The organism is Streptomyces sp. NPDC098789, assembly GCF_044759975.1.
Lineage (GTDB): Bacteria > Actinomycetota > Actinomycetes > Streptomycetales > Streptomycetaceae > Streptomyces.
This window is the reverse complement of sequence record NZ_JBIWAJ010000007.1, coordinates 110,796-168,346: the sequence shown is the minus strand read 5'-3', so window position 1 is coordinate 168,346 and position 57,551 is coordinate 110,796. Positions and strand designations below refer to the sequence as shown.

Annotated in this window: 48 protein-coding genes (1 of these 48 only partly in view); 24 read left to right on the top strand and 24 right to left on the bottom strand. The window is 69.0% G+C overall.

Features of this window, described 5'->3' with window-relative positions; all coding sequences use genetic code 11:
- Positions 1-269: 269 nt before the first annotated feature.
- The gene (locus ACIQWR_RS17135; RefSeq protein ID WP_404009777.1) at positions 270-1,040 is read right to left on the bottom strand and encodes a hypothetical protein; all 771 of its coding nucleotides are present in this window, start codon (positions 1,038-1,040) and stop codon (positions 270-272) included.
- 212 nt (positions 1,041-1,252) lie between these two features.
- Here ACIQWR_RS17135 and ACIQWR_RS17130 point away from each other — a divergent pair, with 212 nt between their 5' ends.
- From ACIQWR_RS17130 to ACIQWR_RS17120, 3 genes are all read left to right on the top strand, one after another.
- The gene (locus ACIQWR_RS17130) at positions 1,253-1,387 is read left to right on the top strand and encodes a hypothetical protein (protein ID WP_404009774.1); all 135 of its coding nucleotides are present in this window, start codon (positions 1,253-1,255) and stop codon (positions 1,385-1,387) included.
- Positions 1,388-1,900: 513 nt separating this feature from the next.
- Complete coding sequence (locus ACIQWR_RS17125; protein ID WP_404009771.1) at positions 1,901-2,284, top strand: hypothetical protein; 384 nt, start codon at positions 1,901-1,903, stop codon at positions 2,282-2,284.
- 8 nt (positions 2,285-2,292) lie between these two features.
- Positions 2,293-3,534 carry a hypothetical protein gene (locus ACIQWR_RS17120; RefSeq protein WP_404009769.1) on the top strand — a complete coding sequence of 414 codons (1,242 nt, stop codon included), beginning with the start codon at positions 2,293-2,295 and terminating at the stop codon, positions 3,532-3,534.
- Here the strand turns inward: ACIQWR_RS17120 and ACIQWR_RS17115 are convergent.
- A complete protein-coding gene (locus tag ACIQWR_RS17115; RefSeq protein WP_404009766.1) occupies positions 3,464-4,306 on the bottom strand; it encodes a PE-PGRS family protein in 843 nt (280 codons plus the stop codon). The two genes, ACIQWR_RS17120 and ACIQWR_RS17115, sit on opposite strands and share 71 nt — an antisense overlap.
- Before the next feature lie 154 nt (positions 4,307-4,460).
- Between ACIQWR_RS17115 and ACIQWR_RS17110 the strand changes: the two genes are divergently transcribed.
- Positions 4,461-6,041: a restriction endonuclease gene (locus ACIQWR_RS17110; protein ID WP_404009763.1), complete on the top strand. Its 1,581-nt coding sequence runs from the start codon at positions 4,461-4,463 to the stop codon at positions 6,039-6,041.
- Between the two features lie 34 nt (positions 6,042-6,075).
- On the opposite strand, the gene ACIQWR_RS17105 is transcribed toward ACIQWR_RS17110, so the two are convergent.
- The 3 genes from ACIQWR_RS17105 to ACIQWR_RS17095 form a co-directional block, all read right to left on the bottom strand.
- Positions 6,076-7,590, bottom strand: a complete 1,515-nt coding sequence (locus ACIQWR_RS17105; protein WP_404009760.1) for a LacI family DNA-binding transcriptional regulator — start codon at positions 7,588-7,590, stop codon at positions 6,076-6,078.
- Between the two features lie 25 nt (positions 7,591-7,615).
- On the bottom strand, positions 7,616-7,948 hold the full coding sequence (locus tag ACIQWR_RS17100) for a helix-turn-helix domain-containing protein (protein WP_404009757.1): 333 nt from the start codon (positions 7,946-7,948) through the stop codon (positions 7,616-7,618).
- Between the two features lie 144 nt (positions 7,949-8,092).
- Complete coding sequence (locus ACIQWR_RS17095; protein WP_404009755.1) at positions 8,093-8,344, bottom strand: helix-turn-helix domain-containing protein; 252 nt, start codon at positions 8,342-8,344, stop codon at positions 8,093-8,095.
- A gap of 650 nt (positions 8,345-8,994) precedes the next feature.
- On the opposite strand from ACIQWR_RS17095, the gene ACIQWR_RS17090 reads away from it, so the two are divergent.
- From ACIQWR_RS17090 to ACIQWR_RS17070, 5 genes are all read left to right on the top strand, one after another.
- Positions 8,995-9,915, top strand: coding sequence for a hypothetical protein (locus ACIQWR_RS17090; RefSeq protein ID WP_404009752.1), 921 nt, complete (start codon positions 8,995-8,997; stop codon positions 9,913-9,915).
- The gene (locus ACIQWR_RS17085) at positions 9,912-10,610 is read left to right on the top strand and encodes an ATP-binding protein (protein WP_404009750.1); all 699 of its coding nucleotides are present in this window, start codon (positions 9,912-9,914) and stop codon (positions 10,608-10,610) included. Before ACIQWR_RS17090 ends, ACIQWR_RS17085 begins: the two co-directional genes overlap by 4 nt.
- A gap of 774 nt (positions 10,611-11,384) precedes the next feature.
- Positions 11,385-11,945, top strand: a complete 561-nt coding sequence (locus tag ACIQWR_RS17080) for a MobC family plasmid mobilization relaxosome protein (RefSeq protein ID WP_404009747.1) — start codon at positions 11,385-11,387, stop codon at positions 11,943-11,945.
- Positions 11,942-13,642 carry a relaxase/mobilization nuclease domain-containing protein gene (locus ACIQWR_RS17075; RefSeq protein ID WP_404009745.1) on the top strand — a complete coding sequence of 567 codons (1,701 nt, stop codon included), beginning with the start codon at positions 11,942-11,944 and terminating at the stop codon, positions 13,640-13,642. The genes ACIQWR_RS17080 and ACIQWR_RS17075 overlap by 4 nt, the downstream gene beginning before the upstream one ends.
- Before the next feature lie 157 nt (positions 13,643-13,799).
- Positions 13,800-14,165, top strand: a complete 366-nt coding sequence (locus tag ACIQWR_RS17070; protein ID WP_404009742.1) for a hypothetical protein — start codon at positions 13,800-13,802, stop codon at positions 14,163-14,165.
- A 390-nt stretch (positions 14,166-14,555) separates the two neighbouring features.
- Here ACIQWR_RS17070 and ACIQWR_RS17065 read toward each other — a convergent pair whose 3' ends face one another.
- The 3 genes from ACIQWR_RS17065 to serS form a co-directional block, all read right to left on the bottom strand.
- Positions 14,556-15,251 carry a phosphotransferase gene (locus ACIQWR_RS17065; protein WP_404009739.1) on the bottom strand — a complete coding sequence of 232 codons (696 nt, stop codon included), beginning with the start codon at positions 15,249-15,251 and terminating at the stop codon, positions 14,556-14,558.
- Positions 15,252-15,336: 85 nt separating this feature from the next.
- Positions 15,337-15,978, bottom strand: a complete 642-nt coding sequence (locus ACIQWR_RS17060) for a hypothetical protein (RefSeq protein WP_404009736.1) — start codon at positions 15,976-15,978, stop codon at positions 15,337-15,339.
- Complete coding sequence (serS, locus tag ACIQWR_RS17055; RefSeq protein WP_404009733.1) at positions 15,979-17,271, bottom strand: serine--tRNA ligase; 1,293 nt, start codon at positions 17,269-17,271, stop codon at positions 15,979-15,981.
- 170 nt (positions 17,272-17,441) lie between these two features.
- Here serS and ACIQWR_RS17050 point away from each other — a divergent pair, with 170 nt between their 5' ends.
- Positions 17,442-18,452 carry an NAD-dependent epimerase/dehydratase family protein gene (locus ACIQWR_RS17050; protein ID WP_404010128.1) on the top strand — a complete coding sequence of 337 codons (1,011 nt, stop codon included), beginning with the start codon at positions 17,442-17,444 and terminating at the stop codon, positions 18,450-18,452.
- Positions 18,453-18,472: 20 nt separating this feature from the next.
- On the opposite strand, the gene ACIQWR_RS17045 is transcribed toward ACIQWR_RS17050, so the two are convergent.
- Positions 18,473-19,795, bottom strand: a complete 1,323-nt coding sequence (locus ACIQWR_RS17045; RefSeq protein WP_404009731.1) for a DNA-binding protein — start codon at positions 19,793-19,795, stop codon at positions 18,473-18,475.
- 238 nt (positions 19,796-20,033) lie between these two features.
- Between ACIQWR_RS17045 and ACIQWR_RS17040 the strand changes: the two genes are divergently transcribed.
- From ACIQWR_RS17040 to ACIQWR_RS17015, 6 genes are all read left to right on the top strand, one after another.
- The gene (locus ACIQWR_RS17040; protein ID WP_404009727.1) at positions 20,034-20,249 is read left to right on the top strand and encodes a hypothetical protein; all 216 of its coding nucleotides are present in this window, start codon (positions 20,034-20,036) and stop codon (positions 20,247-20,249) included.
- On the top strand, positions 20,246-20,518 hold the full coding sequence (locus ACIQWR_RS17035; RefSeq protein ID WP_404009724.1) for a hypothetical protein: 273 nt from the start codon (positions 20,246-20,248) through the stop codon (positions 20,516-20,518). The genes ACIQWR_RS17040 and ACIQWR_RS17035 overlap by 4 nt, the downstream gene beginning before the upstream one ends.
- Before the next feature lie 168 nt (positions 20,519-20,686).
- Positions 20,687-21,046 carry a hypothetical protein gene (locus ACIQWR_RS17030; protein WP_266907177.1) on the top strand — a complete coding sequence of 120 codons (360 nt, stop codon included), beginning with the start codon at positions 20,687-20,689 and terminating at the stop codon, positions 21,044-21,046.
- Between the two features lie 4 nt (positions 21,047-21,050).
- Positions 21,051-22,352, top strand: a complete 1,302-nt coding sequence (locus ACIQWR_RS17025; RefSeq protein WP_404009721.1) for a radical SAM protein — start codon at positions 21,051-21,053, stop codon at positions 22,350-22,352.
- The gene (locus tag ACIQWR_RS17020) at positions 22,349-23,227 is read left to right on the top strand and encodes a radical SAM protein (RefSeq protein ID WP_404009719.1); all 879 of its coding nucleotides are present in this window, start codon (positions 22,349-22,351) and stop codon (positions 23,225-23,227) included. Before ACIQWR_RS17025 ends, ACIQWR_RS17020 begins: the two co-directional genes overlap by 4 nt.
- 86 nt (positions 23,228-23,313) lie before the next feature.
- Positions 23,314-24,024 (top strand): hypothetical protein, encoded by a 711-nt coding sequence (locus tag ACIQWR_RS17015; RefSeq protein ID WP_404009716.1) that lies wholly within the window; start codon positions 23,314-23,316, stop codon positions 24,022-24,024.
- A 61-nt stretch (positions 24,025-24,085) separates the two neighbouring features.
- On the opposite strand, the gene aspS is transcribed toward ACIQWR_RS17015, so the two are convergent.
- Positions 24,086-25,402, bottom strand: a complete 1,317-nt coding sequence (aspS, locus tag ACIQWR_RS17010; protein WP_404009713.1) for an aspartate--tRNA(Asn) ligase — start codon at positions 25,400-25,402, stop codon at positions 24,086-24,088.
- Positions 25,403-25,978: 576 nt separating this feature from the next.
- Between aspS and ACIQWR_RS17005 the strand changes: the two genes are divergently transcribed.
- The 4 genes from ACIQWR_RS17005 to ACIQWR_RS16990 are packed head-to-tail and all read left to right on the top strand — an operon-like array spanning position 25,979 to position 32,650.
- Entirely contained in the window at positions 25,979-27,448 is a 1,470-nt protein-coding gene (locus tag ACIQWR_RS17005) for a DUF3375 domain-containing protein (RefSeq protein WP_404009710.1), read from the top strand.
- Positions 27,445-28,035 (top strand): DUF4194 domain-containing protein, encoded by a 591-nt coding sequence (locus ACIQWR_RS17000; protein ID WP_404009707.1) that lies wholly within the window; start codon positions 27,445-27,447, stop codon positions 28,033-28,035. The genes ACIQWR_RS17005 and ACIQWR_RS17000 overlap by 4 nt, the downstream gene beginning before the upstream one ends.
- Entirely contained in the window at positions 28,032-31,466 is a 3,435-nt protein-coding gene (locus ACIQWR_RS16995) for an ATP-binding protein (protein ID WP_404009705.1), read from the top strand. The genes ACIQWR_RS17000 and ACIQWR_RS16995 overlap by 4 nt, the downstream gene beginning before the upstream one ends.
- On the top strand, positions 31,463-32,650 hold the full coding sequence (locus ACIQWR_RS16990; RefSeq protein WP_404009702.1) for a Wadjet anti-phage system protein JetD domain-containing protein: 1,188 nt from the start codon (positions 31,463-31,465) through the stop codon (positions 32,648-32,650). Before ACIQWR_RS16995 ends, ACIQWR_RS16990 begins: the two co-directional genes overlap by 4 nt.
- 474 nt (positions 32,651-33,124) lie before the next feature.
- On the opposite strand, the gene ACIQWR_RS16985 is transcribed toward ACIQWR_RS16990, so the two are convergent.
- The 6 genes from ACIQWR_RS16985 to ACIQWR_RS16960 all read right to left on the bottom strand — a co-directional run bounded on the left by ACIQWR_RS16985 (position 33,125) and on the right by ACIQWR_RS16960 (position 44,369).
- Positions 33,125-33,505 carry a hypothetical protein gene (locus tag ACIQWR_RS16985; protein ID WP_404009700.1) on the bottom strand — a complete coding sequence of 127 codons (381 nt, stop codon included), beginning with the start codon at positions 33,503-33,505 and terminating at the stop codon, positions 33,125-33,127.
- On the bottom strand, positions 33,502-35,928 hold the full coding sequence (locus tag ACIQWR_RS16980; RefSeq protein WP_404009697.1) for an AAA family ATPase: 2,427 nt from the start codon (positions 35,926-35,928) through the stop codon (positions 33,502-33,504). Before ACIQWR_RS16980 ends, ACIQWR_RS16985 begins: the two co-directional genes overlap by 4 nt.
- Positions 35,929-36,129: 201 nt before the next feature.
- Positions 36,130-39,357 (bottom strand): type I restriction endonuclease subunit R, encoded by a 3,228-nt coding sequence (locus ACIQWR_RS16975; RefSeq protein ID WP_404009694.1) that lies wholly within the window; start codon positions 39,355-39,357, stop codon positions 36,130-36,132.
- Positions 39,354-40,586 (bottom strand): restriction endonuclease subunit S, encoded by a 1,233-nt coding sequence (locus tag ACIQWR_RS16970; RefSeq protein WP_404009691.1) that lies wholly within the window; start codon positions 40,584-40,586, stop codon positions 39,354-39,356. Before ACIQWR_RS16970 ends, ACIQWR_RS16975 begins: the two co-directional genes overlap by 4 nt.
- Positions 40,579-42,213, bottom strand: coding sequence for an N-6 DNA methylase (locus ACIQWR_RS16965; protein ID WP_404009688.1), 1,635 nt, complete (start codon positions 42,211-42,213; stop codon positions 40,579-40,581). Before ACIQWR_RS16965 ends, ACIQWR_RS16970 begins: the two co-directional genes overlap by 8 nt.
- A gap of 74 nt (positions 42,214-42,287) precedes the next feature.
- Entirely contained in the window at positions 42,288-44,369 is a 2,082-nt protein-coding gene (locus ACIQWR_RS16960; protein ID WP_404009685.1) for a hypothetical protein, read from the bottom strand.
- 589 nt (positions 44,370-44,958) lie between these two features.
- Between ACIQWR_RS16960 and ACIQWR_RS16955 the strand changes: the two genes are divergently transcribed.
- Together ACIQWR_RS16955 and ACIQWR_RS16950 are read left to right on the top strand one after the other, a co-directional pair.
- Positions 44,959-45,426, top strand: coding sequence for a hypothetical protein (locus tag ACIQWR_RS16955; protein WP_404009682.1), 468 nt, complete (start codon positions 44,959-44,961; stop codon positions 45,424-45,426).
- A 44-nt stretch (positions 45,427-45,470) separates the two neighbouring features.
- On the top strand, positions 45,471-47,156 hold the full coding sequence (locus ACIQWR_RS16950; protein ID WP_404009680.1) for an FAD-dependent monooxygenase: 1,686 nt from the start codon (positions 45,471-45,473) through the stop codon (positions 47,154-47,156).
- Positions 47,157-47,169: 13 nt separating this feature from the next.
- Here the strand turns inward: ACIQWR_RS16950 and ACIQWR_RS16945 are convergent, their stop codons facing one another.
- The 4 genes from ACIQWR_RS16945 to codA form a co-directional block, all read right to left on the bottom strand.
- Positions 47,170-48,432: an SLC13 family permease gene (locus ACIQWR_RS16945; RefSeq protein ID WP_404009678.1), complete on the bottom strand. Its 1,263-nt coding sequence runs from the start codon at positions 48,430-48,432 to the stop codon at positions 47,170-47,172.
- 88 nt (positions 48,433-48,520) lie between these two features.
- A complete protein-coding gene (locus ACIQWR_RS16940; RefSeq protein WP_404009677.1) occupies positions 48,521-49,039 on the bottom strand; it encodes a DUF5956 family protein in 519 nt (172 codons plus the stop codon).
- 94 nt (positions 49,040-49,133) lie between these two features.
- Positions 49,134-49,712 (bottom strand): HD domain-containing protein, encoded by a 579-nt coding sequence (locus tag ACIQWR_RS16935; RefSeq protein ID WP_404009674.1) that lies wholly within the window; start codon positions 49,710-49,712, stop codon positions 49,134-49,136.
- A 40-nt stretch (positions 49,713-49,752) separates the two neighbouring features.
- Positions 49,753-51,075: a cytosine deaminase gene (gene codA / locus ACIQWR_RS16930; RefSeq protein ID WP_404009672.1), complete on the bottom strand. Its 1,323-nt coding sequence runs from the start codon at positions 51,073-51,075 to the stop codon at positions 49,753-49,755.
- A 177-nt stretch (positions 51,076-51,252) separates the two neighbouring features.
- Between codA and ACIQWR_RS16925 the strand changes: the two genes are divergently transcribed.
- Both ACIQWR_RS16925 and ACIQWR_RS16920 read left to right on the top strand, forming a co-directional pair.
- Positions 51,253-53,037 carry a prolyl oligopeptidase family serine peptidase gene (locus ACIQWR_RS16925; protein WP_404010125.1) on the top strand — a complete coding sequence of 595 codons (1,785 nt, stop codon included), beginning with the start codon at positions 51,253-51,255 and terminating at the stop codon, positions 53,035-53,037.
- A gap of 64 nt (positions 53,038-53,101) precedes the next feature.
- The gene (locus ACIQWR_RS16920; RefSeq protein ID WP_404009669.1) at positions 53,102-53,947 is read left to right on the top strand and encodes an SURF1 family protein; all 846 of its coding nucleotides are present in this window, start codon (positions 53,102-53,104) and stop codon (positions 53,945-53,947) included.
- Here the strand turns inward: ACIQWR_RS16920 and ACIQWR_RS16915 are convergent.
- The 4 genes from ACIQWR_RS16915 to ACIQWR_RS16900 all read right to left on the bottom strand — a co-directional run.
- The gene (locus tag ACIQWR_RS16915) at positions 53,916-55,010 is read right to left on the bottom strand and encodes a hypothetical protein (RefSeq protein ID WP_404009666.1); all 1,095 of its coding nucleotides are present in this window, start codon (positions 55,008-55,010) and stop codon (positions 53,916-53,918) included. The two genes, ACIQWR_RS16920 and ACIQWR_RS16915, sit on opposite strands and share 32 nt — an antisense overlap.
- Positions 55,007-55,573, bottom strand: a complete 567-nt coding sequence (locus ACIQWR_RS16910; protein WP_404010122.1) for a SigE family RNA polymerase sigma factor — start codon at positions 55,571-55,573, stop codon at positions 55,007-55,009. The genes ACIQWR_RS16915 and ACIQWR_RS16910 overlap by 4 nt, the downstream gene beginning before the upstream one ends.
- Positions 55,574-55,962: 389 nt before the next feature.
- The gene (locus ACIQWR_RS16905) at positions 55,963-57,042 is read right to left on the bottom strand and encodes an aspartate-semialdehyde dehydrogenase (RefSeq protein ID WP_404009665.1); all 1,080 of its coding nucleotides are present in this window, start codon (positions 57,040-57,042) and stop codon (positions 55,963-55,965) included.
- Positions 57,039-57,551, bottom strand: the 3' end of a protein-coding gene (locus ACIQWR_RS16900; RefSeq protein ID WP_404009662.1) for an aspartate kinase. The gene runs 762 nt beyond the window's last position; 513 of the gene's 1,275 nt are visible here — the last part of the coding sequence; its start codon lies beyond the right edge, outside the window; its stop codon occupies positions 57,039-57,041. Before ACIQWR_RS16900 ends, ACIQWR_RS16905 begins: the two co-directional genes overlap by 4 nt.

Sequence of the window (57,551 nt, the reverse complement as noted above, 5' to 3'; positions counted from 1 at the left end):
CGCGGTAACCGTGGTCGTCATAGGTGAGTGTCTACCCCGATGACGACCACGGAGTACGTCGATTCCATCGGCGATCCGAAGCTGGTCATCGCCATCGGCGCCCTCCAGTGCCCCCAGCTCTACCCGGAGCAGGGGTTCATGGCGCACATACCAATCCCGCACCGGTCTTGGCGGCATACGGCCGCTTGCGCGATCAAGGATTCACCAGCCGCCTCGTCAGCCACGCTGTCGGATAGAAGAAGCCCGAGGCAGGCGAGCTCTGGACACCCTCAACTTCCGCCGACGCCACTTGCAAGCATCTCGTCGAGTTCCTCCGGGCTAACTTTGGAGTACATGGAAGCGAAAAGTCGCAATCGAACCATGTACTCTCTTACACCCTCCTTGTAGTACCCAATGTCGCCCATCGCGGCGTATGGGAACGACATGGGCGTCGTCGCCAAAAAAATGCGTAGTTCATCCATACTCGTGAGGGCGAGATCGCGGACTCTGGCCACAAACCCATCTACGTCGGCCGCCAACCAGGCACCGTCCGCCATGGTGTGCTCAAAGTCCACGGGAACCTCGGTCAGCAGCGCGCGCCCAAACTGCCGCTGCCGCGCAACGTCCGCCGCGTTCTCCTGCCTCCGCTGCGCGGCTTCCTCGTCCTCGGCACGGCGCTCACTGCTACGGGCCGACTGAATCGCGGCAACCTGCTCTTCTAGAAGGGCGAGACGTTTCGCGGCTTCGATGGCCGCAGACTCCAGAGCCTGAATCCTTTCCTGCGCCTCCTCCAAACGGTCGGCAAGCTCTTCCGGGGGGCGCCGGCGCAAGAGGTCACGCTGCGCACGGGCCCGCGCTTGCCGCCACATTTCCCACGGCTGGCCGCACCCGCCCGTGACGAACAACTCCCATGTCTCATCTCGGGGGAAGGACTTGCCATTGATCAGCTCGGAGATCGTGCCCGTGGAGAGACCAGTGTTCGTCGCGATCTTGATTCCTGATAGGCCCAGGCTCTTCATCAGAGCCTTCGCCGCAGCCGCCAACTCCTCAGGCGTAGTCACCTCAGATGGGTCTGGCAACCCCTGACCGGACTCCCCAGCCACGCTGTCCCCCTTCGAACGTTCAGATCTTCATTACCGTACGCCGAAACCCTCCTCTGAACAGGCACTTTGCACAGAATGCTTAGACGATCACAAGCCACATTCGATCCAGCCGAAGCGAGCTCAACGAGGTGCTGAAGTCAGCCTCAACGAACCGAGACTCGGAGGCTGAAATGGACGGAAAGATCAGCACACGGACCCTTGTACTGCTCCTGATCGGGGCCCTCACGGCGTACGTGGCCCTGCGCAACCCCGCCCTTGGCGCCGCTATTGGAGTCGGCGTCGTCGTGGTCGCCCTCTTGCAGTAGCTGACGACCTGTTGAGAGAACGCTCCGCGGCTGACGTGGCAGCGATGGCTTACGACACGGTGCGGTCACATCAGGCGCCGCCTCTGCAGCCCCAGGGACTGGCGGCTTCAGAGGACTGCACTCATGACAATCGCGCAGGCCTTTGGAAGGGGCAGCGCAACGAGTGTCTAACTGAGTGACAACCGGTGCGTACGGCGGCGGACCAGGGCGGACGCTCGCGGACCGCCGTCGCAGGTCAGCGGGGTAGAGTCGGGGCTTCGCCCCTTGGCCCGTAATGCTTCGGGACGAAGAGGTCGTGGGTTCAAATCCCGCCACCCCGACTTCGTAAGACCAGGTCAAGGGCCTGATCCACTCAGTGGATCAGGCCCTTGAGTGGTTTACGGACCTGTCTTGGGAGCCATCTGGGAGCCGACCTCAGTATCCGGCTCCCACGGGGAGCCGTGCCGAACGTCCGCCCGGGAAAGCTCACCGCATGGCTTGTGCCGGCACGAGCGCCGACGGTACGACGATCACATGCACCGTTGGTCACCCCTCAACGATCGCCAGCTCACCCTCCTGACCCGGATCGGGGAGGGCGTCGAACCTGTCACGTCAGACACCCCCGAACTCGCCCTCACCGCCAGAGCCCTGAAGGAGCGGGGGCACATCACCATGCCCAAGGAGGGCGGGAAGTGGCGGGCAGAGGTCACCGAGGTCGGGCGCTTCTACCTCCAGCACGGCCATCACCCCGACCGGCCTGACCCGGCACTGCGCAAGATCCGCCCGGCGACGACGCCCGCGCCCAAGAAGCCGGAATCCGACCGCGTCGAGGAGAAAGCCGCTGCCGAGCAGGAGCCCCGGTACAACGCGCCGCCAAGACTCCACAGCCCTCTCCTGCCGACATCGGACGTGCTCTGATCGCCGAGGTGCAGCAGGCCGGCCGCTTCCTCCGAGTCCCCAACCCGGACGAGGCCGCCCGGGCCCGCTACCGAAGGGCATTCGACGCGGCTCGCCAGTGTGCGCCTGCCGGGTTCCACCTGAAGTACAGCGGGCGGACCAAGGGGGACTTCTTCCTGGGGCTGCTGCGGGTGACCGGCGAGGACGACACGGAGTGGAACCGGATCCGTCTGGCGCGCAGTCGTGTGATCACCGACGTGGACGATGTCATCGCTGCCGTGACCGCGGACCACAGCGCCTTCGAGATCTCCGACGGGGTACTTCCCCGTGCTCTGTCCCTGCTCCGCCTCATCGCTGAGCAGTCTCTCCCTCTCCACGGGGAGATCGCAGTGTCCAAGAAGCGCAGGCAGCCGAGGCCACTGCTCACGATCCATGGCCGTACATACGAGATCACCTTCAAGGAACGGCAGAAGCAGGTCCGGTACGTACCCAAGCCGGCGGGCCGCCGTGCGTACGACTGGCAGCGGGTCGTCCCGGCGCAGCGGTTCGAGCCGTCCGGGGAACTGGAGATGGTCCTCGCGCAGCAACAGGGCTACCAGTACGGCTGGAAGAAGGAGTGGGCCGACACCGAGAAGAAGCCGCTTGAGGACCAGATCGGTTCGGTACTCCGGGCGCTGAGATCCCGGGCCGATGAGCAGGAACGGGCCCATCTGGAGCGGGAGGCCGAACAGCGTCGGCTCCAGGACGAGCGGGAACGGCAGCAAGCCGAGAACCGCCGACTGGAAGCCGAGAGGCAAGAGCGCGCCCAGCGGGAGTGGGAGGCCGCGATCGGCGTGGCTTCGATCAAGGCGGTGGACGCCGCTCGAGCCGAGCACTTCGGCACCGCGCTGGAACAGTGGAGAGCCGCAGGAGAGATCCGGACCTTCTGCAACGCGCTGGACGAGGCCGCCGCCCAGACGGAGGAGCCCTTCGAGGCCGAGCGGCTCCGGGAGTGGTCGGCGTGGGGCAGGGAGGAGGCCGAGCGCCTGGACCCGACCTTGAACGGGAAGGGGCTCGGTGCCCGGAACTTCCACGCGGAGCCGACGGGGGACGAGTTGCGGCCGTTCCTCGACGGCTGGCACCCGCACCGCCCGGAGAAGGTGAAGCCTCCGGCGGAACCCGCACCGCCCAAGCCGGAGCCCGAGCGGTGGCGTGACGGTTTCAACGACGCACGTCGGGACCAAGGCTGGAGATATGGACCCCAAGGCCGCGCTCAATGGTGGAGGCGATGACGCCATGCCCACGGTCCCGGAGCGCCTTCACCGCCTGCTCGACCAGTTCGCCGAGGCGCAGTACCTCGGCTCGTAGGGCGACGAGCTCGTCGTAGCGCTCGGCCTTCTCCTCCCCGCACCACTCCCGGACCGTACGCAGGGCGTCCGCCTCCGCGTCCAGCTTGCGGTCGTCCCGGCGGCGGCCGTAGGAGTGCCAAGAGGGGCGTGCGCGTTCCTCGTCGATGGCCTGCTGCCGACGATCCACCTCCGGCAGGACCTCCTCGGCCAAGCTCTGAGCCATCTGCTGCGCGATCCGCTCGGCGACCGGCCAGCCAGCCAGGCAGAGGCCGTTGCGGTCCTCGTGGACCATGGCGTCGCCCCGAAGGCAGGCAGGCTCCATGCCAACCAGCGGCGCCGTCTCTTCGAGGTGGCCGAGTTCCAGCACGCCCGCGTCCGCCACCGCTTTGCGCAGCTTTAGTCGTCCCTTGGGACGGGCGAAGCCCAGGATCATCCGGGCCGCATCGAACTCGGCGCTCCCCCGTACCTCCCTCGACGCCTCGGTCAGTGCGAGCTCCGCCGTGTCATCGGCACGGAAGGCGTCGGCGTCAGCCCAGAGCACGAGCAGACTGCCGGCGCTGACCCACTCCTGTAGTCCAGCCTCATCACCGTCGAGGAACCGCACGTGGATTCCTGACCTACCGGAGGTGCTCACCCGGACGATTTCCACCTCGCGCAGGGCGCCGCCCAGTTCCTTCGGCTTGGCCCGATAGGCCCAGCACTCCCCGATCTCCATGCAGCCATTGAGCCAGGTCGTTCAAGGACACCGCCGGTCTTCCGAGGAACTACCGCCATTCTGGAGATCCTTGGATGATCGATACGGCAGATTAGGTGCGGTATACGGTGGGGAATTTCAAGCAGATGCATACGCACTGACCTGGGGGGTAGCGGTGGCCAGCCGCACTGGAGCACATGGGAACGACCCATACGCCCGAGAGCTCGCACGCCAAGCCAAGGAGCATGAGCGGGCCCGGAAGGCCGCCGAGCTGGAGGCCAAGCGGAAGGCCCGCGAGGAGAAGATCGCGTACGAGGCGGCCCGCGCTCAGGAAGCCGTCGACCGGACCAGTGTGGCCGAGCACGACGCCGAGCAGCTGGCGACGTTGCTGCGTGCGGCGGTCCTGGACGGCCGACCGCTGACCTTCGACGCACTCACGCAGGAATTCGTCCCATCCGCCTTCGCCCCCACCGGACGCACCAAACCAACACGCGAGCCTCGGTGGTCGGACTTCGAACCGGAGCCACCGCGAGGCCTGCTGGGCGCACTCGGGTTCGGACGCCGAGCGTACGACGCCGACATGGAAGAGGCGCGTAAGCGGTTCGACCAAGCGCTGCGGGATCACGCCCGCGAGGAACAGAAGCGCGTGGCGAAGCTTGAGAAAGCTCGCGTCCGGCACGACCAGCAGAACCGGGAGGAAGCCGCCCGGGTCGGTGGGTGGAACGCAGCGATCGAGGAACGCCACAACACCTACCGTGACAGGGAAGTAGAAGCCGTCGAGTGGTTCATCGATCAGGTCCTCGCGGCCTCGTCGTACCCGCATGGCTTTCCCAAGGCGCACCAGGTCTCGTATCAGGCAGACACCGGTGACCTGCTCGTTCAGGTCGACCTGCCCTTGGAGGACGTGGTCCCGGCTGCCCGGGCGTACCGGTTTGTGAAGACACGGGATGAGCTCACACCTGTTCCGCGCCCCGAGAAGGACCGCAAGGAGCTGTACGCCTCCGTCCTCGCGCAGACTGCCCTGCGCACCGTGCACGAACTGTTCACCGCCGATACCGAGGGTGTGATCCGCTCCATCGCCCTGAATGGGCACGTTGCGACCATCGACCGGGCCACGGGCCGGGAGGTGCATCCGTGTCTGATCACCCTCCAGACGGACCGCGAGGAGTTCGGCAAGCTCGTCCTGACCCAGGTGGATCCCCGGGCCTGCCTGAAGCGGCTCCGCTCACTGATCTCGCCCAATCCCTATGAGCTGGAGCCGGTTCGTCCCCTGGTCACCTTCGACCTGAGCAAGTTCCGGCTCATGGACAGCCTGGACGTCGTCGCAGGGCTGGACAGCCGACCCGTGCTGATGGACCTCACGCCCACCGAGTTCGAGCATCTCGTTCGGCAGTTGTTCGAGGCGATCGGTCTGGAGAGCGTGAACACCCAGCCCTCGAAGGACGAGGGCGTGGACGCGATCGCCATGAACACCGACCCCGTCATGAGGGGGTTGTGCATCATCCAGGCCAAGCGCACCAAGAACGTCGTTCCGTTCGAGACGGTGTCCGCTCTCGCGGGAGTGGTCGAGCACAAGCGGGCGGCCAAAGGCATCTTGGTGACCACGTCCTGGTTCGGCCGGGCCAGCGAGGCATTCGCCAACGACCACGGACGACTGGAACTCCTCGACGGGGCCAACCTGGTGCACCTGTTCAAGGAACACCTGGGACTCGACGTCATTCCCGGGCCCGTCCCGCCGAAGAATCGGCCTCGCTAGCCACCGGGCAGGGCGCGGCACCTCCACCGGCCAGCTACCCGACAGCCTTACGCGCCCGCAGAAGTGCGTCGAGTACGCGTACGGGGGACCCAGGGGCCATCCCTCGGCGAGCGTCCAGGGCTGCCTCCCACTGCTCGGTGAGGCCGAGCATGAGACGCTGGCGCATGCCCGCTGTCACGTGGGCGTACCGGGCGGAGACCGAACCGTCGATGTGGCCCATCCGCTCGTCCATGAGGACCTTCTCCGTGCCGAGGTCCTCCATGAGCGTGCGGTGGGAATGGCGCAGGCCGTGCGGCGTGAGGCCCCTGGCGATGGCCGTCCAGCAGGCGTCGGCGCGGCCCTGGGCGTTGCGGCCCCGGACCGGTATGCCCGGGAAGGGGTCGCCGAGGAGCGGAACGGGACGGGGCTCCTGCGGGGCCTTCTTCGGGTACCAGCCCGTGGTCGCCGGGTGGAACAGCCAGGTGGCGAAGCCGTTGCGGCGCCAATGGGCGGCGTGTTCCGAGGTTGCGCCACCTCGTACGAAGCCCAGCTCGGTGATGGCGAGTTCGACGCGTGTACGGGTGGCCTCGCGCACGCGGTCGGGGTGGTTCAGGACGTTGGACACCGTGCCCGCGGAGACGCCGGCCCGGCGGGCTACGTCGACCAGCTTCGCGCCCTGGTGGCCTCCAGTGCGGGCGGTGCCCTGGCCTTGGAAGACGTACGTCCTGCCATGGCACGGGCACGGCTTGGGCTTGGTACGGGCGACGTGGTCGGTCACGATGGCCGACAGCCAGTCGGGGGCGTCGATGGTGCGGTAGCTGTCGTCCTTGGGCGGGCAGCGGACCATCACACCCGAGTCGAGCTCGTACAGCTGCCACTCCACACGGACCGAGCCCCGGCGGGCGAACTCAGTCTCCAGACCGACGATTTCACCCCATCGCACGCCGGTGTACGCCTTGAGGGTCACCGCGACGAACTCGTCGTCCCGACCGGAGAGCAGGGCAGCCCGCTCTGCGATCAGGAGGGCTCCGAGCGCGTCCGTGACGACCTTCTCCGGGCCGCGGTCGGCGGAGCGGCCAGCCCGCTTGCCCCTCCCTCTGCGCTTGGCGGCGGGGTTCGCGTCGATGAGCCCCTCGTCGACGGCGTCGGCGAAGATGAGGTGGAGCGTGGCCCGCCAGGTCTTGACGCTGGAGGCGGCGTAGGAGGCCCGTTCCCTCTTCTCCCACAGTGCGACGTCAGTGCGGAGGATGCCGGCGAGGGCCTTGTCCTCGAAGTCGGGGAGCAGGTGCTCCTCGATGTGGCGTCGGTAGTTCTGCATGGTGGACGCGGCCAAGTCCTGGGCCTCGTACCAGCGGCTCGCGTACTCGCCGAAGGTCTCTTGGCCGAGCGCGGGATCGCGTACGTCGCCGCGTCGGAACGAAATCTCGGCTTCGTCCGCAGCCCGCTTGGCTTCGCGCTTGGTGGCGAACTTGATCGTCGCCCCGGTCGGGTCGACGACCGTGTTGTGCTGGCCTGGCGCCGTCTTGTACCGACCGCGCCAGTAGTTTCCGCGCTTCTCCGCGAAACCCACTGTTCCCTCCCCTGGTTACGTCTGGCTACGCGGTGGTGTCGAACTCGTCCTGTCGGGATCGGCGCGGCGGACGGGCCCGGAGGCGTCCAGCCGGCCGGCCAGCCGGGATCGCACGCAGCGTGCGCGCGGCGGGTGCCACCGGATCCGCGCTGTGGGCCGGTCGCACCTCGTGGAGGCGGATGATCTCGACAAGGTGCTCGGCGGTGAAGCGGTACGCGCGGCCGACCCTGGCGAACGGGATGAGGGCACGGCTCGCACGGTCCTTGACCCACCAGGCCGAGCAGCCGAGGACTTCGGCGATCTCCTCGGGGCGGTACAGGCGCGGCAGGCCGGGGACGGTGGAGTGTGAAGGAGGCATGGGCGGTCGGTGCAAGGAGGATCCTCATCTGGCGCGGAAGGCAGGCTGGACCCGCAGGCGCCGTAGCGGAGTTGGGGTGTGGGCGGGAGAGCGGCCGAGGAAGCCCGGGGCGGTGGTGGGACACCGCGGGCCGGGGTGACGCTGCTACGGGGTCGGGTGGAGCAGGGCGAGCGGGGATACGCCGAGGGCTGCGGCGAGAACGACGAGGTCGTCGACGTCGCAGCGGCGCTGGGTGCGCTCGATCCGGGACAGCATCGTGTTGGACATGGGGCGGCCGAGCGCGGTCACGCGGTCGGCTAGCTCGCGCTGGGCGAAGCCGCGCGCGGTGCGCAGGCGCTCGATGGCGCCGGCGGTCCGTTCTCCGGCTGGACCGATTTCCGTGGGGCGTCGGGGCATGCATCTGTTGTAACTCTGGATCCCCGGTTTGGGTAACCGGGGATCGTCGGATATAAAGCCCCGCTGTCGCATTTCGCGCAGGACTGAATAGGGGTGCAGAACTCCGTCGGGAAGATGGCAGGCCGGCAAGGGAGCGGCAATTTCGGACATCCGACACCTTGCACGCAGATAGCCCCGGCCGCACCAGTCACAGGGCGCCTGACGTGGGAAGCGGCGGAAACATAGATCGGGATGGCGGCGCAGGTCAAGGTCTTCGCGGTGCGATCTTCCCCGCTCCTCATCCGGCGCCGATTTTTTGGTCAACCGGGGATCCGGGCCTACCGTGAATGTATTGCGCGTCCACGATTTCGACCGGTGCTCGTTCGTAACCGGAATTGCTGGACTTGCGCGAACTGGGTGTGGCTATGTTGGCCACTGCCCGGTGCGGGAAACGATTCGGCCCCCCGATGCAATGCACCGGGGGGCCGATGAGTCCCCTACCGAACCGCCCACTCCTGAACGATCGAGTCGGTGGTGGCGGGCTGCCAGGCCCTGCCCACCGCCGGGTGAGGAACGTCTATGCCCAACCGTACGGCCCACGTGGCCGTCCGCAACCCCCTGCCCAGCCCGAAGACCTCGTCCGCGTACGACGCGAAGGCGGGGCGATAGGCATGGCACGCATCCGCACCATCAAGCCGGAGGCGTTCATCTCGGAGTCGCTCGCCGCGGTCACCATCGCCGCCGAGCGGACCTTCTTCGGCCTGCTCACCCAGGCCGACGACCACGGGCGCTTCCGCGACCAGGCCGCCGTCATCGCCGGAGCCCTGTGGTCCCTGCGGCCCGAGCACGGCGCACTGGAGGTCGAGGACGACCTCAACCAGCTCGACACGGCAGGGCTCATCTGCCGGTACGAGGGGGTCGACGGCAAGCGCTACCTGCACATCGTCACCTTCTCCAAGCACCAGAAGGTGAACCGGCCCAGCGGGGTACGCCACCCGGCGTGCCCGCACCACGACGGCGGCCAGGCCCCGGCGCCTTCACTGCCGTCGCACGGAGGGCTCCATGAGGACGCCTCGCAGGCTCACGTACCCCTCGCCGAGTCCTCGCCGGAATGGCACGAGTCCTCACCGAGTCACATACCCGCAGGTCAGAACGGATTCAGTGATCCCTCCGGGAGCATGCAGGGAGGAGTCCTGGAGGCTGCCGTGAGTCCTCATGGTCCGGATCTAGGACCTAGGAACGTGGATCTAGGATCAACTCCGTTGGGAGGCGCGAGCGCCCCACCACCCGACACTGTCTCCCCCGCCCAACTCGTCGCCGAGTACGCCGCCGCATGCACCAACCGGCCACCCGCCGCCGTACTGGGCCAACTCGGCAAGGCCGTCGGCAAGCTCCTCGCCGAGCCCATCGACCCCGCCCACATCCGCGCCGGGCTGGTGCGACTTCGGGAGAAGGCCCTGCACCCGAGCGTGCTGCCCAGCCTGGTCAACGAGGCGATGAACCCGCCGCAGCGGCAGTCCATCGGCCGTCAGGCCCACCGGCCTTACGCCAACCCCGCCGACGCCGAAGCCGCCTACGGAGGTGCCCTGTGACGACAGCAACCCGTGAACCCCAGCGTGCCGGGCTCCTGGCGGCCCGCCTGAACGCGATCCTCGCCGAGCGGGGCATCGACCCCGACATGGCCCCCGCCCAGCCCGTAGCGGAGCCGGTAACGGCACTGGAGCTGGCCGACCGGCGGATCCCTCCCCGCTACCGGGAGGCCACCGCCACGGACCCCGGTGTACGGGCCTGGGCCGAGAAGGTCACGGACTTGGGCCGTGTGGGCCCTGGCGGCACAAGGGGCATCTCCTACGGGCCTTCGCTTCTGATCGCCGGCCCCACCGGCAGCGGCAAGACCCACCAGGCGTACGGAGCCGTCCGCTCCCTGCTCATGGCGGGGGTCCGGCTCCGCTGGCAGGCGGTAACCTCCGCCGACCTGCACGCCCAGTTCCGCCCGCGCCCCAACCACGACCCCGAGCGGGAGATCCAGGAACTCGGCCGGTGCCCGCTGCTGATCCTCGACGACCTCGGCGCGGCCAAGCAGTCCGAGTGGACCGAGGAGCTGACGTACCGGCTGATCAATCGCCGCTACACCGAGATGCTCCCGACGCTGATCACCACCAACCTCCCCACCGAGGAGCTGCGCAGCGCGGTCGGAGACCGCGTCGCCTCCCGCCTCGCGGAGATGACCACCCGTGTGATCCTGACCGGCCCTGACCGCCGCCGCACACCCCCGCCGGCCGCCTGACGACTACGGTCCCCCATCCGCAACGGTCCCTGTGGTCCTTGGGGACCGTCCCATCGCCACGTTTCGGTCCCCCCGGGGCGGGACCGTCCCCGAATCCACACCGCGGTCCCGCCAAGGGGACCGTCCCCGCAACCACCACGGTCCCCGGCGACGGACACGGGACCGGTCCCCACGTCGGGACCGTCCCGGAACTCTTTCCGCAGGTCAGATGGCCGATAGGCGACTCGGTCCCCAATCACCCGCCCGACATCCCCTCCTGGCGGGGACCGTCCCCATATCCGATCGGTGACCGTGAGGTCTTCGGATTCCGGGACCGTAGGGGACCGGTCCCTTACCGCGATCACGGGGACGGTCCCCGTCCGGTCCCCGAGCCTTCTCCCGCCGGTCCCCGGAGGTCGGGACGGTCCCCCATTTCCCTCCGGTCCCAGTTCGGGACGGTCCCCGATTCCCCTGGTCCCGGTGGTCCGCGGCGGCCCGGTCCCCGAAGGGCTGCGGGGACCGGTCCCCTGCACGCCTCGCCCGGGGGACCGGCCAGTCGCCCACGCCGCGCCCCTGCCCCGGGACCGCGAGGCAACCACCCCCTCACCTCACCCCGCAGGAGAACGACCCATGACACCCGCCCCGCAGCACACCAACGACACACCCTCACCGCCGTCGAAGTCATCTACGCTGATGGACCGTTGGCGGCGTGCGTTCGGGATGACGGCCCCTGGTGGAGCCAGTAGTACCCCGAGTCCGACTCAAGGCCGGTCTTCGGGGATCTCCGCCCCGGGGGTGGCGGAGACGGCCCAGCGCCAGGGGGCGCCGGACCGTGAGGCCGGGACCGAGGGCGGCCCCGACCAGGACACACTCCACGACGCCCAGCGCGAGATCCTCCACGCCGAACGCAGCGCCGAGCCCGCCGCCGGCGAGCCGACGGTGAAGAGCGTCCAGCCCACGATCCGCCGCTTCACCGGCAGCAAGCGCGGGGACCGCGTCGGCCCGCTGCGCTTCACCGACGACGAACACCCCCGCCTCCAGGAGGCCGCCGCCGAGCACGGCTACAAGGGCATATCCGGCTTCGCCGCCGACATCGTCCTCGCCTTCATCAACGGGAGGTTCACCGCCAACCTGCCCCTGTCCGAGGACCGGCGCCGCACGCACGTCTTCCGCGCCCAGGTCCTGCGCCAGTGCAACCGCATCGGCGTCAACATCAATCAGATCGCCCGCGCTCTGAACAGTGACCTCACCCCGCCCGATATACGCCAGCGCCTCGACGAGCTCCACGACCTGCTCACGGCGATCGCTGAGGTCTTGCGCGAGCCCGCCGACCCCCGGGAGGTCCGTCAGCCGTGATCGCAGCCATCAAGCCCTCCGGGGCCAACACCCGCGGACTGCTCGCATACCTCTATGGTCCCGGCCGCCACGACGAGCACACTGACCCGCACATCGTGGCCGGCTTCGCCATGCTCGCCATGCCCGATCCCGGCCGAGACGAGGACGCCACCCTCACCCAGCTCGCCCGCTACCTCGACGAACCCGTCCGCCTCCGCAACAGCGAGTTCGGCAAGAAGATCACCGACCACGTCTGGCACTGCCCCGTCCGCGCAGCCCCCGAGGATCGCCACCTCTCCGATGCCGAGTGGGGCGAGATCGCCCAGCGCATCGTTGCCGCGGCCGGCATCGCGCCCGAAGGCGACGACCTGGCCTGCCGCTGGATCGCCGTACGCCACGCCGACGACCACATCCATATCCTCGCCACCACCGTTCGCGAGGACGGCCGCCGCCCCAAGCTCCACGACAGCGGCATCCGCGTCGGCGACGCCTGCCGCCAGATCGAGAAGGACTACGGCCTTCGCCGCCTGAGGAAGGGCGACCGCACCGGCACCCGCGCCCCCACCCAGGCCGAGATGCACAAGTCCCAACGCCTCGGCTGGGAACAGACGAGCCGTGAATGGCTCCAGGACCGCATCCGCGCCGCCATCCCCCACACCCGCACTGCCGAGGAACTCCTCGCCTACCTCGAAGCCGACGGCATCGCGGTCAAAGCCCGGCGCGGCCCCTCCGGAGACCTCCTCGGCTACGCCGCAGGCCGCCCCGGCGACCTCAACAAGGACGGCGAACAGATCTTCCACCCCGGCGGGAAGATCGCCCCCGACCTCACCCTCCCCAAACTCCGGGACCGCCTCGAAGCAGGCCAGCCCGAGGAACACCCCACCGCCCGCCGCGACCAGCCCACCACCCCCTGGCACCAGGCCACCGAAGCCCTCGACACCTTCCGCACCGACCTCGCAGACGACACCCACGCCCAGGCACACATCACCGCCCTCGGTGAACTCCTCGAAGCCACCGCCCAGAAAGCCCCGACCCACCTCCGCACCGAACTCCAGTCCGCATCAGCGGCGTTCGCACACGCCCAGCGCTCCCAGATCCGGGCCGAAGACCGCGCCGCCCACGCCATCCGCAACGCGGCCCGCGACATCGTCCACACCGCCACCGGCCCCGACGGCAGCGCCCTCGCCGCCCTCATCGCAGCCCTCCTGTGGGCCGGGATCATCGCCGGCCGCTGGCACGAGGCCAAGGGCCACGCCCACCAAGCCGACGCCGCCCGCCAAACCCTCCGCCACCTACAGGCAGCCGCCGAGCAAGCCCTCACACCCACGCTCGTCGTACTCGAACAGCATCAGCCGAGGGAGGAAACCCGCCGCGCCCTCGCCCACGACGTACGCGCCGCCGTCCCCGACCAAGCCGACCGCATCCTCACGGATCCCAGCTGGCCGGCCCTCGCCGCCCTCTTGGCCGACGCCGAAGCCCGAGGCCATCAACCGCACAAGCTCCTGAAGGAGGCTGCAGCCCAGCGTGAACTGAGCACAGCCCGCCAACCCGCCCGCGTCCTGATCACCCGCCTCCAGCACACCAGCCGCAACCCCAGCCCCAACCCCCGAGCCGAAGCCGCCCGCCGACGCACAACGGCATCGTGGACCAGCCAGCCGGGACACGGCACGCAGCCGCCTACCTTGCCGTCGGCCCCGCCGAACCGTCCGCGACGCTGAGCTCCGAGGCGGTGCACTCGGCGTCCGGCATTCCGCCCCACGGGGCGGCCCTCCTGCAGGGCCGACAGACATAGCCGACGATCCCCGGTCAGCCAAACCGGGGATTCTCCAGACCATTGATATAGATCCCCACTCCACCCCCATCAGGAGCACCTCCATGCCCGCAGCCAGCCCTCGCCCCCACGTCATGGCCCTGCTGTTCGACACGAACTTCAAGACCCCCTCCGGCTCCCTCGTCTACCGCCACCTCGACGGGCGCCTCTTCACCGAGGAGGAACAGGCCATCGTCCGCAACGCAACCATCGAAGAGCTCCAAGCAGCCGGCGTCCACGTCCACGACCCCGAGGCAGGAGCCGACGCCAAAGCGGCCTCGTACGCAATGGCCGATCTCCTGCTCAAGTACGTCCGGAAGCACCATGAAGTCCTGATCCCCTTCATGACCCACGAGGACGTCCTCGAATACGGCCGCTTGGCCACCACCATCGCCAGGGGCGCCGACATGCTCCTCCCGTACCAGGACTGACCACAGGGGTAAGACGCCCACGCAAGGACGGCAGCCAGGAACCCCTCACGGTCACCGTCCGCTTCCCACTGTCCATAACTCCCTTGGGGCCAACGCCGAGATGCGTTGGCCCCAAGGGCGGTTGTGCAGTCCTGGCCGGGTCATCTACCGACCGGGTCCCCTGCACTACCGCTACGGCACTGCAGTCCACCGCCAAGGTCGTTGCCCTTGGCCCCCCATGAGGCATTCGATTCGGTACTGGGTCTCGTGGCGGGCATGGGGGTGGTCGGGGTGCTCGGTCGAGATCCGGGCCGCGTATGCCGTCATCCGCAGTTCCCTGATGTCCCGCAGGACCTCGTACCCGTCCCAGGAGGTGACGTCCGCGCCGTAGGCGGTGCAGAAGTCCTCGTATTAGTGCTGGGTGATATTGCTGGTGGACGTGAGCTTCACGGCTGTGGACGTCAGGTCCCATTCCCGCGGACCGACGGTGAAGCTGTCGAGGTCGAGGAGGTAGGCCGTGCCGTCCTCGGCGGCGGCGACGTTGCCGACCCAGGCGTCCCCGTGCAGGACGCATCGAGACAGACCGGGGTTCTCTATGAGCCGGAGCCACGCCTCTTCGAGGCTGTCCGTGTAGCTGTACAGCCATTCAAGGTCGGTCTCCTTGATGGCTTTCGCCTGGTCGAGCCTGGTGCGGATCTTCCCGAAGGGTTCCAGCGGTTCAAGGTCGAAGTCGGGCTCGGGAAGGGCATGGAGGGCCTTCAAGAGGTACGCGGCCTCGCCGACGTTCCCGTCGCGGTGCGGCGGAAGTTCCTCCCAGATGGTCACCGCTCGGCCGTCGATGGTGACGGGCTGGGCGATTCCGGGGGCAGGCCGTACGGCGGGGATGCCGTGGCCAGCAAGCCAGTTGGCGACTGCGATTTCACGTGAGGCTGCGGGCGTGCCACCGGGGCGGGAGATCCGGGCTACCAGCTTCCCGGGGAGCCTCCATATCGCGTTCTCCGCGATCCGCATCGGCTCGGCGCCCTCAGTATCCAGCCCGAGGGTCCGGCTGGCGTCGAAGAGGACGCGGCGGGAGACGCTAACGCTGTCGGCGGGGGCGAGGGTCACGTCTTGATCGTCTCCTTGATGCGGTCGCGCAGTTTGACCGCCTCGGGGGTCGTTCGGTGCCAGCTGGAGAAGGAGAACGAGCGCCTTACCCGGCCTCGCAGGTTGACTTCATGGCCAGCGCCCTCATCGCCGCTGTTTCACCGGAGCGCCTCCTCCTCGATGAGACAGGCGACTGCCGGCCACGGAACGCCCAGCTCGCCAACCTTCTCCTCGTCGATCCGGCCGAGCCACACGAGATCAGTTCCGGCGACCGCCGGCGGCTCTTCCTCGTTGAGGCCGAGGTGGACGGCGAGCTCGGGGATCGGCTGGTGTTCGCGTACCGCTCGATCATCTCGGGCGAGTAGCAGTAGAGCCGTGACCGCTCGCCGTCGAAGGCGGTGGCGGTGGCGGTGTGCTGGAAGACCGGCGAGTGCTGGAACGTGGCGACGTCGCAGTCCAGTTCGTTCCATGTCCGGGTCCAGGCGGGCAGCGAGGGGTACTCGTGCCCCACGACCAGGAGGTCGTATCCGGTGTCGCGGAGCTCGCGCTCGGCGAGCGATCCGACGGTGATGTCCTCCAGGCGGACTGGCTTGCGGACCCAGTCGTGTTCCAGGTCCGGGAGCCAGCCCTGCCCGAGGAGGTGTACGTCGGCGCCTACGGCGACCGCCCACAGCCATCGTTCGATCCCGCCGTACCCGGCGGGTGGAAAGGCGTAGCTACCAGGGAAGTCGCAGACGCCGACGAGCACTTATGCCTCCGGTGTTCCGTCCGCCGAGATACGGCGGAAGCCGAGGTACGGGAAAAGGGATTCGGGAAGGACGAGGGAGCCGTCCTGCTGTTGGCACTGTTCGAGGAGCGCGGCCAGAGTGCGGCCGATGGGCAGGCCGGAGCCGTTGAGGGTGGCGACGAGTTTGGGCTTGCCGTCCTCGCCTCGGGTGCGGATGTTCGCGCGGCGGGCCTGGAAGGTGCCGAAGTTCGAGATCGAGGAGATCTCGCGGTACGTGTTCTGGCTGGGGATCCAGACCTCGATGTCGTAGGTGAGCTGGGCGGAGAAGCCCGTGTCTCCTGCGGCCAGCTTGACGACGCGGTACGCGAGGCCGAGCTCCTTCAGGCACGCCTCGGCGTGGCCGACCATCGTCTCCAGCGTGGCGTCCGCGTCCGCCGGGTCGACCATCTGGACGATCTCGACCTTGGCGAACTGGTGCTGGCGGATCAGGCCGCGGGTGTCGCGGCCGTACGAGCCTGCCTCGGACCGGAAGCACGGAGTGTGCGCGGTGAGGGCCAGCGGCAGCTCCGCCGGCGGGATGATCTCGTCGGCGTAGAGGTTGGTCAGCGGGACCTCGGCCGTCGGGATGAGGAACAGCTCACGGTCGGCTACACCGGTCTTGAACAGGCCCTCCTCGAACTTCGGCAGCTGTCCGGTGCCGGTCATCGTCTTGCGGCTGACCAGGTACGGGACCGCGTGCTCGACGTACCCGTGGCGACGGGTGTGGATGTCGAGGAAGAGCGTCGCCAGGGCGCGCTCCAGGGCGGCGCCCGCCCCACGGGAGACGACGAACCGGGGGCCCGACAGCTTGGTCGCCCGGGCGAAGTCGAGGATGCCGGTGCTCTCGCCGAGGTCGACGTGGTCCTTCGGCTCGAAGGAGAAGGCCGGCGGGGTGCCGACGCGCCGGACCTCGACCGCGAACTCATCGGAGTCGCCGTCCGGGGCCGCGTCGTCCGGCAGGTTCGGGATGGTCAGGAGCAGAGCGCGCAACTCCTCCTGCACCTGATCCTGCTCGGCGTCGATGTCCCGGACCTGGTCCTTCAGCTCGCGGGCGCGCTCCTTCAACTTGGAGATGTCGCCGCCCTGCTTGGCCGTCTGCTGGACCTCGCTCGCCACCCGCTTGGCCTCCGCCCGCAGCTCGTCGGCTGAGCGGATGCTCTGGTTGCGCCGAGACTGGAGGTCTTCCAGCCGGGACAGGTCCAGGGAATAACCGCGACGAGCGAGCCGACGAACAGCTTCGGCACCCATTTCGATCAGGGCGCGGGCGTCATGCATGAGGAAGATCCTTTTTATCCAGCGAGTGGGATGGGGATTTCGAATCGACGGTAGCAACGGTCGGGACCTCGCCGATCCGAATTACCGCCAGGCTCGGCCGCACAAGATCAGAGGCGGGATGGTGTCGCGTTGCGGTTCGTGGCAGGGTCGCCCCCATGCGGATTTTGGTGATGGGCGGCACCTGGTTCCTTGGTCGGGCGATCGTTGACGACGCGCTTCGGCGCGGCTGGGAGGTAACGACGTTCAACCGGGGCCGCTCCGGTGCGGTCGAGGGTTCCGACACCGTCCGGGGTGACCGAACGAGTCCCGATGATCTGAAGCGGTTGGCCTCACGAGGACCGTGGGATGCCGTGATCGACACTTCCAGCAGCGAGTTCCCGCCCCGTGACGTCCTCCTCGCCACCGACCTCCTGCGGCCGGCCGTCGCCCGGTGGGTGCACGTCTCCACTGTGTCCGTCTATCAGGGGTGGCCCCACCACCCGCTCACCGAGGACTCCCCGCTGCTGGAGTGCCCGCCCGACGCCGATGAGTCGTTCGGGCACACCGGCGCCGATGGCAGCCCGACGAAGTACGGGTTCCAGAAGGCGGGCGGAGAGGCTGCCGTGCGCGCCGCCTTCGGGGACGACGCGGTGTTCCTGCGGCCCGGAGTGATCTTGGGGCCGGGCGAGTATGTCGGCCGCCTCCCCTGGTGGCTCACGCGCGCCCAGCGCGGCGGGCCGATCCTCGTCCCGGCGCCGGGCGCCCAGATGATCCAGCCCGTGGACGTGCGGGACGTCGCCGCCTTCGCCGTCGATCAGGCCGTCGGCACCGATGGCACCGGCCGGGCGTTCAACATCGCCCACACCGAGGGCATCAGCTGGGCCGACTTCATCACCGAGTGCCTGGCCGTCACCGGTAGCGTCGGCAGCCCGATGTGGGCCGATGCGGCGACTCTCACCGCGCACGGTGTGAAGCAGTGGACGGAGCTTCCGCTGTGGCGCACCCACCCCGGGGTGTGGTCCGTGGACGCCTCTCGTGCCGCGGCGGCCGGGCTGCACTGCCGTCCGCTCGCCGAGACCATTGCCGACACCTGGGCGTGGATGCGGTCAGACGGCCGGCCGGTCGAACACCCGCGGTGGGACGAGCATGGAGTGGACCCGGCCAAGGAAGCCCGGATCCTCGCCGCCCTCGGCCACTCGTAGGCAGAGGGGGCAGGGCAGCGTCAGGGCTCGAGAGCGAGGAGCCCGCTCGCCGTGCCCAGCTGCCTCGGCGCCGAGAGACGCCCGAATTCCTCGATCTGTTCGCCGAGGCTGACGGCCACCCGCGTCCCCCTGAACGCGGCGACCGTCAGCGCCCGCCGCAAGCCGACGGTGCGCTCCAGTAGTCCCGCCACACGTTGTTCCGCAGGGATCGCCCACACCATCTCCAGCGTCGACGCCGCCGCGTCCAGGTCGCCCCGGAGCACCTGTGCCGCGGCGAGGTCGGCCGCGGCCTTGCCCCGTACCACTACCGACTGCCGGGCCGGCGGCCGGGACGCGACCAGGTCCAGCGCCCGCTGTGCAGTCACTTCGGCCCCTGCCCCGTCGCCGACGAGCAGGGCGGTGGTGCCGTTGGACATCAGCAGCCGCTCCTCGCTGAAGGCGAACTCACCTCCGACATCGTCGTGCAGGGCGTCCCGCTCGCCGCTGTCCTGCCGCGTGGACGCGACGAGCGCGCGGATGGCCCGTTCCCGGTCCCCGAGGTGCCCGTGGGCGCGGGCTTCGATGGACAGCAGCCGCCGCCTTGCCGTGTCGCCCAGACCGGCATAGGCCAGCGCGGTCCGCGCGTGCCGTACGGCCTCCGAGGGGCGCCCCGTGAAGTACGCACAGATCGCCAAGGACCCGGTGGCGTAGGCCCGTAGCGGATCGAACCGCGCCATCTCCCCGTACAGGGCCGCCGACCGAGCGAGGCGTGCGGAGTCGTCGAGGGCGCCGAGGTCGAACGCGGCGGTCGACAGCAGCGCGCACGCCTGTCCCGCCACGATCAGCAGGTCCTGCTGCTGCACAGGCACCTTGGTGAGTCCACGCTGGTGCTCCGACTCCGAGCGGAGGACCCGGGCCCGCCGGAACACCTCGAAGGCGCTCGCGGCGCCGTACGAGCGGGCGAGGGACAGGGCGTCGTCACGGAGCTGGTCGATGGTCGTGTCGGATACGGACTGCGCGGCGGCAGCCCCCGCCTCATCAGCGGCGTCACGTGCGGTCATGGCGATTTCACTTTCGAGGTCGTACGCAGTGGGAGTCACCGATGCCGGGGTCGACAGCGCGGGTGGTGGCCCGAAGAGCGCCGTGGCGTCCACGCCGAAGAGCTGCTCCAGTGCCCGGCACGTGTCCGGTCCCGGCATGGTCTTGATCCGGCCCGACGTCCACCGCCGGAACTGTGCCTCCGACACCGACATGCCCCGCACGCCGGCTTGTACGGCCGCGCGCTCGAACGCCGTGACGAAGTCCCTGTAACGCCAATGCCGTTGCTGGACTAACACGCGCAGCAGCGTCGCCGGATCGTCCATCGGTCGCTCCCTCAAGGTCGGGAGACGGGCCACATCGCGCCCCGCTCCACTTCGTGCCTACCGGTCAACATCCCTGCTGCGCAATGGAATCCGTGCAGATGACATCGCGGTGCCACCTTCATGACACCCCGGTCACCCTGGCGAGCACCAGATGACACGAACCGCGCCGTGGTCGTGACACCCGCACCAGGGGGACTCTTACGCCACCTCGAAGACCCCCGGCGAAAGGGAGTGGAACGTGAGCGGCCCCCGGCTTCCCCGACGAATCCCCGGCGCGACCAGCGCTCGCTACGAGGTCGTCGTGGCCCCGTACATGGAGACGGAAGCCAGCACACCGTCGGAGCGCCGCGGTCTGCCTCGGGCGGCCGAGGCGTTCCGTAGCCGGAACGGCGACCCCACCACCTGGAGCTCCGCCCAGTTCGACGCCTTCCTCGGCCTCGGGGGTGCCCAATGAGCAAGACCACGGAGGCGGACGTCTGGGTCGCGGAGGACACCGGGCACCGGCTCCTCGGCCAGGACGTCGCACACCCCTCCAGCGGACGTCGCGGAACCGTGGGCGCGGTCCTGATCTACGTATCGAAACTCACCGATAGGCCGGTCAGGAAGGTGGCCCACATGCGCCCGCTGGACCACTCCGGTCGGGAATGGACCGCCGATCCGGACACTCTCCAGCTGCTCCAGCCGATCACCCACTCGGCACAGCCCAGCGAGACGAAGGGCTGAACAGGCTTCCCGCCGATGCCGACCAAGCAGTCGGCACCGACGGGGAACGGCGCCCCCGGGCGCCACGCATGAAACCGGCGAGGTGCCATACGGCACCAGACCGGCGGCACCAGAGCGGATCCAAGCTGCCCGTCCCGGGCAGTCACCCTTCGAGCAAGGAGATCAGCTATGCCAAAGCCCAGGAAAGAGAAGCAGAACCACCTCATCTACGCGGACGTCGTGGACTCCAAGTCCAAGGCGGGCGTGTGGATGGGTGAGCGTGCTTCCTTCCGCGACAAGCAGGGCCGCATCTTGGAGGCCCTGAAGGACCGCACCGACTGGGTCAGCCTGGAAGGCGCGGTCATGGTCATCAGCACCGAGCCGGCTGGTCTCACGGTCATCGCGCCGAACCCGACGCTCCCCGGCGTCATCGTCCTCTCCGACGGCGGTTCCCCCGCGGCCTCCGCGCGGCTCCAGGCCGACGCCGAGGACAAGGTCCGCGCCGTCATGGCCGAGCTGGGCATCGCCGAAGAGGAAACGGCGGCCTGACCCAGTGGCCACTCCCCAGCTGCTGTGGGGGAAATACTTCCAGTACGACCGTGACGGCGAGGCTGTCCTCCTCGACCCGGTCACGCTGGAGAGTGTGCTTCTCGACTCCGGCGAGGTCTCTGACCTCGCCGGAGTCCCCCCGACCGCGACCCACTTAGCCCTCGCCGGGCTCGGCTTCACCCAGGACGGCCCCGTGATCGACCGCCGTGAAGCACTCCGCCACCGCCTCCACACCCTGGGCATCGACCCGACTCCGCGCCGGATAAGCGGCCTCCGGGTGGTGCTCACCGACCGCTGCAACATGGCCTGCACGTACTGCTTCGTCGACACCAACAGCGGCAAGCCGGACATGACGGAGGAGGAGCTCGCCGCCGGCCTTGAGTTCCTGTTCGCGCAGAACGCGGGGCAGGAGGAGGTCTCGATCCAGTGGTTCGGAGGCGAGCCGACCATCCGCTTCGACCTCATGCGGTACGGCGACGAACTCGCCGACACCCTCGCCGCCCGCTACGGCGTCGAGCGGGTCCGGCGCACGGTCGTCACCAATGGCGCCCGTCTGACGGACGAGGCCCTCGACCACTTCGTACAGCGCGAGTACGGGGTGGGCATCTCCATCGACGGCCCTCCCGGGATCAACTCGGCGAACCGGCTACTCCTCGGCGGGCAGCCGGCGGACGACCGCATCCGCCGCAACGTCCGGCGCCTGGTCGAGGCGAATGGCCTGCACGTCGGCTGCAACCTCACCCCCACGGCGTCGAACATCGGACGCCTGGCCGAGAGCGTGCAGTGGATCATCGACGACCTCGGCCTCAAGTTCATCTACGTCAACACGCCCATCCCCACCGGGGGCGAGTGGCGGGTGAACGGCGCTGACCTGGCCCGAGAGCTCTACGAGGCCCGCCTGACCGCACTCGGGAAGGGCGGGATGCTCTTCTCCGTCCTCGACCGGGCCTTCCAGGCACTCGACACCCGTCGGCCGATGCTCTTCGACCATATGCAGGGAGACCGCAGCCTCAACGCCGCCCTGCTGCCCGGCAACCGGGTCAGCGTGTGCGACATCAACTTCACCGAACCCGAGTTCCTCCACACGCTCGACGAACTACGGTCGGACCCCAGCCGCCTCACAAGGGCGACGAAGAAGGTCGCGCCGATCCCCGCGTGCGGCAACTGCCCGGCGCTGGCCATCTGCGGCGGCCCATCCCGCAACGAACAAGCCCTCATCGGCGGCAGCACACCCGACCCGCAGATGTGCGCCTTCTACACCAGCACCGTGGCCATCGCGGTCTGGGACAACACGGGGGTCCAATGATCACCCCCGCCCGTACGGCACTGGTCTCGACGGCAGGCCACTGCGAGGTCGCGTGCAGCTTCTGCTTCCGGGCCGACCGCGCCCGCGGCTTCCTCACCACCGCCACGTACACGCGTGCCCTGTCGCGGCTGAAGGAGACCGGGGTCGAGGGCGTTTGCCTCACGGGCGGTGAGCCGACCCACCACCCAGAGCTCCGGCAGCTCGTCCGCCTGGCCCTCCAGTTCGGCATGGCGGTGTCCATGGTGACCTCGGCCCGCTCGGAGGCTGAGGTCACTGCCCTCGCGGAGGTCGGTCACCTTCTGACCAACGTGACTGTCTCCGCCGACTCACAGGGCGCCATGGCCCTCGGCCGCACCACCCGGACGGCAGCCTCGGCCGTCGCGACGCTGGACGCTGTGGACACCCCCGCGAAAGTCCTTCACCTCACCTACTGGGATGTAGACGGTGAGGAAGCCGCGCAGCTCGCCGGCCTCGTGGCGGGGAAGGGGATCGACGTCCAGCTGAGCCCCGTCCTCCTCTCCGAAGACGCCTTGCGCCGGGACAGTCGATCGGTCCAGGACTCCCTGGTGCAGAGGGCGCGCGATACGGCGTCACTTGGTCAGCACTTCCGCCTGTCCAACGGATACCGGTCCTACCTCGACGATCTTCGGCGGATGCAGCTGTCCGAGGAGGAGAGCCATCCATGCCGGGCAGCGACCCTCTACGTGTCCGCCAAGGGCGAGGTGCGGCACTGCCCCTATGGCGCATCCGAGATCAGCGTTCATGCGCCGCGTACCGAGATCCGAGCCTTCCTCGACGCGCCGGCCACAGACCGCGTCGTACCCGACTGCGCCGCCATCTGTCGACCCTCGTCCCGCGACTGCGCGGCGGCCTGACCTTGGAGGTCCACGTGCAACCGTCGGTTTCCGTAACCGACCCTCACGACTTCAGCACCCACTGGAGGCAGCCGCCGAACTTCCGCATGCAGGTCCCGTTCGACTACCTGTTCCTGCCGGCGATCGACATCCTCGATTACATCCGCCGAGATGACGAGGTGCGCTTCACGATCCTCGGAGAGGACGACTGGGCTGTGCGCATGGAGCGCACAGCCGCGTTCCGCACGGCCCCGGTCGAGGAGATCAGCACGTGGCCGTTCCGGCTGGTGCACTTCAACCTCAGCCGTTTCTACGGCGAGATCCTGGCCGGCTTCCAGGAGGAGGTCATGGTGCCCTGGCGCACCTACCTGTCGGCAGGGGGATTCACGTGGCAGCGGTGTGCACCGATTCTGTTCCTGTCCACCGAAGGTGCGGCCTCGACGTACCACAACGACAACTCGCACGGTCTGGTGTGGCAGGTCCAAGGGGTCAAGACCTTCCACAGCTACCACAACCCCCACAAGCACCTGTCCCCCGAAGCCGCGGTCCTCGGTGAGACCACCGCCGAAGATCCCCCACCGCACGACGAGGCGGCCCGGCAGTCGGTGACGATGCAGCCAGGCGACCAGCTGTGGAGCCACGCCCTGACCCCGCACTGGGTCACCACCGAATCGCCGCTCGCGCTCAGCGTCACCCTCTCCCACGGCGGCCTGTGCCGCCGTGGCCGGTACGCCGACCGCGAGCTGGCCCTGCGCGACCACTGGGACAAGAACCCCGCCGAGGCGTGGACCCTCGACCTCGGCCACAACCGGTACTGAGCGAGCCACAGCTGCCCCACCGCCAGACAGGCGGTGGGGCAGCTGTGCGTGTACCCCTGGCTCAGGGGGTGAGGCGGTTCGGTCCCCGGAACAGGAACGCGGCCTCGCGGATTGAGTCCAGGCCGAGCATGACCATCAGGATCCGACCCAGGCCGGCGCCGAGGCCGCCGTGGGGCGGGCACCCGAACCGGAAGATGTTCATGTAGTCCTGCATCGGCTCGGTGTCCATGCTCTTCTCCTCCGCCTGCTTGAGCAGCACGTCGGAGCGGTGCTCACGCTGGGCCCCGGTGGTGATCTCCAGGCCCTTCCAGAGCAGGTCGAAGCTGAGCGTCAGGTCCGGACGGTCCGCCGGACGCATGTGGTAGAAGGGCCGGATACTGGCCGGGTAGTGCGTGATGAACACGAACTCGTGGCCCGTGAGCTCCTTCATGTGGGCGGCGATGGTGCGCTCACCTTCCGGGTCCAGGTCCTCCTTGACGCCTTCGGGGTCCCAGCCGCCGGCCCGCAGGATCTCCTGCGCCTCGGCCATCGTGATCCTGGGGAACGGAGCCTCCGGCACCACGACCTCGATACCGAAGATCTCCCGGATCGCCTCACCATGGACCTCGGCGACCTTCGCGATGGCGTGAGCGAGCATCCGCTCCTCGAACACCATCACGTCCTCGACGTCGTCAATCCACGACAGCTCGACGTCCACGCCGGTGAACTCGGTCGCGTGCCGGGAGGTGTACGACGGCTCGGCGCGGAAGACGGGCCCGATCTCGAAGACCCTGTCGATGCCGGCGGCCACGGCCATCTGCTTGTAGAACTGCGGCGACTGCGCGAGGTAGGCCGACCGGTCGAAGTACCCGAGCTTGAACACCTCCGCGCCGGATTCCGAGGCGGTACCCATCAGCTTCGGCGTGTGCATCTCCGTGCAGCCGTCTTGCATGGCGTACTCGCGCAGCCCCTGCTCCAGGGTCGTCTGCGCGGCGAACACCATCTGCGCGGTGGCCCGCTTGCGTACGTCGAGGAACCGCCAGTCGAGCCGGTGCTCGGGGCCGGTGTGCTCGTCGATCGGCAAGGGCGTCTCCGCCCGGTTCAGCACCTCGATCGTTTCGGGGACGATCTCCAGGCCGCCCAGGTTGACCTGGGCCGCCTCTACGACGCGTCCGGTGATCCGGACGGCGGACTCGGGGGAAAGCGATTCGATGACGGCTTCGAGCGGGCCGCCGTCGCGCTTGTGGGTCACCTGGGCCATGCCGGAGTGGTCCCGCAGGATGACGAACTGCATCTTGCGCTGCAGCCGGAGTGCGTTCACCCAGCCGGAGACGGTGACGGTCTGGTCGAGGTGCGCGCGTAGGTCGGAAACCAGTACGCGGCTAGTGGTGTGGATCATCGCAGCCCTCCAGGGGCGTCGTCATGATCCCTTGGAAGCGTGGGCGAGAAGGGTACTCGCGGTGCCACCACGCCTTTGCCACCGCCAGACAGCGGCGGCCTCATTCAGCCCGATGACGGGGGCAAACCGGCGGGGCATTGGGCCCGAGGGCCTTTCCTCCCCGCGCTCGGGAGGGTCTTCGCCACGGGTGCGAGTCCGCCTTCCCAGCTACCGGCGGCTCTCTACTGCTCGCGTGATCCGTGGCTACTCGTCTCCGTCTACGCGTTGCCCACGAGAATAGGGACCTCGCAAGTCCCCCGCAACGCAATCACGGCGATGGCACACGACCTGGCCGAATGACGCCCCTCTCTAGGCGGGTGCTACACGTCGTACATCGGGGGCAGAAGCCGGCTCCGCAACGAGCGGGCGCACCAGGCTGTGCGACAGTCCGCGTCGGGCTGGAGGCTGCGGCGAGCACGTAATTCGCACCCATGTTCGTTTTGCTGGGTTTTGTCAGTGGCTGCTCCTAGGGTGGCTTGGTCGGCTCCGGTCCGGGGGCAGGCATAGGTCTGTACATGCGCGATCAAGGTGGGGTGCGTGGACTTCGATGATGTCGCGGGTCTTGTCGACCATCCGGCGTGGCGCCTGCTGCGTGCGGACAACGCGCCGCTGGTGCTGTCGTTCTGCGCCACAGTGTTCGTCGACGAGAACGCGCGCAGTGTTCCGGAGACGGTGCTGGTCTCCCGCCTGGACGATCAGCTCTACATGCTGAATGAGCGCGGCCCGGCCTCCTTCCCGCGGTCGGCCGCTGCGTATCTGACGGAGTGGACGAACAACGGGTGGCTGCGCAAGTACTACCCGTCTGGTGAGGACGAGGCGCACTTCGATGCGACCCCAACCCTGGAGAAGGCCGTCGCCTGGGTGAGTGGCCTTCCGGCGCGGTCGTTCATCGGAACCGAGTCCCGGCTGAACACGATCGTGGAGCTGCTGCGGCAGATGGCGTTCGGCACCGAGACCGATCCGCAGGCGCGTATCGATGAACTGCGCCGGGAACGCGACCGGATCGACGCGCAGATCGCGGGGCTTCTCACAGGGGAAGTGGAGGTGCTGTCCCCGCTCGCGCTGCTGGACCGCTACCAGCAGGTGGAGAGCACCGCGGTCGAGCTGCTGCGTGACTTCCGTGAGGTCGAGGAGAATCTGCGGGAGCTCGACCGGCGCCTGCGCCAGCAGGTGGCCACCGCTGAGGGCGGCAAGGGCGAGTTGCTGGCCGCCTTCTTCATGGACCGGGACGAGATCGCACAGTCCGATCAAGGGCAGAGCTTCCAGGCGTTCTTCGACTACCTGCTGTCCCCCGACCGGCAAGACGAGCTGCGGGAGCTGCTGGGGCAGGTGAACCAGCTGCCACAGCTCGCGGGCAAGGCCAACCGGAATCTGCTCAAGATCCCGTTCGCGTGGCTCGAGGCGGCCGAGAGCACCCAGGACACGGTCCGGCAACTGACGGAGCAGTTGCGGCGCTTCCTGGTGGACCGCACGCGCGTGGAGGACCGCCGGGTCCTGGCCTTGGTGCGTTCCATCCAGCGTCATGTCGCTGAGCTTGCCGACCTGCCCGACCTGCCTGGTATGGAGTTGGACGTCCCGCAGGTCGAGCTGGCGTTGCCGATGGAGCGGCGCCTGTACATGCCGGTCGAGCGGGTGGAACTGGACACCAGCGTGGCCGAGGCGTTCGACGACGCCGAGGTGGACGTCTCCGAGTTGTTCGCCGGCGTGCACGTCGACCCGGAGGTGCTGACCGAGCAGGTGTTGGCGGCCGTCGCCGCGAGTTCGAGTCGCCAGGTGAGCCTGGCGGCAGTCGTCGAGGATCACCCCTTGAGCTTGGGGCTAGCGGAGCTGCTGACGTACTTCCAGCTGGAGCACCCCGGCCTGGACGTGGTTATCGACCGCGACCGCACCGACCAGCTGGTCTATCAGCGCGTGGACGCGCCCGGCCGCTCTCGGGCCACGGTGCCGCACGTGACCTTCGTACTGAGCGAGGGCGGCCAGGCCGCCGGAGAGGTGGAGCAGCAGTGAGCGACGCCCGGACCATTCCCGTGGTGCACCTGTTGAAGGCGGGTGTCATCTACCAAGGCGACGCCCCGGTGGTCTGGGACCAGATCCTGGCCCAGCAGGCGGCGATCGGCGACTACCTGCGCGTGATCGGCGTGGACCTCGTCATCGACCGCGCGGAGGGCTACGCCTACACCCGGCAGCTCGACACCGACGCCCGCGACGACGGCGCGACTGTGCCGAGGCTGGTGACCCGCCACCGGCTCTCGTTCGCGGTCAGCCTCATGCTGGCCCTCCTGCGGGGGCGGCTTGCTGACAGCGACGCCACCTCCTCCGACACGCGCCTGGTGCTGACGCGCGACGACATGGTCGAGATGATGCGCGGCTTTCTGCCAAAGCGCAGCAACGAGGCCCAGCTCGTGGACCAGATCGACACCGACATCAAGAGGCTATGCGACCTCAAGGCCCTGCGCCCCACCAAGCAGCCCGGCACGTACGAGGTCCGGCGGCACATCAAGGCCTTGGTCGATGCCCAGGTCCTTAGCGACTTCAACGACCTCCTCGCCACCTACCGCGACACCGTCTCCACCACCCCCGAGGACCACGCATGACCCTGATCGCCAGCCCGGCCATGCTCATCCCGCAGCAGAGCACCGCAGACCCCGGCACTTTCGGCGTCGGCCCCGGTTACCGGCTTGCCCGCCTGGAGGTGCTGAACTGGGGCACCTTCCACCGCACTAACTGCGCCTTCACCGTCGACGGGCGCAGTGTCCTGCTGACCGGGGGCGTCGGTTCGGGCAAGTCCACCTTGGTGGACGCGATGACCACGCTGCTGCTGCCCGCCTACAAAATCGCCTACAACAAGGCCGCGGGCGCCAATGCTAAGGAGCGTGACCTGCGCTCCTACGTCCTTGGCCACCACAAGAATGAGCGAGTCGAGGCGACCGGCAGCACCCGCCCCGTGGGGCTGCGTGACGCCTCCTCCTATAGCGTGATCCTGGGCGTCTTCACAAACTACGCACTCGGCACCCATCTCACGCTCGCGCAGGTCTTCTACTGGACCTCCGAGACCAGCACCGGGCAGCCGGAGCGGTTCTACCTCACCGCCGCCGTCCCGCTGTCCATCGACGCCGACTTCACCGGCTTCGGCCCCGACATCGCGGACCTGCGCCGGCAGCTGAAGCAACGCGGCGCCACGATCCACGGCAGCAGCTACACCCAGTACGGCAAGGCAATGCGCCGCGGCCTGGGCATCCCCAGCGAGCAGGCCCTGGACCTGTTCCACCAGACCGTGTCGATGAAGGCCGTCGGCAGCCTGGACGAATTCATCCGCGACCGGATGCTGGAACCCTTCGACGCGGCTTCCGAAGTCGACAAGATCGTCGGCCACTTCGACGCTCTCACTGCCAGCCACGACGAGGTCGTCCTCGCCCGGCAGATGATCGAGCACCTGGCGCCCATCGTCGAGGCGTGCAAGCGCCACGACACCGTCCAGAGCGAGATCACCGCCCTGACCGAGCGCCGCGAGACGGTTCCAGCGTTCTTCGCCCAGCACCGCCACCGCCTCCTGGTCACGCGCAACCAGATCCTCAGCACGCGCACGGGGGAACTGGCGGAGCTACAGGCAACCCGTGAGAAGCACCTGGAGCGGCTGCGTGAGACCGCGGACGGCCTGCGCCGCCGCATCGACGGCGTCGGCGGGGAGAAACTCGTGTCCCTGGCCCGCGCGATCGACGAGCTCGGCCGCGAACGCGAACGGCGCCGCAAGCGGGCCGGCGAGCACGGGGGTTGGCTTGCCCAGGCCGGCCTGGAACCCATCACCGGCGTAGCCTCCTTCCGCGACCGCACGGATGAGATTGGCACCGCTCGCACGAAGGTCGATGAACAAGAGCAGCGCGACCGCCAGGAGCTGGACGATCTCGCCGTCGCGCGCCGCGACAACACCACCGCCACCGACGAGAACCGGCGCGAGATCACCAGCCTGCAGCAGCAGCGCTCCAGTATCCCCGCCAAGCTGGTGGACCTGCGTCACGAGCTCGCCGGCGCCGTCGGTGTTGCCGACGAGGACCTGCCGTTCGCCGGCGAGCTGATCCAGGTGAGGGAAGACGAAGCCGCCTGGGCCGGTGCGGCCGAGCGTGTCCTGCGCGGCTTCGCCCTGTCACTCCTGGTCCCGCACGCCCACTACCAGGCGGTCTCGGCGTGGGTGAACGGCCGCCACTTGGGCCTGAAGCTCGTCTACTACCACGTCCCCGCGCACACGCCCGCAGCCGCGCTGCCCGGCGACCGCACGGTGCTCGCGGGCAAGCTGGAACTCAAGGAAGACAACTGGGCCCATGCCTGGCTCGCCGCCCAACTCAGCACCCGCGCAAACTACCTGTGCGCCCAAGATCTGGAGACCTTCACACAGGCCACCAGGTCCGCCGTCACACGCCAGGGCCTGGTCAAGAGCAGCGGTGGCCGCCACGAGAAGAACGATGCCCACCGCATCGATGACCGGCGTAACTGGGTTCTCGGCTGGAGCAACCAGGCCAAGCTCGACGCCCTCCTCACTGAGGCAGCACGCCTGACCAGCGAGAGCGCGACGATCACCGCGCGCACCCGGCAGGTAGAGCAGCAGCAGAAGGCCCGCGCCGGTGTGAGCGCCGCCCTCACCCTCCTTGCCAGCGTCGAGGACTACATCGACCTTGACTGGCACACCGTCACTGCGGAGATCGAGCAGCTGGAGCAGCAGAAGAAGGCCCTGGAGACTGAGGCTGGCCTGGACCAGCTAACCGGCGAACTGAAACAGATCAAGACGGAACTCGTCGAGAGCAGCGCGACCTTGAGCGCCGGGCAGGAGGAACTGGGCGGCCTTCGCCGCGACGCCCAGCGCATCACCGCACAACTCGCCAAGACCGCCGCGTTCCTAGCCACGTGCGACCTCGACACCGTGGCGCAGCACGTACAGGCGCTCACCCCGTTCCTGCCGCCGACGGACGGCGACGAGCAGAGCCGTCTGGAACTACTGGAGGACAAGGAGCGCGAGGCCGAAACCGAGCTGCTACGCGCTGGCAGCAAGCGGCAGGAAGCCCTGCGGCGTCTCGGGAACCAGACATCAGCCCTGATGACGGTGTTCCAGACCCAATACCCGGTCCATACCGCTGAACTGGACAACAACGTCGAGTCCGCCGAGGGCTACCGGGCGCTGCACCTGCGACTGACGGGCGAGGACCTGCCGCGATTCGAGGAGAGGTTCCTGCAATACCTGCGCACCAACGTCATCCGCGACATCGCTGGCTTCCAGGCCAAGCTTGGTGCCCAGGAAGAGCTGATCCGTGAGCGTATCGACCTCATCAACACCTCACTGGCCGCCATCGACTACAACCCGGGGCGTTACGTCCGCCTCAACGCCGCGGCGACCTTGAACGTCGAGATCCGTGAGTTCCAGCACGACCTGCGCGCCTGCACCACCGACGTGCTCGCCACCGACACCGACACCGCCTACACCGAAGACAAGTTCCTCCAGGTCAAGCGCCTCCTCGACCGCTTCAAGGGGCGCCCGGAATTCACCCGCATCGACGCGGATTGGACTGCTCGTGTCACCGACGTGCGCCGGTGGTTCGTTTTTTCCGCCAGCGAGCTCAACCGCGCTGACGACACCGAGCACGAGGTCTACTCCGACTCCGGCGGCAAGTCCGGCGGGCAGAAGGAGAAGCTCGCTTACACCATCCTCGCTGCTTCCCTCGCTTACCAGTTCCGCATCGACCCCACTGCCCAAAAGGCCAAGACGTTCCACTTCGTCGTTATCGACGAAGCCTTCGGACGCGGCGACGACGCCTCTGCCCACTTCGCACTTGACCTGTTCCAGCGCCTTGGCCTCCAACTCCTGGTGGTCACACCGCTCCAGAAGCTCCATGTCATCGAACCGCACGTCACCCGCGTGGGCTACGTTGACCGTCCCGACAAGACCCGATCCCGTCTCACCACCCTCACCATCGAGGAGTACCTGGCCCAGAAGGCGGCAGCGCGCCAGGCCGACATCACCACCGAGGCCCAGCGGTGACCGAGGCCGCATGGACACGCCCCCAGCAGGTCATCGAAGCCCTGCGCCGTAAATGGACCAGCGGTCAGTACCTCGCGAGCGCCGCCCAAGGCCAGGACTTCGAACCCATCGGCGCGCCCCTCAAAGGCCCCGCCGCAGCCGATGTCCTGCACCACTACGAGCAGGTCCTGGCCTGGGCGCAGTCCTGGGCCCCGGACCGGCACCCCCAGCTGCGGATCCAGACCAAGACCGTCGGGGGCCGAGGTGGTATCCCTGCCAACCCCGTACCTGAACGTGTCTGGGTGGACACCCGCGAACACCTCTGGTCACTCCTGGGAGTCGCCGCCGAAGTCGAACTCTTCCACGCTCTCCACGAGCAGACCGTCCAGCGCGACCCGGTCCTCGCCCAGTGGATGCAGGACCAGCCGATGAAGGTCCTGCGAAACACCGGTCACTGGCTGCGGCTCGTCGAGACCACCTGCTGGATCCGCGACCACACCACCGTCGAGCTGTACCTGCGGCAGATCGACGTCCCCGGCGTGGATACGAAGTTCATCGAGAACAACAAGGGCATCCTCAGCGAACTGCTCGATCGCTCCCTGCCGCACGACCGCATCCATATCGGTGCCCCCAGGAGTGACTTCGCTGCCCGCTACGGCTTCCTCAGGAAGCCCGCGTACATTCGGCTGCGCCACCTCGGCTCGGCGCCCGGCCCGTTCAGTGAGTTCGCCGTCCGTGCGACCGAACTGACCAGCAAGCCAGCCGGGATCCGCACCGTCTTCGTCCTGGAAAACGAAGTCACGTACCTGTCCCTACCACCCATGCCCGATGCCATCGCCATCCTCGGCTCCGGATACGCCGCCGCTCTGCTGCGACACCTCCCCTGGCTCGCCGATGTCGACCTCCACTACTGGGGTGACATCGACACCCACGGCTTCGCCATCCTCAGCCAGGTACGCGCCCGCTTTCCCCACACCCGATCGCTCCTGATGGATACCGCCACCCTCCTCGCCCACCAGGAGCATTGGGGCGAAGAGAGATCCCAGACGCTGGAAAGCCCTCGGCATCTCAGTAAAGCGGAGGCGCAGCTGGAACAGGGTCTCCGCGACGGCACCCACCGACCCCACCTCCGCCTGGAGCAAGAACGCATCCCAATACGCACCATTGTGCGAGCCCTCGAAGCCGTGCGGAACGACGACGCGTGAAGTACGTGGCACCGGGAGGTATGAGGACCCGGGGGACCCGGTCAAACTGTATGGTTCAAACAAGGCGCTTTCCCGCGCTCGACAGGGCAAGTTCGGTCCGCGAGTGGGCTCAAACGATCCTGTGGGGCGAACTCCTTATGTCACCCCCCGTAGTGGCCCACGATCTCCGCTATCCGATCCCTGGCCGTTGTCGGCTTGCCGTCGGGCGTCGTCGTGTCGGATGCCCTCCGCCAGCTGCTCGGCGTCTCTCTCATTTGGCGCACATCCGATGGGTGGGACGGACGTGACGTCAGTCAAGCCGTCGGGGAGCGCGGTGCCCCAGTGGCGGAAGGCGGCACTGAGCCCGGCTGAGCGCCTCGCTGCTTGGCTACCAGGCAACGTTTACCCCGCCCAAGACCAGGAATCGACGTGGTCCACGTAGAGGGGCCTCGTGCCGGATTGCTTCTGGGGCCATCTGCCGGCAGAGCCCCGGCGCTAGCACACAGCAGCGCGGCCTGAGTCATTCAACAGGCCAATCACCAGGCCGACTTCCGAGCGCCAGAGACGCAGCTGGTCCTCGGTCGGACCGATCTCGTACTGGTGGTAGTGGCATCCCAGACAGAGGAGTCCCCACACGGCCTTCGCCCGACGGGCGGTCTGCGCCTCGGTGCAGCTGCGGAGGCAGAGAAACTTCGCCCGCGTCGACCCGTGCCGGATTCCAGTCGGCGCGTTGAGAAGTGCGTCGGAGACCGTTGCCTCCAATGCGGTGCGCAGAGCGAAGGCGGCCCCCCGGTACCGGCCCGCCGTCATGGCAGCGGGCGCGTCAGTGAGGAGCCGGTCGGCAGTCACAAGCAGCTGATGGACGATGGCATTCACGGCTGGGGCTCCTCCGGCTTGCGTACGTTCTGTGCGATGGCTGCGATCTCGTCCACGAACCGGTGCGGATTCAGCATGTTCGTGCCCGTGGGATGGGCGCCCTCCTGACACTGATTAAGGAGGTCCACCGCGCGCGGGCCACACCGCCTGCGCAGCTCCCGGTAGACATCACCCGTCCTCGTGGCATCCCCGAACAGCCCCAGAGCGGCAATCTTCCGCAGCGTGGTAGCGCCGGAGACCGCCTTCTCGGCCGCGTGCTCCGGATTCCCCGCCCGGTGCAGCCGCACCCAGGCGGCCTCGACAAACGCGCTCTCCAGCACCGTCCGGCAGATGCCGGGCAGCACGTGAGTCATGGCCGCCGCCGGCAAATCCCTCGTGCTGGCGAGGGCCCGCGCATCCGCCACCGCCTGCGCCACCGGGTCGGTCTCCGCGCGCACCGTCACCGCAGACCGGTCTGCGCGTTCCACCTCAAGCACCGTCACCGGGAGCTCCTGGTTGTGGAAGGCGCGCTGCAACCGTGTGTCGTGGGTGAACACCACGACCTGCCGCGTTCCCCCGAGGTCGTGCAGGACCTTCGCGAGCCCGTGAACCTTAGCGGGGTCCATGGACTGCACCGGGTCGTCGATCACGATGAACCCGAAGGGGCTGTCGGGTGCAGCGGCGCGGGGAAGGAAGAGCGAGAGGGCGAGAGAGTGCAGCTCCCCCTGGCTCATGACGCCAAGTGCCGATGCCTCCGTGCCGTCGACCAAGACATCCATGACCAGCTTCCGCACGGTGGCCTTGTCGTTGCCGGCCAGACGTACCGATCGGAGATCCACGTTGCTCTGCTGCCGCAGCTCCTCCCAAATCCGCTGAGAATGGTCTGCGAAAGGCCGCAGCCTTTCCTCCCGCAGCTCGCCACCGACTTCCTTGAGCCACTTGCGTGCGGCCTTGACCTGGCGCAGCCGGAACTTGTCCGCATGAGCCGAACGAGCCCGGTCGAGCCAGCTGGCCAGTCGACCAGCTGACCGGCGCCAGCCCTCGTCGAGCCGTTCCAGCTCCCGGATCGCGTCCGCTCGAATGACGGCACAGGCGTCGGCCAACACCAGGGTCGCGTCTTCGGCGCGGGCGGCGAGCTGTCCGGCGTCGCCAATCGCCCGGCAGGCGAACCACTCCTCCCACGGATCCACGAGGCCGGCCGGCACCCACGCGGGTGCCTGGCTGACCAGATACCGCAGGGAGTCCATCGAGTCCCGCAGCTCGGCACGTGCATCCTGCGCGGCAGCAGCTTCCCCCGTCAGGATGGCGATCTGGTCAGCAGCCGAATCTGCCCACGAGTCGTCCAGCAGCCGGTCGGACCCGCATACCGGGCATGCGGCTTCATCGGGGTGCCGACGGCTATGTTCGAGGGCCTGCGAGAGCAGTGCACCCCGCTGATGAGCGTCCTCAGCGCCGGACGCGCGTACGTCGTCCATCACGGCCACAGCCTCGCGGAGCCGTTCCACCGCGGAGCCGACCGCGTCGAGATCAGGTCCGGACAGTGCGGCCGTGGCACGCAGCGAGTCAAGGTACCCGTGGTCCACACCGGGCAGGCCGTCCACCAGCGAGCCCACAGCGTCGAAGTCCGGGGAACCAGCACATCCGAGTGCGGCGGTTGCCGCCTCTGCCCGAGGGTCCTCCAGGGCAGACAGCATCTCTAGCAGTTCCGGCACCTCGGCCTCAGCGCTCTTCAGCGCCGTGTTCATGGCCTTTTCCATGAGCTGCAGGCGGTCGTCCGCGGCGGTGAGCTGCCCCAGGCCGAGAATCGTGGCGACGGCGTCGTACATCTCGCTGGGCTTGCCGCCGATCATCCGGTCGAGATCGGAGTAGGACAGGAACGGCCGGTAATCAGTCAGCGGCTGCTGCCAACCCGCCTCCGCGAAGGCACCCGCACTGTGGCCCGGCCGCTTGAACGCAACCTCGGGGAGCGTCACATCGTCGCCCGACCAGGTGCACGACAGAGTGCTGGGCTTGGCATCGCCCTCAAGGCGGAGCTTGACCTCGATCTTCGGGGCGGCACCGTCGTGCAGATTGCGCCAGTTGCTGCGCCACGCCGGGCTTCGCCCGTCCCACCTGGCGCTCTTCCCGGTAAAGGCCGTCTCCATCCCTTCGGCGAAGCTCGACTTGCCCGAGCCGTTACGCCCCACGACGAGGGTGACACCAGGCTTAGGTGTGAGGGAGAGCCATGCCTTGCGACCGATGCCACGGAAGCCTGCAACGGAAACGGAGTCCAGGTACACGCGCCCCGTGATCAATGCCGCCGCGCAGTCGCGGTCGCCGAGAGTCCCCTGAAGCAGCGCCTTGGCCGTGTGGGAGAGACTCGACGAGTCCAGGCGGTCCTCCAGAAGGCTGGAGAGCCCCGTCGGGACATCAAGCTGCGCGGTGTGCTCGGGGTGGTTCTCCACGGTCAACTCCCTGAGTTCCAAAGTCCAGTGGGGCGAGAACGCTGGGCCGCTCGGGCCCCGCTGGAACAGAACTTTAGGGAGATCGCTGCGCCTAGCCCTACGGATTTCTTGATAACCAGGGTTATCAAAAAATCCAGCTTGGGAATGCCCTTGAGAGTCGAGGTCACCTGGCGGGCTGCCGATGGCAGCCCGCCAGGTCATTCACTTTGCGCCGGGTGCCCACTTGGCCGCGAAGGTCTCCATCTGCTTGAGGACCAGGTCGACAGCCACACGCTCTTCCTCAGGCGGGTAGTCGAACATGGCCAGGACCCGCCGAATGCGGGTGCGCAGCTTGGCGCGGACAGGCTCCCGTGAGAGCCAGTCGACGGACAGGTTGTTCTGGATGTCTGCGACGAGGGCCCGGGCAATCTCAGCCAGCTTCTCGTCACCACCAACGACCAGCTCGGCCATGTCGCGGTGGGCGACCGCGTCGTAGAAGGCCAGCTCCGCGTGGTTCAGCGGCGGGTCGAACCGCTCGCCCCGGCGCGCCTCTTCCGACACCTGTCGGGCCAGCGCCGCAAGTTCGGCAATCGCCTGGGCGCTGGTGAGCTGCTGAAGCATGTAGCGCCTCATCAGGTCGTTCAGCCGCTCGGAGAAGCTCTCGTGCCGGACGACGTTGTGCTTGGTCACCTCGCGCATCTTCTGCTCGATCATGCGGCGCAGGGCTTCCGCGACCAGGTGCGGCGTCTCGGACTGCTCCAGTCTGCGCAGCTGAGCCTCGTTGAGACGGGTGATGTCGAGCTTGCCGATCCCCGCCTCCGCGTACAGATCGGTGATCGCGTCGGCATCAACGACAGAGGCGGCGAGCGCTTCGAGATAGCGCCGAACCTCGGCAGTCAGCGGCTGGCCCGTCGCCTCACGGTCGGCGGCATCCAGCTTGACCATCCACGCGCGCACCTCGCTGAAGAAGGCAATGTCGCGCCGCCAGTCCGCCATGTCCTCACAGCGCTCGGCGATCTCCTTGCTCATGGCGCAGATCCGGTAGAAGCGATCCAGGCGGGCCGCGCTGTCCTTGAAGCGAGCTGAGAGCGGCTTGGCGCCGGGTTCCACCTTGTTGCCAAGAGTCTTCGGATCACGCAGATAGTTGGAGGTCAGGCGCAGTGCACGCTTACGCGGCTCAGGATGAGCGGTGTCGGCGAGGTGTTCCTTCCAACGCGATCCGGCCAGCAGGCCCTTGATGGTGGTGAGCTCGTTCTTGACCTCCGTGACGGCCCGCTCGATGTCCGCCCCGAGGGTCTGGTCCTCCTGGTCCCTGCGCGAGTACTCGCCCAGGGCCCGGTTCAGGTTGTCGGTGAGCGGGGCGTAGCCGACGAGGAGACCATCCTGCTTGCCGCGGAAGCGGCGGTTGACACGGGCCAGGGCCTGCATCAGGTTGGCGCCCTGCATGGGGCGGTCCATGTAGAGGGTGTGGATGGGCGGCGCGTCGTAGCCGGTGAGCAGCATCGAGTGCACGATGAGCAGCTCGAGCGCGTCGTCCGGCTTCTTGGCCCTGGCCTGAACGACCTTCTGCTGGGACTTGCGCAGGGCGTGCTTACGCAAGTGCTCCGGGTCGGTGCGATCGCCATGGAAAACGATCTTCATGACACCTTGGTCGACCTCTTTGCTCGCCCACTCAGGGCGACGCTCGGCCAACGCGTCGTACACCTTGACGCAGATCTCCCGCGTGGCGCACACGATCATCGCCTTGCCAGGCCCGCCGATATCCGGCTTCACCAGCTCTCGGCGCTTCTCCCAGTGGGAGATCAGATCGTCTGCGAGCTTGGCTATGCGGTCGGGTGCGCCGTAGACCGTGTTCATCGTGGCGGCGTACTGCATGGCGCGCCGACGCTCGGCGTCGTCCATGCCCTCGGTGAGGGCGCTGGCCTTCTCGTCGATGGACGCAGGATCGACGTCTGGGGGCAGGGACACATCGATGACCCGCGGTTCGTGGTAGACGCGGACAGTGGCCTCGTCGTCGACTGCCCGCGTGAGGTCGTAGACGTCGATGTACTCACCGAAGACCGCGCGGGTGTCAGCGTCTGCCTTCGAGATCGGCGTACCGGTGAAGGCGATGAGCGTTGCGTACGGGAGGGCGTCACGCAGGTGGCGGGCATAGCCATCGAGGCTGTCGTAGTGCGAGCGGTGCGCCTCGTCCACCACGACGAGGATGTTGCGGCGGTCCGAGAGCAGGGGGTGGCTGGTGCCCGCGGCCTTCTCCTCTTTGCTGAGGCCGAACTTCTGCAGGGTGGTGAAGATGATACCGCCGACGTTCCGGCTCTTCAGTTCCGTGCGCAGCTCGTCCCGGGTCTCAACCTGACGGGGCTCCTGGCCGAGCAGCGTCTGACTGTCCCGGAAGGTGTCGTACAGCTGGTCGTCGAGGTCATTGCGGTCCGTGACCACGACGATGGTGGGGTTGTTCAGGGCAGGGTGGCGGGCAACCAGCGCAGAGGTCTCCACCATCTCCTCGGACTTGCCGGCACCCTGCGTGTGCCAGACCACGCCCGCCTGCCCATTGGTCTGCGATGCGGTGACGATAGCGTCCACGGCTTTGGTGACCGCGTAGTACTGGTGCGGCTTCGCGATGCGCTTGCCGGTGGGGGTGAAGTTGACGAAGTTGCGGGTGAGGGAGAGGAAACGGGACTGAGTGAACAGGCCGTGCAGCGCGAGGTTCAGCGCTTCCAGACCGTCATAGTCGGGTGCGTTGGTGTCGACGGGGTCGCCGTCTTGGTCCACGTTCCAGGGCGCGAAGTGCTCGTACGGGGTGAAGACCGTGCCGTACTTCGCGGTGATGCCGTCCGAGACTAGGCAGAGGACGTTGTAGCGGAAGGCGATCGGGAACTCGGCGACGTAAGTCTGGAGCTGCGCGTGCGCGTCCTTGAGGGTCGCGTTCTCGGCGGCGGCGCTCTTCAGCTCGATGACGGCGAGAGGCAAGCCGTTGACGTAGAGGATGACATCGAAGCGGCGGTGGCTGCCGTCGCTGTCACGAACGGTGACCTGGTTGACAGCGAGGTAGGTGTTCGCGTCAGGGTCGGTGAAATCGACGAGCCGGACGGTGGGTGTCTGCTCGGCCCCGAAGCCGTCCGTGTACGTGAGCCGGATGCCGGCAGTGAGGTTGGTGTGCGCCTGCTTGTTCTCCGGGTATGCCTCGGTGGAGGCCGGGTCCACGGCAATTCGCAGGGCCTCGTGCACAGCGGCGGCTGGCAGCTCGGGGTTCAGCCGCTCGATGGCTGCCTGGAGCTCGCCATGCAAGATCAGGTCATCCCAGTCTTTGCGGTGCCCCGACCCGGGGACAATGTCCTTGCCCTCCTTGACCTTCCAGGCGAGCTCGGCAAGCCCATCCATGGCGAGAATCTCCCAGGTGGCCTCAGTCATCTTGACGTCGAGCTTGGCGGAGACGTTCACATTCGTCATGCCGCGTCCTCCACGATTCGTTCCGCATCGCGGAGGCGAAGCTTGCCTGACATTAGCTGGGAGAGCAGATTGTCACGGAGAACACCGAGGGTGTCGCATTCTGCGAGGGCAGCGCCACTTCGGATCTCTAGTGCAACCAGCCGGCTTCGAAGCTGCGCTTGCCTCGCTGCGAGAGGGATCACGAGCTGTAGCTCCTCGAGTTGAGAGCGCCTAAGCTCCGTCTGTCCTGTACTACCGACCCCCATCGCTTCGATCTGAGATTGCGCGCTGAGCAAGGCAAATCCGCCACAGACTGGATCGACTTTCTCAGGGTCAAGGCGAACAATTGTCACGTGCGAATCAACCGTTGCCTCATCGGCACTGGTCCAACGCGCCACACGCCCCAGAGTCCCTACACCTGTGGAATTAACGAGTACATCATGCCGAACAAGACGCTTGGGGGGCTTCACCTTCCCTCCCGCCGTCTTTCTCGCCGGAGCAAGGCTTACGCGGCCATCACGAATGCACTTCTGATTAAGAACCGTAAGCTCATCTGGATCTTCGGAATATTTCGGTGCTACACCACGCGTAACCACTGAGGCAAGCGCTCCAACCTCCATGCGCATCGCTTCGCTCGAGGCCGCTTCTCGCTCATAGAAAGCGAGTCCGAGCGAGTGCGCGGTGGCGACAATGCGCTCGTTGATCGTAATCTTTTCATCGAGCGCACCAAGAGCTGCCGCAATAGCTTCCTGTTCCTTTCGCGACGGAAGAGGCACCTTCAGCTTTCGAATTGACGTCAGCGGAGTAGCAATGCCCGGCACGCCAACAGTCGAGGCGTGCGCGAGAATGGACGCCCGCCCTTCACTCGACCGGAACCAGTAGTAGTAGAACTCGGGTAGAGCCACCGACTCATCAAGCCGCGTCTTTACCTGGCTAGATCCGATCACATAGCGATCGAACTTCGGAGCACGCGGGATCATGGAGACTTGCCCGATGGTGCCGCGATGCGTGAAAATCAAGTCACCAGGATCGACATTTGCTGACATGATCTCATCGGCCTTCGCTTCATCAATGAAGACAAATTCGTCATCAACGAAAACCCCCTTGGCCAGGTTCACTCCACGAACAACAGGAATACCATCCGCGACATAGTTATCCTTGGTGATCTTCGAGCCGAACGGCCCCATAGAGAAAGCGGCTCGTTCCGCTGCCGCAAGGTCCTGATACTCTACGTACTTCCATTCAGCCATCGGCCCTCCCAAGCTGCTCACGTACGGCCGCATCCAGCCGCATTGATTCGTCAAGCTGCGTGTATAGCTGCTTCGTGAGCCGCGCGATACGCTCGTCTACCGACTCTGCGTCCGGGTCCTCCTCGACTTCCGCCGCGCCTACGTACCGTCCTGGCGTGAGTACGTGATCGTTCTTCTCGATCTCCTCCAATGTCGCGCTGTAGCAGAAACCTGCCACATCCTCGTACGAAAGTTCCTTCTTCTTCGCCGATTTGGTGCCGCGCCACGCGTGATATGTATCAGAGATCTTCTCCAGGTCTTCGTCCGTGAGGATGCGCTCCGTGCGGTCGACCATCTTGCCCATCGCCTGCGCGTCGATGAAAAGCACGCGGCCACGCCGGTCGTTCAGAGCCTTCGCGCCCTGCGGCGACTTATCCCTCGTCAGGAACCATAGGCATGCTGGGATCGCCGTCGTGCGAAAGAGGTTGGCTGGTAGGGCGACCATGCATGCAACCAGGTCTGCTGCAACCAGAGCTGCGCGGATCTCGCCCTCCCCCGACTGCTTCGAGGACATGGACCCGTTCGACAGGACGATGCCTGCACTGCCCCGGTCTCCCAGCTTGGAAATAATGTGCTGGAGCCAGGCGTAGTTGGCATTGGACTGCGGCGGGGTGCCGTACCGCCAGCGAGGGTCCTCCGTCTTCCTGGCCCAGTCGGACATGTTGAACGGTGGGTTGGCCATAACGAAGTCGGCCTTGAGGTCAGGCAGCTTGTCGTCGGCGAACGTGTCCGCCCACCGCTCGCCCACGCCCTTAGGATCCATACCGTGGATGGCAAGGTTCATCTTCGCCAGTCGCCACGTGCGCTCGTTGGCCTCCTGGCCGTACACCGCAATGTCGTGGGTGTGGTCCTTACCGCGACGCTTCGCGACGAACTTGCCGCTCTGCACGAACATACCGCCGGAGCCACACGCGGGGTCGTAAACCCGACCCTCGTACGGCTCCAGAACCTCAACAAGCAGCCGCACCACGCTTGCCGGGGTGTAGAACTCGCCGGCACGCTTGCCCTCGGCACGCGCAAAGCGCTCCAGGAAATACTCGTAGACCTCGCCAAGTACGTCCTGCGCTGGCCGATCTCCGTGACCGGTGAAGCGGGCGTCACTGATCAGGTCGACCAGTTCCTTCAATCGCTTCTGATCAACGTTATCGCGGTTGAAGATCTTCGGGAGGACCCCGGTGAGGGCCTTGTTGGCCTTCATCACCTCGTCCATGGACTCGTCGAGGAGCTTGCCTACGCCGCCCTCCGCACTGGCCGCGTTCTCCGCGATGTGGTCCCATCGGGCAGTCGGCGGTACCCAGAAGACGTTCTTCTCGGTGTACTCGTCCTTCTCCTCCAGAAATGCAGCCCGACGATGCTCAGGAATCTGCGCAAGCTCGGGGTCAGCGGCGAGCTCCTCACGCCGTTCGGTGAAGGCGTCCGAAACGTACTTCAGGAAGACCAGGCCGAGGACGAACTCCTTGTACTGTGCGGCGTCCATGGAGCCGCGGAGCTTGTCGGCGGCCTTCCACAGGATGTCCTGGATCTCCTTGGTGCTGGAAACGCCGGGCAGTTCGCCCTGTCCGGCGGCGGCGCGCTTGCGCGGAGGCATCGTTCCTACTTCCTCAGGACTGATCGGTTACAGGTTTGGGTTGGCCAGCGGCGTTGTGGTGGCTGTGGGCCGAATCATCTGCGGTCGAGGGTGAGGGTCCCATCCGCGAGGCCGGCGACGGTCAGCCGACGGGCCTCGGCGAGGGCCTCGGCCTGGTCTCGGAGAAGTCCCTCGCGTTGCTCAGTCTCAGCCAGCAGGGCATCGAAGCGCTCCACGTCATCCGGTTCGAGGTCTGGCAACTGGTAGTCCTCGATGCGGCGGGCGGCTCGAACAGCACTGGGGCTTCGGCTGGTGTTACGGGCAGCACCAAGCAGCGAAGCCAGCACGCGAGGCGTCAGCTGGCGCTCTGCGTCGCGATCGACGCGAAGGACGCGTGCTGGAAAGGCGACAATGCTGAAGCCCTCATGGTCAACGAAGGTCCCCAGCCGAGGGACCAGGGTGTAGATGATGTCGCCAGGTTCAGTGAGCGCGACTCGGTCATATGCTGTGGCAAGGACCAGACGGTCCATGGCTCGGGAATCGACAGGGCTCTGACCGGTGATCTCCTCCGGGCCTAGGACACGATGGTGACCTTGCGCCGTGAGGTGTTCCTCAGCGAGACGGTAGCCCCTCAATTTGGCGACCCTGCCCTCAGCGATCAACGCACCGAGCGTCGTTCGCCTGGGCATGCGGCCAATGCGTCGAAGGACACGGCCGCGATACGCGCCGCGCTCGTCCTCGTACGAGCGCGCCCGCAACACCGCCCGCTCCAGGTGAGCTTCGGTTTCGGCGATGAGCGCAGGCCTTTCTGAGACCGTGCGGGAGAGCAGCGCGGACGCCGGGAGCGTGGGCGGGGTCAGCGGACCGCCAAATGCACGGTCCAGCATGGCCACATCCACGGCACGCCCGTAACGCGGGTCATGGCCATCAATCGCCCGGAATCCCTCGGCACGCCAGAGGAGAATGTCGTCCGCAAGTCGGCGTCGCACACCTTCGGTCAGCGCCTCGGCACTGATGTCGGCAAGCAGCACCTTTCCCTCAGCCGCAGGGATGGGGCTGCGGTTGAGCACCCACAGAGCTGGTCGATAGCCAGGACGGTAGGGCAGTGCACCGCCGGGTAGCGCGATGACCGCTTCGACGATGTTGCCCCGCAACAGAGCGGACCGCAGCCGGGACTCCTCCGTACCTCGAAGCGCATCCACCAGGGCGTCGGCCGGCCCAAGGACGAGCGCGATGGCACCGGGGCCCAGCAGATCAGCAATGCGTTCAATCCCTTCGAGCGCGGCCTGCACCGATCGATCTTCGCCAGGGCGATACGGAAGCTGGGTCACGATGACGTCAGGGTCCGCGAGGCGCTCCTCCAGCTCGTGACCAATTTGCACGTCGAGTGCGAGCTCATCGACGCCCGCCAGCAGCAGCCGACGCCTGGTGATGCGGGCGAACCGTACATCCGGATCGGCGGCCAGGGCGGTGATGTTTTCACTGTTGTCCGCCTTCCGAAGGACTGCGGCGAGCATGTCGCCCGTACGGGCATGCGGGTCGGCGACTGTGACGGATTCCCCGCCTTCCAGCCGGGGCGGGACATCCGCCAGCTGCGTGAACAGAGCGATGAGCTCGGGGGCGACAGCATCAGCGAAAAGGGCGTCCAGACCGAGCCGGACACGTGAGGAAAGAAGCCATTCGTACGCGCCATGCTCGCCGTATGCAGCTTCGACGAGATCCTCGGCAAGACAAGCGAGCGGGGCCGCGGCCGCATCCATTGAACGCAGCTCGCGCAGGATGAACTCGTCCTCGGCGTCCATGCGCTCCGCTCGCCGCATCACAGCGCTCCAGAGCGTCTGGTCATTGGCCGCGGATCCGCCAGGCGAGTCGGCTCCGGCCAGCGGTCGAGCGTCGAGCTTGCGCAGGCAGAGCAGGCTTCCGATCACCTCGATCAACTGCCATGCCGTGAATCGGTCCGTCAGCGCCGCGATGCCAAAGAGGGCCACCTCGGTGCGGAGTTCCGCTGGGTCGGTATTTCCCAGACCGGCGGAGATCAGCCAATGCGTCACTTCTCCGCCATCGAACAGGGGCCGGCCTGCGTTTTCCGCAACAGGTGCCGGGAAGTCCGAGTACCGTCGCCGCCAGGTCGACACCACGGGGCGCTTTACCCCGGCGAGGGTCGCGATCTCGGACATCGAAACGTAGGGCACTGCCACGAAGGTGCGAGAGGAGTCCGGTGCCGCAACTGACTGGTGACCCATGGCGCCCACCCCTCTCTCGCGATCTTGTCCACAGGGCAGCCGCCTGCTCCGGCGGCGTGTCTGCCTCCCCTGGACCCGAACGCTATGGCCACTGGCCGGCTAGCTCCCCACATGACCTCGATAACGGGGGTTATCGAGCGCCCCCAAGCTTAGTGGCTCCCAGGATGTCGCCTGGAGGCTTGGGAGCCATCTGGGAGCCGATCGGCCCGCCGAGACCATCACGGACCCTTCCGGAACAGCCGAGGCCGATGCGCTGACCAGGGGAAACGTCATCCGTGCAGGTGGGGATCTTGGGTGGACCTCATTCGGGACGAAGAGGTCGTGGGTTCAAATCCCGCCACCCCGACAGCTGAAACACCAGGTCCGGGTGCTACTCACACGAGTAGCACCCGGACCTGTTTGCGTGTGCGTGCCCATCTCGATGGAGAGTGCCGGCAGGATCGGTTTTGCGACGTGGTGTACAACCATTGGCCACGGTGAGCGATCGACTCTGGTGAACACAGCAACCACACAGGGGAGAGCCGTGAACCACCGCACCGCCACCGCTTTACTGTCCGTCGTCATCGCCGCCGCGGGGCTCACTGCCTGTGGCAGCGACAAGGACACCGCCGCGCCGCCGGCGAAGGCCCCTTCCTCCGCCGCGCCGAGCAGCGCTCCTGCCGCACCCCCGGCGACGAGCAAGCCATCGGGCGCCGCCGAGACGTCCAAGGCCAAGGGGATTCCGCCCAAGCCGGATGCGGCGACACAGGCCAAGTACCTCGCCGCCCTGGCGGCCATCGATCCGGACATCGTCAACACCAAGCCCGACAAGGCGGTTGATCGGGGTCGCAACCAGTGCGACACCATCGCCAGCTTCCCCACCGACAAGCAGAAGCAGACCGACCTCACGAACCAGCGGTTCACCTCGCCCACCCACCCGGACGGCTTCGGTCCGGCCAAGGCCGGCAAGATCCTGGACGCGGTGCACACACACCTCTGCCCCACGTACTAGGCAACGGCCTGGCCGGGGTGCCGGGGCCGGGTCCCGGGGGCACCATGGGGAGGCGGGGGCGATCGCGCGGGGGACGGGTCCCGGGAGACGCTGTGGTGGATACCTCCGGAAGTGGCACGGACGTGCTGGTGGTCGGGGCCGGGCCGGTCGGGCTGACGGCGGCCTGTGAGTTGCGGCGGCGCGGGGTGCGGTGTCGCCTCGTCGAGCGGCTCCCGGCCCGGCTGCCGTACGCGAAGGCGGTGGGGGTCCAGCCGCGCACCCTGGAGCTCTGGGACCGGATGGGCCTGGTGCGGGAGGCCCTCGATCTGGCCGTGCCGCTGCGCGGGCAGCTGACGTACGTGAACGGCGTCGCGGAGTCCCGGCTGGAGATGGTGCTGCCGCCCGAAGTGCCGTACGGCTTCGCCGCGCTGCCGCAGTACGAGACCGAGCGCGTCCTGGAGGGCTTCCTGAACGGCTTCGGGACGGGCATCGAGCGGTCCACCGAGCCGGTGTCCTTCGCCCAGGACGACGAAGGGGTGACCTGTCTGCTGCGCGCCCCGGGCGGTGCGGAGGAGGTGCGCGCCCGCTTCCTGGTGGGGTGCGACGGCGCGCACAGCACCGTGCGCAAGGGGCTCGGGCTGTCCTTCGAGGGCGGGGCCTTCCCCGAGGAGTACATGCTCGCCGACGTGGAGCTCGGGTGGGACCTCCCGTACGGCTACGCGGTGCGCGCGATGGACCACGACGCGCAGGGCGAGGTCGACGACGTGCTGGTGTGCGTCCCGCTGCCCGGCGCCGGTCGGTACCGGGTCTCCATGAAGGTGGCGCCGGAGCTTGCCGCGTACGGCAGAGGGGACGACGGCGGGGACGAGATCGTGCACGGGCTGGGCGCCGGCGGCGGGCGGGAGCCGGGACTGGCGGACGTCCAGGCCGTCCTGGACCGGCTGTCGCCGCATCCCACGACCGCGTCCGCGCTGCGCTGGTCCTCCGTGTTCCGGATCAGCCACCGGCTGGTGGACCGGTACGGGGACGGGCGGGTCCTCATCGCCGGGGACGCCGCGCACATCCACCCGCCGACGGGGGCGCAGGGCATGAACACCGGCATCCAGGACGCCTGGAACCTGGCCTGGAAGCTGGCGCTCGCCGTCGAGGGCGCGGCGGCGCCGGGCCTGCTCGCGAGCTACGACGCCGAGCGCCGGCCGGTCGGCGAGGAGGTCGTCGGCCGTACGGTCCGGCACGCCGCCCACGGGGTCCAGGCGGACCCGGGCGACCCGCGGACGCTGATGCTGCGCGAGGCCCAACTCCTGGTCGGGTACCGGGGGAGCCCCCTCGTGGAGGATGCGGGCGACGGTCCCGGGCCGCGGGGCGGGGACCGGGCCCCCGACTGCGGCGGGCTGGCCCGGGCGGTCGCGACGTACCCGCTGCGCCTCTTCGACCTGCTGCGCGGCCGCGAACACGTGCTGGTGCTGTACGGGCCCGGGCCGACCGCGGACGGTTTCGGCGCCCTGGCGGCCGCCGTCCGGGACGCGGCGCCGGGCCGGGTCACGATCTTCGCGGTGCTGGCCGACACCGGGGCGGACGGCGCCTCGCCGGTGCCCGTCTTCCGGGACGGGCGGGGCGAGTTCGGCCGCCTGTACGACGTACGGGAGCCGACCGCCTTCCTGGTCCGCCCCGACGGCCACCTCGCGGCGCGGCTCGCCCCGCCGAGCGCGCCGGAGCTGCTCGCCGTCCTCGCCAAGGTCCTCGCGCCCTGACCGCGGCCCCGTGTCAGGCGGTCCCGGTCAGGCGCAGCGACAGCCACAGGGCCGAGGTGGACAGGGCCAGCGCCGCCGGGGTGGTCAGCAGGCCGAGGTGGGTGAACTCGACGAGCCGGACCTCGTGTTCGTGGTGGTGGGCGATGCGCCGCCACAGCAGGGTGGCCAGGGAGCCCGCGTAGGTGAGGTTCGGCCCGATGTTCACGCCCAGGAGCACGGCGAGCACCGCGCCCGGACCCGCGGGTGCGACCAGCGGCACCAGGGCCAGCACCGCCGGCAGGTTGTTGATCAGGTTGGCCAGTACGGCGGCCAGCGCGGCCAGGCCGAGCAGCGCGGGCAGGCCGGTGCCCGCCGGGACGACGTGGGCCAGGGCCGCACCGAGGCCGTTGTCCACCAGCGCCCGGACGACGATGCCCAGGGCCAGGACGAAGGCGAGGAACGGCAGCGCCGCCGAGCGGACGATCGCGGCCGGGGTGGTGCGGCGCCGGGCCAGTGCCCGGACCCCCAGCACCAGGGCCCCCGCCGCCGCGGCCCATGCCGGGTCGGCCCCGACCGCCGAGGCGACCGCGAAGCCGCCCAGGGTCCCCGCCACCGTCAGCAGCGCGAAGAGCGGCAGCTCGGGCGGCTCCAGGGCGTCCGCCCCGGCCGGTTCGGCGTCGAGGTCGGCGGCGAAGAACCGGCGGAAGACGACGTACTCGACCCCGATCGCGACCAGCCACGGCAGGGTCATCAGGGCGGCGAACCGGGTGAAGCTCAGGCCGCTCGCGGTGAAGGCGAGCAGGTTGGTGAGGTTGGAGACGGGCAGCAGCAGGGACGCGGTGTTCGACAGGTGCGCGCACGCGTAGAGGTGGGGCGCGGGCCGGGCGCCCATGCGCGCGGCGGTGGCGAAGACGACCGGGGTGAGCAGGACGACGGTGGCGTCCAGGCTCAGCGCCGCCGTGATCAGCGAGGCGAGCGCGAAGACCGCGCCGAGCAGGCGCCGGGGGCGGCCCGCCGACCAGCGGGCCATCCAGGTGCCGCAGGCGTGGAAGAGGCCCTCGTCGGCGCAGAGCTTCGCGAGGACGAGGACGGCGGCGAGGAAGCCGATGACCGGACCGAGGCGCTCCGCCTCCTCCCGGACGGCATCCGTCCCGATCGCCCCGCAGCCGATGACCACGGCGGCGGCCGGAACGGCGAAGAACGCCTCGGGGCGGCCGAAGGGGCGGGCCACCGCGCACACCAGCACCACCAGCAGCGCGGCCAGTGAGAGGGTGAAGGAGAAGGCGTCGAAGGGCATACCCGCGATCATCCCAGCAGGCCGCGGCTGCCCGGCCGCGCGGCCCGACACCCCTTGCGGCGCCTCGGCCCGACACCCCCGCGGCCCCTCAGCCCGACGCGTCGAGCAGGGCCGTCAGCTCGTCGCGGACCAGTTCCATGAAGGGCCCGGTCGCCGCGGGCTCCACCGCGCGCTCCCCGGCCACCGCGTACAGGTGGGCCAGTACGGCCGCCACGTCCGCGAAGGGCCCCACCGGACGCAGCAGCCACAGCCGCCCCGCCGGGCGGGGCGGCAGCCCGAGGCCGGACAGGGTCGCGTCGGCCTCGGCGTCCATCCCGTGCAGGTCGGCCGCCGACAGCGGGGCGCATTCCACATCGGTGATCGTGCCGTGGCCGTCCAGCCGGGTCTCCACCGCCCAGTGCGTGGCCCGGTCCGCCACCCAGGTCCGGGCGGGCGCGGGCCACACGTACGGCAGGAACACCCACAGCGCCTGCTCGGGCGCGGGTTCCCAGCCGAGCACCTCCAACTCGCGCACCTCGGGCAGCCGGTCCGGCTCCGACTCGCTGCGCCCGGACCGGCGCAGCCCCAGCGGGTGCGCGGCGCCGTCCTCGTCCCAGTCCCATGACATGGGCGCAGGCTACCGACGACGGGGCCCCGCGGCCGGGAGGCCCGACAGCCGGACCCGGAGGTCCCCGGCCCGGAGGTCCCGGACGGCGGGCTCCTCAGCCCAGGGGGTTCTTCGCGATCCGCTCGGCTATGCCGTTCGCGACCAGGCCGGCGGCCGAGCAGTGCGGCTTGCGGGCCGCCTGGTCCTCGAAGAGCGCGAGGAAGGACGGGCCGAAGTCGGCCCGCGGGTAGGCCTGCAGCAGCTCGGCGCGGAACCGCTCGTCGAACTCCTCCACCCGCAGGCCCGACACGTCGGCGCTGGTGCCCACCTGCAGGAGGTGGCTCTCCACGTCCTCATCGGCCGTGACGTCCTCGCGCATGTGCAGCACGATGACCTCCTCGGCGCGGGCGCGCCGCGCCGGAGCCCAGCCGAGGCCCGCCGTGAGCACGCGGGCCACGTGGCCGCCCGCCTCCTCGAAGGGGAGCGTGTGGCTGTCGAAGGGCGCGGTCAGCCCCAGGTCGTGGAGGAGCGAGGCGACGTAGAACAGCTCCTCGTCGTAGGCCAGGCCGTGCTCGGCGGCGTACCGCGCGCCGAAGGCGTAGGAGCGCACGGAATGGTTGAGGAGCGCCTCGTCGGCATACTCCGCCGCGATCTCCCGTGCCGCTTCGGCCGATCGTCCCGCTACGGTCCACATATCGCTCGGTTCCCCTCCACCTGACGTCAGTTGACGCTGGTCACTGTAGGCGGGGGTGGAAATCCACCGGCGCCGGGTCCTCCCCCGGCCAGCTCAGCAGGGTCGGCGCCACCGGGGTCTCGGCCAGGACCCGGCCGCGCGAGACGACGAAACGCGGCCGGACCTGGCGGCGCAGCGCTTCGGACGGCGAAGGCGCGGGCAGCAGCACGAAGTTGGCGGGGGCGCCCTCCGCGATGCCGTACGCGTCCTCGTCGAGCCCGAGCACCCGGGCCGCGCGGTCCGTCACCATGGAGAACGCGGTGGGGATCTCGTCCGTTCCCGTCAGCTGGGCCGCGTACAGGCCCATCAGGGCGGTCTGGAGCGGGTTCCCGGTGCCCAGGGCGTTCCACGGGTCCATCACGTCGTCGTGGCCGAAGGCCACGTTGACCCCCGCCGCCAACATCTCCTTGACCTGGGTGAGGCCGCGCCGCTTGGGGTAGCCGTCGAAGCGGCCCTGGAGGTTGAGGTTCGCGAAGGGGTTGCTCACCAGGTTGATCCCGGAGCGCTCCAGCAGCCGCTGGAGCTTGAAGCTGTAGGCGCCGTTGTAGGAGCCCATCGCCGTCGTGTGCGAGGCGGTCGCGCGCCCGCGCAGTCCGGAGCGCAGGGCCAGGGTCGCCAGTACCTCCACGAAGCGCGACTGCTCGTCGTCGATCTCGTCGCAGTGGGCGTCCACGCGCAGCCCGTGCCGTTCGGCGAGTTCGAAGGCGAAGCGCAGCGAGTCGACCCCGTCCTCGCGGGTGTCCTCGTAGTGCGGGATCGCACCGATCACGTCCGCGCCGCGGACCACCGCCTCGCGCATCAGGCGTTCGCCGTCCGGGAAGGAGACGATGCCCTCCTGCGGGAAGGCCACGATCTGGAGGGTCAGCACGTCCCGCACCCGGTCGCGGACCTCCGCCAGGGCGTCGAGCGCGATCAGGCCGGGGTCGGTGACGTCGCAGTGCGTCCGGACGTACAGCACGCCCTGGGCGGCCTGCCAGCGCAGCACCTCGGTGGCGCGCGCGACGACGTCCTCGTGGGTCAGCGTCCGCTTGCGCTCGCTCCAGCAGGCGATGCCCTCCCAGAGGGTGCCGGAGGCGTTCGGGCGCGGCTGGCCGGCGGTCAGCGCGGTGTCGAGGTGCACGTGCGGTTCGACGAAGGGCGCGGTGAGCAGCCCGCCGTGCGCCTCGATGAGGGTCCCCGTCATCGGTGGCTCCCGCTCGTCGTCGTGCGGGATGAGGTGGGCGATCCGGCCGTCCTCGGCCACCTCTACGTCGACGAGGCTGGCGGCGACCGCGCCCCGTCCCTCTCCTGTGTGCAGCCGGGCACCCCGGACGATCATCCGCATACCGTGACGTTATAGCGGTACGGCTGCCAATCCGTCGGCATCCCGGCGCCCGGTGCGGCAAGAATGGGGCGCATGACCAGCGATGTGAGCAGCGACGTGAGCGGCGACCTCAGCAGCGGTGCGAGCGGCGGCCCGAGCGGCGACGCGCGTGCCGCGTCCCCCGGCGACCCGTCCGCCATGCCGGACTGGGAGAGGCGGTTCCGGGCCCCGCGCGTCGGGCTGCCCGACTGGGCCGAGGACGCCCCGGACCGCAGCCTCTTCGTCTCCAACGCGACGGGGACCTACGAGCTGTACGCCTGGGACCGCGCGAGCGGCGCCCAGCGGCAGGCCACGGACCGGCCGAACGGGACCACCGACGGCACCCTCTCCCCCGACGGCGCCTGGATCTGGTGGTTCTCCGACACCGACGGCGACGAGTTCGGCGTCTGGGTGCGCCAGCCCTTCGAGGGCGGCCCGGACGAGCCGGCGACCCCGGGCCTGGAGCCCTCGTACCCGGGCGGTCTGGCGATCGGCCGGGACGGCACGGCCGTGGTCGGCCGTTCCACCGACGAGGAGGGCTCGACGCTGCACGTCGTGCGTCCGGGCGCGGAGCCGGTGGAGATCTACCGGCACCCCGAGTCGGCGGGCGTGGGCGACCTCTCCCACGACGGCACCCTCGTCGTCATCGAGCACACCGAGCACGGCGACGCGATGCACTCCTCGCTGCGCGTGGTCACCCTGGACGGGGCGACCGTCGCCGAGCTGGACGACTCCGAGGACGGCACGCGGGAGCTGGGGCTGTCCGCGCTCGGCTTCGCGCCGGTCGCCGGGGACGCCCGGCTGCTGGTCGGCCACCAGCGGCGCGGCCGCTGGGAGCCGATGGTCTGGGACGTCGCGGCGGGCACCCAGGAGGACCTGGAGATCGACCTGCCCGGCGACGTCAGCGCCGAGTGGTACCCGGACGGCACCGCCCTACTGATCGCGCACGAGTTCGAGGCGCGCGGCGAGCTGTGGCGCTACGACCTCGCGACGCGCGAGCTGGTCCGGGTGGACACCCCGCCCGGTACGGTCTCGGGCGCGACCGCCCGCCCCGACGGCACCGTCGAGTACCAGTGGTCCTCGGCCGCCGAGCCCGCCTCGGTCCGGTCCACCACCGGCGCGGTGGTGCTGGACCCGCCGGGCTTCCGGCCGCCGGGCTCCGTGCCCGTGGAGGACGTGTGGGTCGAGGGACCGGGCGGCCGGATCCACGCGCTGGCGCAGCGCCCGACCGGGCACGGCGAGGGTCCCTTCCCGACCATCTTCGAGATCCACGGCGGGCCGACCTGGCACGACAGCGACGCCTTCGCGGCCACCCCCGCGGCCTGGCTCGACCACGGCTTCGCGGTGGTCCGGGTCAACTACCGGGGCTCGACGGGCTACGGCCGCGAGTGGACCGACGCCCTCAAGCACCGGGTCGGCCTGATCGAGCTGGAGGACATCGACGCGGTGCGCGCGTGGGCGGTGGAGTCCGGGCTCGCCGATCCGGCGCGGCTGGTGCTGTCCGGCGGCTCGTGGGGCGGCTACCTGAGCCTGCTCGGCCTGGGCACCCAGCCCGAGGTGTGGGCGGTGGGACTGGCCGCGGTGCCCGTCGCCGACTACGTGGCGGCGTACGAGGACGAGATGGAGCCGCTCAAGGCGCTGGACCGGACCCTCTTCGGCGGGACGCCCGAGGAGGTGCCGGACCGCTTCGCCGCCTCGTCCCCGCTGACGTACGTGGACGCGGTGCGGGCGCCCGTGCACATCGCGGCGGGCGTGAACGACCCGCGCTGTCCGATCCGGCAGATCGACAACTACGTCGAGCGGCTGGTGGCGCGCGGCGCCGAGCACGAGGTCTACCGCTACGACGCCGGGCACGGCTCCCTGGTCGTGGAGGAGCGGATCAAGCAGGTCCGGATGGAGCTGGAGTTCGCGCTGAAGCACCTGCCGCAGGGCGCCTCGGCCTGAACCCGGGCCGACCCGGCCCGACCCGGGACCGAGCGACCGGTGCGCCCCCCCGTACGGTGGTGGGGTGCACCGGTTTCTCCTGACCCCGCGCTGGTGGGGGATCAACGTCTTCGTCGTGCTGGCCGTTCCCGTCTGTCTGTTCATGGGGACGTGGCAGCTCGGCCGCTTCGAGGACCGCGTCGGCAGCCACCGGGAGGCGAGCGCCGAGCGCCCGGCCGACCAGGTCGCCGCCCCGCTGGACTCCCTGCTCCCGGTGGACACCCGGACCTCCGGACGTCTCGCCTCCGTCTCCGGGGAGTACGCCGAACAGCTGCTGGTCCCGGACCGCCAGCTCGACGGGAAGTCCGGCTTCTACGTGCTGACCCTGCTGCGCACCGACGGCGGCAAGGCCGTCCCGGTGGTCCGCGGCTGGCTCCCGGGGACCGCGGACGCGGCCAGGGCGCCGGCGGCGCCGACCGGTCGGGTCCAGGTCGCCGGGGTGCTCCAGGCCCCGGAGAGCTCCAGCAGCAAGGGCGTCCACTCCCAGGGCGGTCTGCCCGCCGGACAGCTCGGCGTGATCGGGGCGGCCTCGCTGGTCAACCTGGTGCCGTACGAGCTGTACGACGCGTGGCTGACCGTGCCGACCCCCTCGGACGGGATGATCGCGGTACCGGCGAAGGCGCCGGCGAACACCGGGCTCGACCTCAAGGCCTTCCAGAACCTCGGCTACACCGGCGAGTGGTTCGTCTTCTCGGCCTTCGTGCTCTTCATGTGGTTCCGGCTCTACCGGCGCGAAGTGGAGACCCTGCGCGACGCGGAGGCCGGGCTGCTGCCGCCGGACCCCGCCGTGGACACGGCGGACGCCGAGGGTCCGGCGGATCCCGCCGACTCCGCTCCCGCTACGGCTTCGGCGCCGCGTCCAACGCGATGACGCCGGTGCGGTAGACCGTCCCCGCGCACTTCGTGGGGACGGTGGTGCGGGTGGTGGAAGCGCCCGGGTGCACGGCGTGCGTGAGCGCGACCCCGCCGCTCTCGGGGGTCGGGCCGGTGCTCGGCTGCCCGCCCGCGGCGGCGTCCGTGTCCGGCCCTGCCCCCTGCATCCGCGCGTTGGCGCCCTGCGCGGGCTTGCCGCCCGGTTCCGCGGCGCCCGTCGTGCAGGTGGGATCGGGCACCCAGGCGAAGCGCACCTCGTAGCCCATGGACGGCTGGAGGACCAGGCCCGGCGTCTCCGTGGCCGGATCGGGCAGGCCCGTCGCCGGATCGCCCGCGGTGTGCGCGAGGACCGTGACCGGGGCCTGGCCGGAGGCCGCGCCCGATGCCGGGGCCGCCGTGACGGTGTCGGCCCCGGTGACCGTACAGCCGCTGACGGACACGTTGGTGACGCGGAAGCTGCCGTACACCTTGCCGTCCGCCTCGGCGCCGCCGGTGGTGGCGCGCACCCCGAGCTGGGCCTCGGCGCAGCCGGGCGCGCCCGGCGCGGCGGGAGGCAGCGGGCCGCCCCCGGCCGCCGCGCCCGCGGTGGCCGGTCCGGTGCCGTTGCCCCCGACGGCCTGCGTCGACGGGCCGGGCTGCGGCGTACTGGTGGGGCCGCCCGCGGCAGCGCCCTGGCCGGTGGCCGGGGCCTGCGGGGGCTGGGCGAACGCGCCCCCACCGGCGGCACGCGGGTCCGAGGGTCCCTCCTGGTCGCCGTCCACGGCGGTGCCGTGGCCCGCCATCGCGGAGTGGTCGCCGGGCGCGCCCTCGGCCGCCGTCAGGTGCAGGGCCGTCGGGACCGCGGTCCCGCACAGCAGCACGGCCGCGGCGGCGCCGATGACGACCTGGCGCTTGCGGGCCCGGCGGGCCGGGACGGCGTGGCGCAGCCGCTCCAGCGCGCCGTCCGAGGGCGTCAGGCCCCCGACGGCTCCGTGCAGCAGCCCGCGCAGCTCGTGCTCCTGCACGACGTCGCCGGGATCCTCGTCGTGCGTCCCGCTGAAACGGTTCACCTGGTCGCTCATGACTGCGCAGCCTCCATCGCCACCCGCAGCGCGGCAATGCCCCGCGATCCGTACGCCTTCACCGAGCCGAGGGATATCCCGAGCGTCTCGGCGACCTGGGCCTCCGTCATGTCCGCGAAGTAGCGCAGCACCAGCACCTCGCGCTGGCGTCGCTGCAGTCCGCGCATCGATCTGATCAGGTCGTCCCGCTCCAGCTGCTCGTACGCGCCCTCTTCGGCGCTCGCCATGTCGGGCATCGGCTTCGACAGCAGCTTGAGCCCGATGATGCGGCGGCGCAGCGCGGAGCGGGAGAGGTTCACGACGGTCTGGCGCAGGTACGCCAGCGTCTTCTCGGGCTCGCGGACCCGGCTGCGCGCGGAGTGGACCCGGATGAACGCCTCCTGGACCACGTCCTCGCAGGAGGCGGTGTCGTCCAGGAGCAGCGCGGCCAGGCCCAGCAGGGAGCGGTAGTGCGCCTGGTAGGTCTCGGTGAGGTGGTCGACGGTGGTGCCGACGGCCACCTCGGGCGCCGCCGCGCCCACGGCCGTCTCGGGCGCCGCCGCCTCGGGCTCCGCGGACGCCACCGGCTCGACCGGCGGCGCGCCGTCGGCGCCGTCACGGGGCGAGGGCACGAATCCCCCCCTGGCCGGCGCGGCGGGCGCGGGCGCAGACGTGGGCGCGGACGCGGACGCGGGCGACGCTGCGGAAGCCGGCGATCCCGCCGGAAGGGGCACGATCACCGGGAGACCGCCGCCGGGAGCGGAGCGCGGTGAGCGCCGCCGTACCGGAAGGATCCCGGGGCGCACCGGTGGAACCACGAAGTCGAGCAATGCCTCTGCCACGCCAGTTGGACACGCGTCCCCCGGTCAGGGTTGTACGCGTGCGGCAGCCCCACCAGCATCGTGTCGCCCGCCCTCATGCGTAACCGCTCTTCACCTTGATCTAGGGATCGCTCCCGATCCTACAAAGCGAATTACGCGAATTCACCAGCAATCAGTTCCGCGATCTGGGTCGCGTTCAGGGCGACGCCCTTGCGGAGGTTGTCCGCGCAGACGAAGAACTCCAGCGCCCGGGGGTCGTCCAGGGACACCCGCACCCGGCCCACCCAGGCAGGATCGGTGCCCGCGGCGTCCACGGGGGTCGGGAACTCCCCCGCCGCCGGGTCGTCCACGAGGACCACGCCGGGGGCCGCCTCCAGGATCTCGCGCGCCCGCGCCAGCTCGACCGGGTGCTCGAAGGCGGCCCGGACCGTCAGCGAATGGCCGGTCATGACCGGCACCTGCACGCAGGTCACGGACACCGCGAGCGCGTCGAGCCCCAGGATCCGGCGGACCTCCGCCCGTACGGCCAGCTCGTGCGAGGACCAGCCGTCCGCGCGCAGCTCGCCGGACCACGGCACCACGTTGAGGACGAGCGGCGCCGCGAAGGGCCCGGTGTCCTCGCCCACGGCACGGCGCACGTCGCCCGTGTGCTCGCCCAGATCCGTCCCGGCGACCACGGCCAGCTGCCGGCGCAGCACCTCGGACCCGGCCCGGCCCTCGGCGCTCGCGGCCTGGTACGAGGAGACCACCAGCCCGGTCAGCGCGTACTCGGCGTGCAGCGCGCCCACCGCCGCGATCATCGCGGCGGTGACGGAGTCCGGCCCGGCGACGATCCCGCGCGGGCGGATCCGTACGGCGTGCGCGTTGATCTCGGGCACCACCAGAGGCACCTCGGGATCGTCCCGGAAGGCCGCGGAGTGGTCGACCACGGCGGCGCCGCGGGCGGTCACGACCGGCGCCCAGCGGGCCGACACCTCGGCCGGGGTCAGGAAGATCACCACGTCGCCCGCGCCGAGGCCGTCGAAGGCGTCCTCGGTGAGGGCGAGCACCTCGCACTCCTCGCCGCGCACGGTCAGCCGGCGGCCGGCCGAGCGCGAGGAGGCGATCAGGCGGATGCCGCCCCAGACGTCCGCCCGCTGGGACAGCATCTGGAGCAGCACCGCGGCGACCGCTCCGGTCGCCCCGACCACGGCCAGGGCCGGGGCGGACGACCGGTCGACGCCCGGGTTCAACGTCCCGTGCCTCCGTAGACGACCGCTTCGTCGCTGTCGGAGTCGAGACCGAAGGCCGAGTGCACCGCGCGGACGGCCTCGTTGACGTCGTCCTGGCGGGTGACCACCGAGATGCGGATCTCGGAGGTCGAGATCAGCTCGATGTTCACGCCCGCGTCGGACAGCGCCTGGAAGAACGAGGCGGTGACGCCCGGGTTCGTCTTCATGCCCGCGCCGACCAGGGAGATCTTGCCGATCTGGTCGTCGTAGCGCAGCGAGTCGAAGCCGATCGTGCCCTTCGCCTTCTCCAGGGCGTCGATGGCCTTGTGGCCCTCGGCCTTGGGGAGGGTGAAGGAGATGTCCGTCAGGCCCGTGGAGGCGGCGGACACGTTCTGCACGATCATGTCGATGTTGATCTCGGCGTCCGCGATGGCGCGGAAGATGGCCGCGGCCTCGCCCGGCTTGTCCGGCACACCGACGACCGTGATCTTGGCTTCGGAGACGTCGTGAGCGACTCCGGAGATGATGGC

What these genes read in the sequence shown, in the direction of transcription:
- ACIQWR_RS16915 (WP_404009666.1), bottom strand. Translation starts at nt 55,010, where the DNA reads ATGAGCGACCAGGTGAACCGTTTCAGCGGGACGCACGACGAGGATCCC.
- ACIQWR_RS16945 (WP_404009678.1), bottom strand. Translation starts at nt 48,432, where the DNA reads ATGCCCTTCGACGCCTTCTCCTTCACCCTCTCACTGGCCGCGCTGCTG.
- aspS (WP_404009713.1), bottom strand. Translation starts at nt 25,402, where the DNA reads ATGATCCACACCACTAGCCGCGTACTGGTTTCCGACCTACGCGCGCAC.
- ACIQWR_RS16935 (WP_404009674.1), bottom strand. Translation starts at nt 49,712, where the DNA reads ATGTGGACCGTAGCGGGACGATCGGCCGAAGCGGCACGGGAGATCGCG.
- ACIQWR_RS16940 (WP_404009677.1), bottom strand. Translation starts at nt 49,039, where the DNA reads ATGTCATGGGACTGGGACGAGGACGGCGCCGCGCACCCGCTGGGGCTG.
- ACIQWR_RS17095 (WP_404009755.1), bottom strand. Translation starts at nt 8,344, where the DNA reads ATGCCCCGACGCCCCACGGAAATCGGTCCAGCCGGAGAACGGACCGCC.
- ACIQWR_RS17050 (WP_404010128.1), top strand. Translation starts at nt 17,442, where the DNA reads ATGGGCGGCACCTGGTTCCTTGGTCGGGCGATCGTTGACGACGCGCTT.
- ACIQWR_RS16975 (WP_404009694.1), bottom strand. Translation starts at nt 39,357, where the DNA reads ATGACGAATGTGAACGTCTCCGCCAAGCTCGACGTCAAGATGACTGAG.
- codA (WP_404009672.1), bottom strand. Translation starts at nt 51,075, where the DNA reads ATGCGGATGATCGTCCGGGGTGCCCGGCTGCACACAGGAGAGGGACGG.
- ACIQWR_RS17020 (WP_404009719.1), top strand. Translation starts at nt 22,349, where the DNA reads ATGATCACCCCCGCCCGTACGGCACTGGTCTCGACGGCAGGCCACTGC.
- ACIQWR_RS17100 (WP_404009757.1), bottom strand. Translation starts at nt 7,948, where the DNA reads ATGCCTCCTTCACACTCCACCGTCCCCGGCCTGCCGCGCCTGTACCGC.
- ACIQWR_RS17130 (WP_404009774.1), top strand. Translation starts at nt 1,253, where the DNA reads ATGGACGGAAAGATCAGCACACGGACCCTTGTACTGCTCCTGATCGGG.
- ACIQWR_RS17015 (WP_404009716.1), top strand. Translation starts at nt 23,314, where the DNA reads ATGCAGGTCCCGTTCGACTACCTGTTCCTGCCGGCGATCGACATCCTC.
- ACIQWR_RS17070 (WP_404009742.1), top strand. Translation starts at nt 13,800, where the DNA reads ATGCCCGCAGCCAGCCCTCGCCCCCACGTCATGGCCCTGCTGTTCGAC.
- serS (WP_404009733.1), bottom strand. Translation starts at nt 17,271, where the DNA reads ATGCATGACGCCCGCGCCCTGATCGAAATGGGTGCCGAAGCTGTTCGT.
- ACIQWR_RS16965 (WP_404009688.1), bottom strand. Translation starts at nt 42,213, where the DNA reads ATGCCTCCGCGCAAGCGCGCCGCCGCCGGACAGGGCGAACTGCCCGGC.
- ACIQWR_RS16995 (WP_404009705.1), top strand. Translation starts at nt 28,032, where the DNA reads ATGACCCTGATCGCCAGCCCGGCCATGCTCATCCCGCAGCAGAGCACC.
- ACIQWR_RS17045 (WP_404009731.1), bottom strand. Translation starts at nt 19,795, where the DNA reads ATGGACGATCCGGCGACGCTGCTGCGCGTGTTAGTCCAGCAACGGCAT.
- ACIQWR_RS17115 (WP_404009766.1), bottom strand. Translation starts at nt 4,306, where the DNA reads ATGGAGATCGGGGAGTGCTGGGCCTATCGGGCCAAGCCGAAGGAACTG.
- ACIQWR_RS17035 (WP_404009724.1), top strand. Translation starts at nt 20,246, where the DNA reads ATGAGCAAGACCACGGAGGCGGACGTCTGGGTCGCGGAGGACACCGGG.
- ACIQWR_RS16970 (WP_404009691.1), bottom strand. Translation starts at nt 40,586, where the DNA reads ATGGCTGAATGGAAGTACGTAGAGTATCAGGACCTTGCGGCAGCGGAA.
- ACIQWR_RS16960 (WP_404009685.1), bottom strand. Translation starts at nt 44,369, where the DNA reads ATGTCCGAGATCGCGACCCTCGCCGGGGTAAAGCGCCCCGTGGTGTCG.
- ACIQWR_RS17125 (WP_404009771.1), top strand. Translation starts at nt 1,901, where the DNA reads ATGCACCGTTGGTCACCCCTCAACGATCGCCAGCTCACCCTCCTGACC.
- ACIQWR_RS16950 (WP_404009680.1), top strand. Translation starts at nt 45,471, where the DNA reads ATGGGGAGGCGGGGGCGATCGCGCGGGGGACGGGTCCCGGGAGACGCT.
- ACIQWR_RS16925 (WP_404010125.1), top strand. Translation starts at nt 51,253, where the DNA reads ATGCCGGACTGGGAGAGGCGGTTCCGGGCCCCGCGCGTCGGGCTGCCC.
- ACIQWR_RS17090 (WP_404009752.1), top strand. Translation starts at nt 8,995, where the DNA reads ATGGCACGCATCCGCACCATCAAGCCGGAGGCGTTCATCTCGGAGTCG.
- ACIQWR_RS17030 (WP_266907177.1), top strand. Translation starts at nt 20,687, where the DNA reads ATGCCAAAGCCCAGGAAAGAGAAGCAGAACCACCTCATCTACGCGGAC.